The organism is Campylobacter showae CSUNSWCD (genome assembly GCF_000313615.1).
In the GTDB taxonomy this organism is placed as follows: Bacteria; Campylobacterota; Campylobacteria; order Campylobacterales; family Campylobacteraceae; genus Campylobacter_A; species Campylobacter_A showae_A.
In genome coordinates, this window is record NZ_AMZQ01000001.1 from 167,819 (window position 1) to 224,119 (window position 56,301).

Sequence of the window (56,301 nt, forward strand, 5' to 3'; positions counted from 1 at the left end):
TTTTGTCTGCCGCACTGCTTGAATTTGCATTTTCGTTAAATTTATCTAGCATCTGGGCAAAATCCGTCAAATTTGCCGCCGCGAGCGTAGAGCCTCCTAAAAATTTATCGCCTTTTTGACCTTGAGCTACGCGGTTTGCCAAGGTCTTTAAAATCTCGTTTGAAGCGCCGTTTTTGATCTGCATTTTTATCCTTTTTATATTACTAACGGTGAGTTCTAGCAAAAAGTATTCCGTCAAATTTGAAACGACGAGATTAAATTTTGGCTTAAGCTTTCTGAAGCATTATAGGACTAAAATACTCTTTTAGTGCATTAGATAGCCTGAGCGTAATATTTTTATATTCGCATAAGGTTAAAAGAGTGCCTATTTTACCGCAAATTTAAAAATAAACTTAAAAATAAATAATTCATAAAAATTAATCTAAAAAATACAAAATTCGTCAGCCAAATGACGGAAATAAATTTTTAAAAGTAATACAATTAGCTCAAGATTTAAGAGAAATCAAGAATCGTAAAACAAGTAGAAAGGAGAATTTATGAAACAACATAAATTTGTGATCGCCGATTACAAACGTTGTATCGGTTGCGCTACTTGCATGGCGGCCTGTTTTCGTAGCGCTTACGAGCGCGGTAAGCTTTCAAAAGCTAGACTAACAGTGCTCCGTCAAGCAAAGGGCGTCATGCCGACGCAGTGTCGCCAGTGCGATGACGGTCCTTGCGCGAACGTATGTCCTACCGGGGCACTCAGGTTTGACGATAACTGCATCGAGCTGCATGAGGAGATCTGCATAGGTTGCAAACTCTGCACGATCGCTTGCCCTTACGGCGCGATAAGCTCGAGCGCGGAGCTCATGCCGTCCGTTAACTACGCGGTAGAGCCGAAGTACTACCTCGAGATCGAGAGCCAGGCGGGCGCGAAAAATACCGCTATCAAATGCGATATGTGTTTCGGTCGCGAAAACGGCCCTGCATGCGTCGAGGTTTGTCCGACCAGCGCGATAATCATGGTCGATCCGCTACGCAGCCAGCACAAGCTTGGCAACAGGATCGAGCAGGAGGCGGCGCAGGATTTCGTAAATAAAATTTTACACGGAAGCGGAAATTTAAAAGAGCCTCACGTTTTAGCCGATATCGGCGCTCAGGACGTGGACGGCGAGGGCGACGTCATCGTTATCAACGAGCTTGACAAAACTCCTAGCGAGCAGGCAAGAGAGCAAGCGGCGTCAAATTCGCGCGCTATGAACGACGAAAATAGCGGCGCACAAGGGGGTGCGAGATGGTAGGCGTTTATCTACTTTTCTTAGTTAGTGCCGCCGTTAGCATCCTGCTCTACGGTGCGCAAAAATCAGCCGTCAAAATCGGCTTTGGATTAAGCGCGATCAGCTGTTTTTACGCGCTTTGCTACTTTGTGGCCAACATGGGCGTGACCCAAGGCTTCGCTCTAGGCGGAGACTTTTTATACGCGCCTAAATTTGAGCTAACTCCGCTTGGAAATTTCTTTAGCTTCGTGGTCGTCTTTATCGGCTTTGCCAGCAGCGTCTACGGTATGAGCTACGCGGAGGAATACATCAAAAAAGCAAACGTCGGCGTTTTCGCCTGTTTGTTTAACCTTTTCATCCTTTCGATGCTTTTAGTCATCAGCGCAAATAACGTATTTTGCTTCGTCGTTTTGTGGGAGCTTATGACGCTTATTTCGTCTTTCCTCATCCTAGTAAACGACGGCAAAGGCACGCTAAAAGCGGTGATGGTATATCTTGGCATCGCTCAGGTCGGTGCGTTTTGTATCACGTGCGGACTGCTAATAATGGCTCACTATGCGGGCAGCGCTGAGTTTAGTAAATTTGCCCACCTAAATATGCCTGCTGCGGTTAGCGTCGTGGTGTTTATACTATTCCTAGTAGGATTTGGCAGTAAAGCGGGTATGTGGCCTTTCCACGTATGGCTACCGATGGCTCACCCGGCCGCTCCTTCAAACGTATCTGCGCTAATGAGTGGCGTTATGATAAAGGTTGCGCTATTTACTCTAGTTAAATTTACGCTTTTCTTACCGCTAAGCATATATTTTGGTCTAGCGGTTTTGATTTTGGGTGCTGCTAGTTCATTGTTTGGCGTTCTTTACGCTCTTTGTCAGCACGACTACAAAGCGCTCCTTGCCTATCACTCAGTTGAAAATATCGGCATCATCTTGCTTGGTCTTGGTACCGGTCTATACGGTCTGGCCGCCGGAAACATGACGCTTGCCGCGATCGGATTTTTAGCTGGATGCTACCACGTAGTTAACCACGCGATATTTAAAGGCTTATTGTTCCTTTGTGCTGGTTCTGTTTTGCACGCTACGCACACTCGCGATATGGACGTGCTAGGCGGCCTAGCTAAAAAGATGCCTTGGACTTCTGTTGGTATGTTTATCGGTATCATGGGTATCGCAGCACTTCCTCCGGTTAACGGCTTCGTATCAGAGTGGTTTACATATCAAGGTATGCTTCAAGGCGCGCTAGAGCAGGGCATTTTCGTTAGATACGCCTTTACTCTTTCAGTCGTTGCGCTTGCATTAACAGGCGTACTAGTCGGCATGCACCTTAAGCTTTATGCAGTAATCTTTGCGGGAACTCCAAGAGATAAGAAAATTTGGGAAAACGCGAAAGAAAGCCCGATATTTATGGTGCTAGGCATGATCATACTAATGATCGGCTGCGTAGGCTTTGGCGTTGGAGCGAACGTTGTCGTCGGCTACATAATGACGGCCGTAAATTCCATAGGCGGCGCAGGCGGTTACGTAGCTAGCCACGGTATAAATTTGACCTCAAATTTAGGCAGTATCGTTTCTACTCCGCTAATCGCTATCATCTTATGTTCTACTATGGTTTTGCCTTTTGCGATTTTAGCTTTCATGAAAGCAAACCGCGAGAAACCTCGCGAGACAGATCCTTGGGCTTGCGGATTTAAATACAGCTCTCGCATGCAAATGACGGGTGGCCCTTTCACCGGCGATCTAAGACGCATAATGAACTGGCTGTTTAAAGGCGATAGAAAAGTCGTAACCAAGGGCTATTTCAACCCGATCGAATACCACAACCATCCAAAAGATATCTGGTGGGGGCTATTTTACGAGCCTGTGATCGAGTGGAGCAAGAAAATAGCCGACAAAATAGGCATAATGCAAAGCGGCTACACCAACGTTTACGCGCTATATATCCTCGTATATCTTTGTGCGATACTAGCGGTTAGCTACTTTTTGATATAGGGGGCGTGAGATGGAAATTTTACAGACTATATTTTTAATGATATTTCAAGTCGTCGTCATCGTCTTAGTCGCGCCCTTGTTTGACGGTATGGCCAGAAAACTAAGAGCCAAACTACAATCAAAACAAGGCAGCGATTTCTTTCAGACGTATCGCGACATCATAAAGCTATTTAGACGCGGCAGGACCGTGCCTGAGTGTTCTCACTGGGTATTTAGATGGGCGCCGTTTTTCCTATTTGCCACTTCGGCGGCGATACTAGCGGCTATTCCTATTACTTATAGCAAGAGCACGATTTTTGGAGCTTACTCCGATATTTTCGTGATTCTTTATCTAGGCGCGCTTTTGAGATTCGTATTTGGCGCCGCATCTTTAGATAGCGGTAACCCGTTTGCGGCTACCGGCGGCGGACGCGAACAAATGCTAGCCGTTTATGTCGAGCCTGTTATGATAATGTGCCTAATCGTCGTTATGCTAGCGGCAGGTACTTCAAATTTGGTCGAGATACAATCAATGGTAAAAAACGGCCAGATCGGATATCAGATCCCAAGCTTTGCGGTTGCTTCGATCGCATTTTTGTGGTGCATATACGTTGAAACCGGCAGAAAGCCTTTTGACCTCGCAGAAGCCGAGCAAGAGTTGCAAGAAGGCTTACTAGGCGAATACGCAGGTAGCGATCTTGGCTTAGTTCAAGCGGCGCTTATCTTAAAACAATTTGCGATGATAGGACTTTTCCTTTCGATTTTCGAACCGTGGAATTTTAGCAATCCGTTTTTAGCGGTGATAATTTTCGTTTTAAAAACGGGAGTGTTTTACGTAGCAGCCGTGTTTATAGACAACTTCGGACCGAGATTTAAGATGACTTCGTCCTTGCGTAAAAACGCGGTAGCCGCTCTAGCCATATCTTTCGTGGCTTTGACGCTTTACGTCGTGGGGGTGTGAGATGAATGCAGATATGACTATGTTAGACGCATTAGCTATCGGCATGATAGTAACGTCTTTGGCGGTATTTGGGCTACGCAGCCTAAAACTATCCGTCATCGTTTACGCGATCGAGACATTACTTTTAGTCGGTATATTTGCTATGTTGGCGTCTAAATTTAACGCGTCGCAGCTATCCATGTGGGCGGTAGTGGCGTTTTTTACGAAGGTTTTATTCGTGCCGGCGATCTTGCTTTGGTTGATTAAAAAGCTTAATGTCGTTAGCGAGGATGAGCCGGTGGGCGGCTTTTTCGTGAGCCCTGTTATAGCGATGGGATTTTCTCTAGCTTTAGCGATGAGTATCAACCCGATATTCCTTCAATTTTCGCTAATTCAAGAGAAAATAATGCTACTAGCGGCGGTTTGCGTGTTTATGATGGGGGTTTTTGGCTTTATGCTTAGAAACTCTTTTATCAAGCAAATTTTAGCCTACTGCCTTTTTGAAAACGGCATACATCTAAGCCTGGCGCTCATGGCTTACAACTCAAACGAGCTTGTAGAGCTTGGTATCTTAACGGACGCGATTTTCGCCGTTATCATCATGAGCGTTCTAGCTATCAGATTTTATAAAGCATACGGCAGCCTTGACACGTCTAAGGCTACGAATTTAAGGGGATAGAGATGGATAGTTTAACTTTGATATTAATTTTACCGCTTCTTGGAGCGATATTGCTATTTTTCTCTCCGAAAAATTACGCGACTTTGAGTTTGCTTCACGTTGCGGTTAGCGCGGTTACGTCTTTGGCATTGCTATTTAACGTAAGCAAGGTTTTATCGAGCGGTACTTTTTACGCGCACGATAAATTTTTGTTTCTAGATAGCCTTGGCTGCGTGTTTTTGGTGCTTATCGCGGTTACTGGATTTTTGGTAAATTTGTACGCGACTCACTATATGAAATGGGAGCTCGAAGAGGGCCATATAAATTTGGACGCGCTTAGAAAATACTATGCGCTTAGCCACGTATTTATATTTACGATGACTCTAAGTGTCATCTGTAACAACGTCGCCTTTATGTGGGCTGCGATCGAGGCTACTACGCTTTCATCAGTGTTCCTAGTCGCGATCTTAAAAGACCAAAAATCAACCGAGAGCGGCTATAAATACATAGTCCTTTGCTCTATCGGCCTAGCGTTCGCGCTTTATGCGACTGTACTTCTTTACTCTGCGACCTTTGCGGAGATAAAAGACGGCGAAACCGCGATGCTGTGGACCGGTATAATGGCAAACGCTAAAAATTTGAGCCCTGACGTTGCTAAGCTAATATTCGTCTTTGCGCTCATCGGTTTTGGTACGAAAGCAGGTCTTGCTCCTACGCATACGTGGCTTCCGGACGTTCACGCTCAAGGCCCTGCGCCGATTTCGGCTCTACTTTCAGGCGTTTTGCTAAAGTGCGCGATGCTAGCTTTATTTAGATATTACGCTATCGCGGCTCAAGCTACTGGTATGGAGTTCGTTCAAAGCGTGATGGTAATCTCAGGCCTTATTACGTTGTTCGTCGGCGGTATATTCCTGATTAGACAACACGACGTAAAAAGAATGTTTGCCTACCACTCTATCGTGCATATGGGCGTTATTGCCTTTGCATTGGGTGTTGGCGGACCTTTTGGGCTATTTGCGGCGATTTTCCACTGCCTAGCTCACAGCTTTACAAAAGCTCTTGCGTTTTGCTCAACGGGCAACATCGCTAGAATTTACGGTCACAAAGATATGACTAAAATGGGCGGTATGGTAAAGATTGCACCGATAACCACTATGATGTTCGGCGCTGCGGTTTGTTCGCTAGTAGGCGTCCCTGCGTTTGCGATATTTGTCAGCGAATATAACGTATTCGTCGGCGCTATAAACAGCGGTCAATATTTTAGCGTTGCGCTATTTGCGATAGCTCTTGCGATCATCTTTATCGCGGACTTCTCACACTTTAACATGGCAAGTTTTGGCGAGCCTAAAGCTGCGGTCGTTCACAATAAAGAGATGAGCATAGTAGAAAATTTACCGCTTATCCTGCTTTGCGCGCTAATCATAATATTTGGCGTTTGGCACGTAGAAAACTTTTACGCTCTAGTCAATGAGGGCGTCAAAATAATGATGGGAGTTTGAAGATGAGAGGCGATAAATTTGTAGAAATTTTAAAAACAAAGGTAAAGGTTTTAGAAGTAACACGCCAAGCCGACGACCAAATTACGGTTTTAGTCGATAGAAACGACCTTCCGCTTGCGGTTAAGACCCTTTACTACGATATCGGTGGCTTTTTAAGCACGATGATACCAAACGACGAGAGGGCGATAAACGGCTGTTTCGCGCTTTACTACGCGATATCCATGGAAGGCAGCAAGATGACGGAGGCGGATGATTTTGCCGCAGAGGATAAGTGCTTTATCACCGTTAAAACGCTAATCCCGGGCGTCGATCCGACGTTTCCGTCCGTTACGCCGCTAGTGCCTGCTTGCGTGTGGTATGAGAGGGAGGCCTTTGATATGTTCGGCCTAGTTGCCGAGGGCCTACCTGATAAACGCCGCTTGGTTTTAGCCGACGATTGGCCAGACGGCCTTCATCCGCTTAGAAAAGACGCGATGGACTACCGCTATAGACCAGATCCCGTCGCTCACCAAGACGAGCCTGATGCCGAGTTTTTGTTTCCTAGCGGCGATAGTGTAGTCGACGTACCGCTTGGGCCTTTACACGTTACATCTGACGAGCCTGGACACTTTAGATTGTTTTGCGACGGCGACGAGATCATAGATGCAGACTACCGCTTGTTTTATCAACACCGCGGTATGGAAAAGCTAGCCGAAAACCGTATGAACTACGATCAGATGGGTTACCTTGCAGAGCGCGTCTGCGGAATTTGCGGTTACGCTCACGCGATTGCTTGTATCGAAGCGGCGGAAAGGGCTATAAAGCTAGAAATTCCGTTAAGAGCGCAAGCTATCCGCGTGATTTGCCTTGAGATCGAGCGCCTTCACAGCCACCTTTTAAATATCGGTCTAGCTTGCGAGGTAACGGGTAACTATAACGCCTTCATGCATATCTTTAGGGTGCGCGAGTACTCTATGGAGCTAGCCCAACTCGTAACCGGCGGTCGCAAGACATACGGTAACGTCATCATGGGCGGACTTCGCCGCGATATGACCGACAATGAAATCAGGCAAGGCCTTGCCATCATAAACAAACTCGACGTTCAAATTACGGAAATTTGGGATGCCGTGATGGAGGATAAACGCCAACTAGGACGCTGGAAAGGCGTAGGCGTACTTGATAAGCAAGTCGCTCGCGACTTTAGCCCGGTCGGTCCAAACATGCGCGGCTCTGGCTTTAAGCGCGATAACCGCTACGACCACCCTTACGACTTCTTTAAATATATCGAATTTGAAGTCGCGGTAGAGCACGGCGGAGACGTATTTAGTCGCGAAGTCGTGAGATACAAGGAGCTAAAACAGTCTATTCATATCATCAGGCAGTGCTTTGAGCTAATGCCTCAAACGCCGATCATGATAGATCCCGTGACTATGATTAAGCCTGAAAATTTCGCGCTCGGACACGACGAGGCTCCTCGCGGAGAAAACGTCCACTGGATCATGCAGGGCAGCGCGCAAAAGGTTTTCCGATGGAGATGCCGCGCGGCTACGTATAACAACTGGCCGAGCCTCCGCTACCAGTTCCGCGGAAATAATATCTCTGACGCCGCATTGATCGTTTGTTCGCTTGACCCGTGCTATTCGTGCACCGAGCGCGTTACAGTCGTGGACGTAAATACTAAAAAGAGTAAAATTTTAACCGAAAAAGACCTTAAGAGATTTTGCCAAACCGGCAAGATTAGCAAAAAGGATTTAAGATGATGAAGTTATTTGACATAACCGAAAAATACGGAAAGGCGACCTACGCCTATCCGTTTGAGCCCTACAAAGTGCCCGACAATTTCCGCGGGCAGCCGTTTTATACCTACGAGCTTTGCGTAGGTTGCGCGGCATGCGGCGTAGCGTGCCCTAGTAACGCCATAGAGCTAAAAATGAACGAAAAACAAGATAAACTCGTGTGGCAGTTTGATTGCGGACGCTGCATATTTTGCGGACGCTGCGACGAGGTTTGTCCAACCGGCGGCGTGCGCTTAAGCCAGGGTTTTGAGCTTGCGGTTAAATTTGACAAGAGCGCGCTGATCCAACGCGGCGAGCTAGAGATGCAAAAGTGCAAATGCTGCGGCAAACCGTATACGCCGGTTCGCCTCATTAACTATACTTTTTCAAAGCTTAGTACGGCAAATTTACTCCCGGGCAGGCTAGAGGAAGCTAAGAACTACCTTTATATTTGTCCTGAGTGCAAAAAAGCGCAATCCGTCGAGCGCTTAACTAAAGACGTAGAGGAGGGGATAAAATGAGCCTTTATCAAGTTCCCGAAAATATAAAAACGGCAAACGACCTAACCGCAAAGCTAGAGCATCTAAAAAATATCAAACGAAGCTTTAGCGTTTACCGCATCGACTGCGGCAGCTGCAACGGCTGCGAGATAGAAATTTTCGCTGCTATCACGCCGATGTGGGATCCGGAGCGCTTCGGCTTTAAGCTCGTAGCCAACCCTCGCCACGCAGACATCCTGGTTTGCAGCGGCCCGGTTACGCGCCAGATGTACTATCCGTTACTTCGCGCTTACGAAGCAGCTCCTGATCCAAAGATTGTGGTTGCATTTGGCGCATGCGGAAGTACGGGCGGTATATTCTACGACGCATATAGCGTTTGGGGCGGTATAGATAAGATCATCCCTGTAGACGTCTATATCCCGGGCTGTCCTCCGCATCCGGCTAGCGTCATCTACGGCCTTGGCATGGCTCTTGGTATCATAGATCAAAAGCTGCAAAAAAGAAGCTTCGAGCAGGACGACTGCAAGGTTCCGGCTGTTAAAGAGTCTATCATGGGCGACATACTTTTTGAGCGAGATTTGGAAGCCGAGTCAAAGAGGCTGATGAGCTATATATTTGGCAGAACGCTGTTTACTAAGTATATGGACGCAGCCAAAACATCGCCAGATATCCATGACGTAGCGGCGACTAAAAAAGCGATACTAGAAGCCATGTATAAAGAAGAAGATCCTAGATATGCCGAGTGCATGGGGCTTTTATACAACGACGTCTATCTAAAATACGCAAACGCAAAACAGGGTGAAAATGCGATCGACGTCAAAAAAGAAATCTGGGATAAAAGATGATAAGAGTCTATAAGCTCACTCGCCGCCACATGGACGAAAACGAAAAAATGCCCAAAGAGCTAAAGGATATCAAGCTCTTTTCTACCTGCGTCGGTCACGGCGTGGGTACGATCGATTTTAGCCAGAAGCTACTTGATATCAGCGACGAGGAGTATGAGCGTATCGTCGCAAACGGCGGCGAATACGTCAAATTTAAGCTGGGAAATTTAAGTAAGTATTTCGAGGTGGAGATATTTAGAGAGCATGCGGCCAGGCTCATCCCAGAGCTTTGCGAATGCGAGCTAAAGACTGAGCTTGAAAATTTACGCGAGGGATATCTGGTGCTTAGGAAGGATTTTTGAGATGAATTTAAATGTTGCGCAGAAAATTTTAGCCGAGATAGGACATGTAGTCCATCGCAGGCTAAAATTTTCAAGCTCATTTAAAGGCGCTCAAAAAAGAAAGGAAAAGAGATGAAAAAGGCTTTGCTTTGCATCGGTAATCCCATGCGCGGCGACGACGACGTAGGCAACGAAACCGGGCGAATCGTCGAGGCAAATTTGAAAGATTGGCGGGTATTTTACGGACAGGATGTGCCTGAAAACGAGTTTGGCGCGCTTAGAGAATTTGGGCCTGATATCATCGTCGTGGTAGATGCTATGAGCGGGTTTAAAGACGGCGCGATCGAGTTTTTCGATCTGAGCAACGAGCGCGACTATATCTACTCGACGCACAATCTACCCACGCCAGTGCTTTTGAGCTACCTGCGTAAAATTTGCCCAAAAACGCTATTTTTAGGCATTAGCGTGCTACTTGAAAACGTGCTTGATTTTAAAGAGGGCTTAAGCGAAAACGCAAAAAAGAGCGCGCAAAAGGCCTATGAGCGTATCGTGGAGATAGATAAAAATTTAAAATAGGAGAAGGACATGTTAAATCCTGCAGAAACCGCGCAAGCGGTGTCAAATTCGATGGAGCACAAGGCGCATACTCCGTTAGTAAGCATTATTTTTCTAGCCATCATGGCTGGTGCGGCGATCGCGATGGGCGATATTTTCTGGGCGCACTCGACCGTGGGTATGGCTGAAAAGCAATCTATCGGTCTTGCAAATTTCATCGGCGGCATCACCTTTAGCTGCGGACTTATGATGGTTGTTTTCTACGGCGGACATCTATTTACTAGCTCGGTTTTAAGCGGCGTTAGCGCGTATGAAGGCAAGCTAAATTTAGGCAAAACCTTTAGCTACTGGGCGATCGTTTGGATATTTAACTTCGTCGGCGGCGCGCTAATTGCCTATATGTACTACTACTCTGGCTTACCGCTAAAATACGACGGCTACATCTTGCAGCACTTCGTACCGGCAGGTATCGGCAAGATCACTGCTCCGTTTCACGAGCTGTTTATCCGCGGTATCTTTTGTAACGTGTTTGTTTGTATGTCTATCTGGACTGCGACCAGCGAGAGCAACCTATCTGGTAAATTCTTTGCGATCATGTGGATGATCGGCGCGTTTGTCGCATGCTCTATGGAGCACTGCGTGGCAAATATGTTCATCATCACCGAAGCCATCATCTCAAAAGCTCACTACATCGCAGCAAGCGGCGGCGACGTCAATGCGGCAGCAGCGTTGCTCCACACTACGGCTGATAAGCTAGATGTGCTAAACTGGGGAAATTTCATCGTTAAAAACCTAGTTCCGGTTACGCTAGGCAATATCTGCGGCGGGCTTTTCTTTGTGGGATTAGTTGGGTTTATGGCGAATAAATTTGATATGAAAAAGAAGTAATTCCCCATAAATGAACGGATTTCAAGCTTTAAAATTTTAAACCCGTTTTGGTTACGGACGGACGAGTCCGCTCCCTCACGGGTTAAAATTTTAAAGTTAAACTACGCCTATTCTGTCTTGAATATTTATTACATAGCTTGCTAAATTTACAAATTTAACTGCATTAAATTTAAAAACTCAAATTTGGCGTTTTTGTCGTAAGGTTCTTGGTGCGTGAATTTAAATTTTAGTTCGTATAGCTTTGTAGCTTTTCATAATCCACTATCAAAAATTCATGCGGCGTTATGCGTCTGATGATGTCGTCTTTTATGAGCTCGTTAAACGCCGTGCTTGCACTTTGGCGCTTGAGTCCGACGAAGCTTGAAAGCACCTTTAGTGAAAACGGTAAAAAGACGTAGTGATAGCCGTTTTGCATCAAATTTTGCTCGGCGGCGAGCTCGACGAGGAAGTTTGCGATGCGCCCCTTTGCGCTTTCAAAAAGTATCGATTTTATGATTTGACGCTGCAGCAAGGAGATATTTACGAGCGTGTCGGCGTATGCTTTGGCAAATCGCTCATTTTTTAGCAGCTCGCCCATATCGCCCGCGTCGATCGAGTAGACCTCGCTGTCCTCTAGGATCTCTAGCACGCACACGTCGTCCACGATCGAGATGTTGTCTTTTTGTAGGTGATAGACGATAAACTCCTCGCCGTCCTCAAAGAACGAGAGCTTGCCCGAGCCGCTTTTAAATATCACTACTTTGATTGATTCTGCGTAGATTGTGGCGCCTTTAGCCAGAAGCTCGCGGTTAAATTTAGCAAGCTCGTTTTGATCCAAAACGTCTAAAATATCGGTCTCGAGTAGGCCTAGTCGTGATTTTTTCAAGTTTATCGTTTCTTATGATTATTATTCGGCGATTATTTTATCTTAAATATTTTTAAAGTGGATTAAATTTTGATCAAGCTTTGGGCGATTGCTCTGCGGGTTTTGCATATTTACGCCGCGCTAAAAAGCGAGCGCTAAAATTTGACTGCTAAATTTAGCCCGTTCTGAGCCTAAATTTTATAAAATAGCTCAAAATTTAAGGACTAAAAATGTTTAACGGACTGATTAGAGAGATCGCGCAGGTTGCGAGCTATTCGCAAAATACCCTGCGACTAAAAGCCTCGTACCGCCCAAATTTAGGCGATAGCGTCGCGGTAAACGGCGCGTGCTTGAGCGTGACGCAGCTGCACGCAGACGGCTTTAGCGTGGAGCTTAGCGCCGAGACTAGGGCGCACATCGTGACGGAAAACTTGCGCGGACGCGTGCATATCGAGCCTGCGATGCGGCTAGCAGACCGCGTAGACGGACACCTGCTACAAGGCCACGTAGACGCTATCGGCGAGATAGCGCGCATAGAGCGGCGCGAAAACGGGGTTGATTTTTATATAAATTTGCCCTCTAGCGTCATGCCGATGATGGCAAACAAAGGTAGCATCGCGGTCGAGGGCGTGAGCCTCACGATCAACGAAGTTTTGCCCACAGGCGTGCGCCTAACGATCATCCCGATCACGTTTCGCGAGAGTTTATTTGGCGAGTTTGAGCCGGGGCGCCGCGTAAATGTAGAAAGCGATCTGCTCGCGCGCTACGTGGCTAGGCAGCTAGAGTTTAGCCACGGTGCCCAAAACGGCGGCAAAAACGAGATCAGCTGGGACGAGTCGCAGCATATCGCGAGCCTTTATTAGGTTTGGCGGGTTAAATTTGACGAAAATGAAGCGGGAAATTTTAGACGTAGTTTTTGAAAGCGAGCGCGTTATTGCGGGCTTTACGACGCGTTTTGGCGGAGTAAGCGATGGTGAGTACGAGGGGTTAAATTTAGCGGGTCACGTCGGAGACCAGCCCGCAAACGTCGCTAAAAATCGAGAAATTTTAGCCGAGCAAATCGGCGTCGCGCCCGACAATCTAAAATTTATGAACCAAATTCACTCAAACCGCGTGGAAATTTTGCGAAATCTTGATGATGAGCTACAGCCTTGCGACGGCGTGATAACCGCGCTTAGAGGCGTAGTGCTTTGCGTTTTGGTTGCCGACTGCTCGCCTGTTTTGATCGCGGATGAGCGGCGCGGCGTGGTTGCCGCCGTGCATGCGGGCAGGGCGGGCGTAACGGGTAAAATTTGCACGAACGCGGTAAATTTGATGGCGAGCGAGTTTGGCTGCGAGGCGGCCGAGCTACGCGTGTTTGTCGGCGCAAATATCAAGGCGCGAAACTACGAGGTGGGCGAGCTTGATCTGGGCGCGTTTAACCGCTATAAAAATGGCGGCAAATTTGACATGGAGTCAGCCTTGCGGGACGAATTTACCGCGCTTGGCGTTGAGCGAGTGGAGTTTGATCCGCGCTGCACGTTTGAGACGCAGGGGCTATTTTCCTACCGCAGGGATGGGGTTACAGGGCGATTTTGTGGCTTTGCGATGAATAAAATCTCGTCAAAATAGCCGTATATGGCCTAAATTTGGGCGTAGACGAACGTGCGGCCAGGCGAGTTTAGTTAAAATTTCATTTATGTTTATTAAAAAGGGCTAAAATTTAAATCGAAACCTCATAAAAAGGAGTCAGTATGAGAAAAATTTTACTTTGTTTGATTGTTGCGGCGAGTGCGCTTTTGGCGGCACAAACGAGATCCTCAAACGAGATGGCAACCGCCCCTGCGAGCACGCCTACAAATTTGACAAATAAGCAGTTTGAAGACGCGCTAGCGATGTACCGAGTTTCGGATTTTAGCGAGGCGGCAAGGCTCTTTAATCTAGCGTGCGAGGGCGGTCACGCGCGGGCATGCTATGATCTGGGCGCGATGATCGCTAGCGGAAAAGTCGCGGCAAAGCAGCCTGGGACGGCGGCTAAATTTTACGAGCGAGCATGCAAGATGGGCGATAAGCTGGGCTGCTACGCGCTAGCGTACGCGTGCCAGACGGGTGCTGGCATAGCAAAAGATGAAGCTAGAGCATACGAACTCTATAAAAACTCATGCGAGCTTGGACTAGCTAAGGGCTGCAACGAGGCGGGCTTTATGAGCGAGCGCGGCATGGGCGTAAACGCGGACGTCAAAGCCGCGGTTAAATTTTACGAAAAAGCGTGCAAGATGGTGCTAGAGGTCGGCTGCGAAAACGCTAAAATTTTAAAGCGTTAAGCCAAGCTAGCTGCTAAAATTTAACTCGGTAGCGCGTTCTTGTTTTGCGGGGTGCGCGCCGAGTTTAAATTTGAGCTAAAATTTACTGCAAATTTTTTATAATAACCCTAAAAATCCACTAAAAATCGAGAAAAATGCCATATGAAAATTTTAAATCAAAAAATCCTCTCGCGGCAAAAATCGTCGCAAATGCGAGAAAATTTGACGTCCAGACATTGCAAAACGAAGATCTCGTAAATTTGCTTTTAAATGAGAAAAAGATCGAAATCTCGGGCGAACAAAAAGAGGCCGTAGAGCGCGTATTTACGGGGCTAATGAACATAGAAGAGGGCGTGCAGCTAAGCGGATAGTTTGCTAAATTTGACTCCCTGCTAAATCTACAAAAATAAAACCAAGCATCACTCAAACCACCGCTTCTCCAATAAAAACTGAAATATCTGGTTTTTATCAAATTTGATGTAAAATGACGGCGTGACATCGCAATCAAAATAAGCTAAAACGTAAATTTTAAAATGAAAATCCAAAGCAAAGGAGAAAATATGCTGTTACTTAAAAATGCCGACCTATACGCGCCAGAGCACGTCGGCAGGAGCGACGTTTTAGTAGGCGGAGGTAAAATTTTAGCCGTTTCCAAGGGGCTTGATTTTCGAGTTGAGGGTCTTGAGGTTTACGATCTAGAAGGCAAAATTTTAGCGCCTGGGCTCATCGATCAGCACGTGCACATCACAGGCGGCGGCGGTGAGGCTGGTTATCATTCGCGAACGCCTGAAATAACGCTATCTGGGATCATCCGCTACGGCACGACGACGGTAGTGGGCACGCTAGGCACCGACGGGTGCACGAGGAGCCTGGAAAATCTCTACTCAAAGGCCAAAGCGCTTGAATACGAGGGTATCTCGACATTCATCCATACTGGCTCTTACGCGCTACCTAGCGTCACATTTACGGGCTCCGTCACGCGCGATCTGGTGCTCATCGACAAGGTTATCGGCTGTAAGATCGCGATGAGCGATAACCGCGGCAGCTACCCGACCTCTCAGGAGCTCATCAAAACCCTAACGCAGATCCGCATCGGCGGAATGATCTCGAAAAAAGGCGGCGTGCTGCACATGCATATGGGCGGGCTCGCGGATAAATTTGACCTGATTTTTAGCGTGATCAAGGATTATTCGTTCCCGGTTAATTACTTTTCGCCGACGCATTGCGCGCGGACAAAGGAGCTTTTTGATGAAGCGATCAAATTTCAAAAAATGGGCGGCTATATCGACATCACGAGCGGCGGAAGCCAGTTTATGCCGCTTCACGAAGCTATCGCGTACGGGCTTGCTAACGGGCTAAATTTAGAGCGCCTAACGATGAGCTCGGACGGCAACGGCAGCGTGCCTAGATTTGACGATAACGGCGCATTGGTCGGCTACGGCTGCGCTTCGTGCGAGACGAATTTAGAGGTCTTGCAGGCCTGTGTCAAAAATAAAATCCTAACTATCCCGCAAGCGCTAAGCATGATGGGCAAAAACGTCGCAAAATATCTAAATTTAAACGGCAAGGGCGAGATAAAAGCTGGCTTTGACGCTGATTTTGCGGTATTTGACGAAGCTCTAAATTTAGATAGCGTGATCGCGAAAGGGGAGTTTTGCGTGAAAGAGGGCAAGCTCGTGAAAAAGGGATTTTTTGAGTGAAATTTGAAACAAATTCGCCGCTTCCTTAAAATTTGGCGAGTTTAAATTTGACGTATAATCTTGCTCGCGCCGCTTGCGAGCATCTAGCCTTTACGGCGCAAAATTTAACCGCGCCGAGGTTTGGATTATATTAAATTTAGCTTTAATTCAGTTATTTTTAAATATAATCCAAGCTTCAATTCACACACACCAGTCCTAAAATTTGGTTGCGTTTGTCTAAAACAAATGTTAATGGGTGTGGAGGAGAAACCTAAATTTCGGGGCAACCCACAAGGAGAAAACTCATGGTAACAATGAGAGATTTGCTAGAGTGCGGCGTTCATTTCGGACACCAAACACGCAGATGGAATCCGAAGATGAAAAAATTCATTTTCGGCGAGAGAAAAGGTATCTATATCATAGATCTACAAAAAACTATCCGCTACTTCCGCTACACTTATAATGTCGTTCGCGACGCAGCAGCAGAGGGTAAAACTATACTTTTCGTAGGCACTAAAAAGCAAGCCGGAGCAACTCTAAAAGAGTATGCTGAAAAATGCGGCATGCCGTACGTAAATCACCGCTGGCTAGGTGGCATGATGACAAACTTCGGCACTATCCGCCAATCTATCCGCAAACTCGAAGTAATCGAGGCTATGGAAGAAGACGGTTCTATAAATTTACTAACTAAAAAAGAAGCGCTAATGCTTCGCCGCAAAAAAGAGAAGCTTCTAGCGTCTCTAGGCGGTATCAGAAACCTAAAAACCGTGCCTGATATGATTTTCGTCATCGACACCGTAAAAGAAAAAATCGCCGTTCAAGAGGCTAACCGCCTAAAAATCCCTGTCGTAGCTCCGATCGATACAAACTGTGATCCTGACGTTATCGACTTCCCGATTCCTGGCAACGACGACGCGATCCGCTCTGTTCAGCTTTTCTGCCAAGAAATGGCTGAGGCTATCATCGAGGGACGCTCTCAGCTTGAAAAAGACGGCGGCGAGCAAGAAGAAGGCAAAGAGGCTGTAAGCCAAGCCGAAAAAGACGCAGTCGTAAACGAGGCTGCGAGCGAAGACTTCTCTGAGGACTTCAGCGAGGACGAAGAGTAATGGAAATCAGCGCACAAATGGTAAAAGAGCTCCGCGAATCAACTGGAGCTGGAATGATGGACTGCAAAAAGGCGCTAGCCGAGGCTAACGGCGACATGGAAAAAGCCGTCGATATATTGCGCGAAAAAGGCCTAGGTCAAGCCGCTAAAAAAGCCGACCGCCTAGCTAGCGAGGGTCTTGTGAGCGTTGTTGTTTGCGATCACTGCAAAACAGCAACTATCAGCGAGATAAACTCTGAGACTGACTTCGTCGCTAAAAACGCGCAGTTTCAAAATTTGACCAAAGACACTACGGCGCACATCCAAACAAATTTGATAAAAGACGTCGAGAGCTTAAACGCAAGCATCATCAACGGCGTTAAATTTGAGGATTATTTCAAAAGCCAGATCGCTACTATCGGCGAAAATTTGGTCGTTCGCCGCTTTGAGACTATAAAAGCAGACGACAAAGGCGTAGTAAACGGCTATGTGCACTCAAACGGCCGCGTAGGCGTACTGATCGGCCTAGCTTGCGAAAGTGCAGAAATCGCAAACAAAGCGGCTGAATTTGCAAGAAATTTGTGCATGCATGCAGCCGCTATGAAACCAAGCGTAATCAGCTATAAAGACCTTGATAAAGATTTTGTCGAGAAGGAATTTATCGCACTTCGCGCCGAGCTTGAAAAAGACAATGAAGAGCTAAAACGCCTAGGCAAGCCGCTTCACCACATCCCTGAGTATGCTAGCCGCTGCCAAATAGGCGATGCAGAGCTTGCTAAAGCTACTAAAGCTATCGAAGAAGAGCTAAAGGCTGAAGGCAAACCTGAGAAAATTTGGGATAAGATCATCCCTGGCAAGATCGATAGATTTTATGCCGACAACACCGTTTTAGATCAGCGCCTTACGCTGCTTGGACAGTTTTACGTAATGGACGATAAAAAAACTATCGAGCAAGTCGTTGAAGAAAAAGGCAAAGAGCTAGGTGGCAAGATCGAAGTAGTAAAATACGTTCGTTTTGAGCTTGGCGAAGGCCTAGAGAAGAAAAACGAAGACTTTGCGGCCGAGGTTGCGGCACAAATAGGCTAAATTAATGGAAATCTTAAAGGGCGTAAATCTAGGCTTTGCGTATGATTATACGCTCTTTGAGGATGTAAATTTAAGCGTAAATGCCGGCGGCAGCTGCGCCATAACTGGCGTTAGCGGCTGCGGCAAATCAACTATACTCCACATACTTTCCACTCTTTTGCGACCAAAAAACGGCGAAGTTATCTACGGGGGTAAATCGCTTTACGACCTATCGGCAAACGAGCTTTTACGCATTCGTAGATTTGATTTTGGTATTATTTTCCAGGCGCACTATCTTTTTAAAGGCTTTAGCGCGCACGAAAACATCGAGCTAGCCTCCGTTTTATCCGCTCAGAAAATCGATGATGAAATTTTGGCAAATTTAAAAATAGACGGTGTAATGAATCAAAAAGTAGGCGAGCTAAGCGGCGGACAGCAGCAGCGCGTCTCAATCGCTAGAGTGCTTTGCAAAAAGCCGCGCGTGATATTTGCCGACGAACCGACGGGAAATCTGGACAAACAAACCGCAAATGAAGTGATGCAAACGCTGTTTAACTACATCAAAGCAAACGATGCGGCGCTGGTTTTGGTCACTCACGACAACGAGCTCGCGCAAAGATGTGACGAGGTTTATCGCCTCGAAGATAAAAAATTCTCTTTAATTTCTCCTGAAGATATTTAAATATTTTTATTAGGCGGCGAGTTTTCAAATTTACTGCTTAAATTTTAAGCGTCAAATTTACGAGCTATTTTTTGAGTTTAAATTTATCGCAAACCGCCTAAAGTGACCACTTCTGAACGAACAAAATTTATAATCAAATTTAGTCTCGTAGCCGTATTTTATAAAGCGTAGCGATTTTTTAAATTTACCGCACGACAAGCTAAAATTTAACCCAAAACAAAAGCTAAAAGCGACCGCCAAATTTAAACCTCTTAAATTTAAAAAGCAACAACGGCACGAATAAAATTTGGCAGACAAAGCGGTGTTTTGCGCCCCTTGACCACACCCAAATTTCCGCACATTTTCATCTGTCTTTCAAATTTACCGAATTTTCAAGGATTTAAGCCTAAAATAACGGCATTTAAATTTAAAACGAAAGATTCAAGTGGAGCTAGTCGAGTTTTTTGCGCCCGAGCGCGTCATCACCTTTATGCTGCTATTTGCGCGTATCGGCGGGCTGATGCTATTTTTCCCGTTTTACGGGCATGAACAAATCCCCATGAGCGTCAAGACCGCATTTTCGTTTCTACTCACGCTATTTTTGTTTCCGCTTGCCAGCATCAAAAGCGGCGAGATTTACTATCTAGCCGTAGAGATCGTGAGCGAGGCGGCGCTGGGGGTTTGCGCAGGGTTGCTGCTTCATATCGTTTTTGCCAGTTTGCAGCTAGCGGGCGAGCAGATATCGATGATCATGGGTTTTTCGATGGCTTCGGTGCTTGATCCACAGACTGGCCTTAGCTCGCCCGTGATCTCAAATATCATAAATTTCCTCGCACTCATGACCTTTTTGGCCTTTGACGGGCATCATTTGATCCTACTTTTTATCTCAAATTCGCTCACGCACGTTCCGTTAGGCGGCTTTTACCCGAGCCCAGATATCGTACAGTATGCCTCTAAATCTATGATAAATTTGTTCACTTTTGGCTTTATTATTTCCTTCCCGATTTTGGCGCTTTCGCTACTTTCTGATTTGATTTTTGGTATGCTGATGAAGACAATGCCGCAGTTTAACTTGCTGGTCGTTGGCTACCCGATCAAGATCACGATCGGCTTTGCCGTGCTGATCGCGATATTAGCGGGCATGATGGAGCTTTTTAGGCAGCTTGTGCTTCGCGTTATCAACGACCTTCCGTCGCTATTTTTCTAAAACTAAGCTTGAAGTAATGGAAAATGTTTTAAAATACGTTTTTTAGGTATAAAAAGGAGAATTCGTGAAAATCGTTCTTGCAAATGCCAATCCCGCGGTATCGCGTTTGGCGACGCTGGCTCTTAGCAAAATGGGTTACGAATATGTTGAGATCGGCGATGTAGGCGAGCTTAGCGGCGTTTTTGACGTGCTTATTTTAGACAGCGATATCGACGTAAAAGAGACGAACCTAAAAGAATTCGCAAATAAAATTTTATACCTTTCCTCTAAAAATTCTCCGACCTTTGAATATGCCGACAGGATACTGCCAAAGCCGTTTTTACCGACGGAATTTATCACTATCGTGGAGGATCTAGCGAGCAAGACAAAGAGCACCGAGCAGCCTGTTACGACAAGCGATGAAACCGGCGAGGCATCGTCCGATGGGTTTAAGTTTGTGAACGATCCGACCAAAGAAATCATTGAGAAAGAAATAATCGATGCCGACATTGGCGGATTTGGGTTGGATAATCAATTAGTTAATGTTGCTCAAGAGGTTCATGGTAAAGATAGCGCATTTGATGAGCTAAGCGAGATTGTAAAAGCTATCGACGATATGGACGAGCTAAGCGACAAACTTGAAGACGATGAGCTAAATTTGGATGGTTTGATTGATGATGAAATAATGAAATTCGGAGAACTAGACGAATTTGATGTTGCCGTAAAAGATAATAATTTTGATGAGATTTCTTCGGATTTAGATGCCGACGATAAGCGTGTAGATGTCGAATTTCAAATACCGGATGATCCTATATTTGACGCAACCGAGTTTGATGCAGCGCATGGCGGAGAGGAGTTAAAAGGATTTGATGGGGGTAAATTAGAGCTTGATTTTGATGATAGGATTGAAGATATCAAGAGTCAAATCGATGAAATCGACAAGATGGACGATCTGTCGGAAAATTTGAATGCAGACGACGAGGATTTGGATATCAAATTTGAAACGAGGGAAGATTCTACATTTAACATAACGGAGTTTGCAACCGTAGAGGGCGAGAAAGACCTTGAAGTTGTAGAAGATTTGAAAGAAACAGTAGCTGATGATAAATTTGCGGTCGATAAGCTCGATGAGCAAGAGGATATTTTCGCTAGCGAAAATATGAAGTTTGATGAACCTAGCGAACAAGCTGTGTATGTAGCAAACAGTGTTTTAGGCGATGAATCTTCACTAGAAGATATGGATTTGGCGGGCGAGACGGAGCAAATAGAGTTTAGCGGCGAAGAAAATTTGACGCAACATGCTTTGGATGATGAGCTTGCGGAGGATATTTTCGCCGCAGACGAGCAAGGCGAGACGGAAATAAGCTCCGAGCAAGAAGAGCAAGAAATCAGCGAACCAGAAGCCATGCAAAACGATCTTGAAATAGCTCAGGAGCTTGATCCGAGCGAGTACGGCGACATCGATCAAATAAGCGAAAAAGATATGGCGTTAGTGCTTAACGAGAGCGGGTTATTGGATGATGAGATGGTAAATTTGAGTTCGCAAAAAGATCAAGCAACGTCAAAGATGGACGAACTAAAGGTTCAAATTTCAGACGCCGTGGCTAAAAATCTAGAAAATTCGTTGCAAGACGGCGAACTGCGAGAGGCTCTAAAAAATCTCAATATAAAAATCAATATAAGCTTTGAGGAAAAGTAGTTGAAGGGGCAAATTTTAATTATCTCCGGTCCTAGCGGTAGCGGTAAAAGCACACTTTTAAGCCGTCTTTTAAAAGAGGAAAACGATCTTTATTTTTCGATATCAAGCACAACGAGAGCGCCGAGGCAGGGCGAGACCGAAGGCGTGAATTATTATTTTATAAGCGAAGACGAGTTTAAAAAAGGCATAGATGCGGACGAGTTTTTAGAGTGGGCGTGCGTACACGGCAACTACTACGGTACTTCGCTAAAGCCCGTTTTAAAGGCACTTGAAGAAGGCAAGATAGCGATTTTTGACATCGATGTGCAGGGCTTTAATATCGCAAAATCAAAATTTGCCAAAAATATCACCTCCGTTTTTATCACGACTGCTAGCAAAAACGAACTAAAATCAAGGTTGCAAAATCGCGGCACCGACAGTGCAGAAACTATCGAAAAACGGCTGATAAACGCGGTCGGCGAGATGGAGCATATCTTAGAGTATGATTATTTTTTGATAAATGATGATCTGCAAAGCTGCTATGAAAATTTGCGTGGGATTTTGCGCTCGATGCGCCTAAAAACGTCAAATTTAGACGCAAAAGAGATTATTAACAAATGGAATAATTGATAAAATTATGCTAATATAACGAAAATCAAAAGGAGAAAAAATGGGTCCAAGCGTCCAACAATTGCTTATTATTTTACTTATCGTGGTCTTGCTTTTTGGAGCGAAAAAGATCCCCGAGCTCGCAAAAGGCCTAGGTAAGGGCATAAAGAGCTTCAAATCAGAAATGGAAGACGATAAAAAAACCGAGAACGTAGAAAAAGTAGAAGAGAAAAAAGAAGAAACCGCAACCGCCGCAAAGACTGAAGATGCGGCTAAAAACGCGTAAGGAAAGGCGTTGAAAAAAAGCGTAATAAACGAAATAAAAGGCGCCGTGGACTTTGATTTTGCGCTGGAAAAGCCAAAAGATAAGGGCTTGGCGCACTACGCGATGCCTACTTTTAGCCTGGCAAAACAGCTCAAAAAATCCCCAGTAGCTATCGCTGCCGAGCTGGCGTCTAAATTTGAAAATAGCGAAATTTTCGAGGCAACGGCGCTAAACGGCTATATAAATTTTAAACTAAAGCCCGCATTTTTAGATAAATTTGCCTCCGCTAGCCTTGCAAATCCGAGCGAGTTCGCAAAAGGCGGCGGAACTAGCGGCGAGAAAATTTTGCTCGAGTACGTCAGCGCAAATCCGACCGGTCCGCTTCATATCGGGCACGTTAGGGGCGCGGTTTTCGGCGATACGTTAGCTCGCGTCGGGCTTCATATCGGCGAAAATATCTCGACTGAATACTACATTAACGACGCAGGCAATCAAATCGAGCTTCTAGGCACATCTATTTCGCTTTGGGCGCGCGAAAATCTGTTCGGCGAGAGCGTGGCGTATCCGGAGAAATTTTACCGCGGCGACTACATCGAACCTATCGCAAAAGAGGCGCTAGAGAAATTTGGCAAAGAGATATTTTACGACGAGAGCCGAAATCTCGAACTCGCCGAGTTTGGCAAGGATAGAGTGCTGGTTTTGATCAAGCAAAATTTAGCCGACGCGCAAATTTTTATCGAGAACTGGGCTAGCGAAAAGAGCTACTACGACAAGCTCCCTCTCACACTGGACCGCTTAAAAAGCGAGAACGGCATCTATGAGAGCGAGGGTAAAGTCTGGCTAAAATCAAGCGAAGTGGGCGACGAAAAAGATCGCGTCATCGTGCGCGAGGACGGTCGCGGCACCTACCTAGCTGGCGACGTGGTGTATCACGACGATAAATTTAGGCGCGGGTTTGATCGCTGCATCGACATCTGGGGTGCCGATCATCACGGCTACATCGCACGCATGAAGGCGGCGCTACATCTGCTTGGATACGATGAAAATCGCCTTGAGATCATACTTTCACAGATGGTGAGACTGCTAAAAGACGGCGAAGCCTACAAGATGAGCAAGCGCGCGGGCAACGTCGTGCTGATGAGCGACGTGGTCGAGGAGATCGGCTACGAGGCGCTTAGATTTATATTCCTTAGCAAGCGCTGCGACACGCACCTAGAGTTTGACGTAGACGAGCTAAAGCGCGAGGATAGCTCAAACCCGATATTTTATATCAACTACGCGCACGCCAGGATCAATCAAATTTTCGCAAAAGCAGGTAAAAACGTCGCTGATGTCGCGGGCGTGAAATTTGCAAATTTGAACGAAGACGGCAAGAATTTGCTATTTGAGGCGCTCACGCTAAACGATATCCTGGTCGATAGTTTTAACACGCGCTCGATGAATAAAATTTGCGACTACCTAAAGAGCCTGGCTGCGAATTTTCATAAGTTTTACAACGAAAATCGCGTCGTAGGCAGCGAAAACGAAGACGAGCTTTTGAAGCTTTTCGCCGTCGTCGCACTCTCGATAAAAACGGCTCTAGGGCTAATGGGTATCGCTGCAAAAGATAAGATGTAAGAGTTAAATTTAATAAATTTAGAAGCGCTTAAAACGGCGCTTCTTGTTTTAAAACAACCCCTTAAAATCCATGAATCTTTCCAAATTTTCCGCCGCATTTTTCTTTATATTTTTGATAGCGATCGAGTATCTGGCTCTCACGCCCGCACAGATAAAACTCATCGAAAACAGCTGGGATAAAGCAAATCACTTCATTGCATTCGCCGCGCTTTACGTTACTTTGTATCTTGGCTTTTCTAGGTTAAATTTGGGCGCAAAGGTCGCTATTTTGCTAGCTTATGGTATCCAGATAGAGATCATGCAGTCGTTTGTACCAAATCGCTATTTTAGCTTGCTAGATATCGTCGCAGACGGTATCGGTATAGTTTTTGGGATCTTAGTGGCGAGAATTTTGAACGGATTTAAGGCTAGATTTTAAATTTAATACTCCAAATTCGACTAGTGCTAGCTTATTTTTGCATTACACTGTTTTACTTTGTTTTAACTCAAATTTTATCGTCAAATTTAAACTAGCCCGCGGAGCAAAGCGATAAATTTATAAATAGTCGCTAAAATATGCCCTAAATTTAGCAGCAAAAGGCAAGAAAACAGCACAACTCGCGGCTAAATTTAAAAGAAAAACCCAAAACGAAAGAGTAAAAAATGAAATGGCAAGATAGCAGACGAAGCGACAACGTCGAGGATAGGCGGCAAAACAGCGTAAACAGCATGGGCTCGCTGGGCGCGCTCATACCGATTATTAGATTTTTGCTGGGCTCAAATATCGGCCGCGTGGTACTAGTTATCGGCGCGGTCGCGTACTTTATGGGCTTTAACCCTCTCGCGCTACTTGAGGGCGGCGGCGCGGGCACTCAAAGGGCGGCGCTAGATAGCCCGCAGGAGAAGGAAAAGGTCGCCTTCGTCTCGGCGGTGTTGGCGCAGACCGAGGACGTGTGGAGCAAGGTGTTTAAGGCGGGCGGCGCACAGTACAAAGAGCCTAGCTTGGTGCTTTTTAGAGACGGCGTTTCTAGCGCGTGCGGCACGGCTAGCTCGCAGATGGGGCCTTTTTACTGCCCAGCGGATAAAAAAGTCTATCTAGATCTTAGTTTTTTTGAGGAGCTAGAGGCTAAATACAAAGCCGCGGGAGACTTTGCGCAGGCGTACGTGATCGCCCACGAGGTCGGACATCATGTGCAAAATTTGCTAGGAACGCTCGGTAAAGTAAACGAGCTAAAATCGCGCACTAAAAGCCCGGTGGAGCAAAACGCGCTACAAGTCAAGGTCGAGCTACAGGCCGACTGCTATGCGGGCGTCTGGGCGCACTACATGGGGCGCTACAACGTGCTAGAAGACGGCGACATCGAGGAGGCGCTAAACGCTGCGAGCGCGATAGGCGACGACGCGCTACAGAAAAAATACCAAGGCCGCGTGACGCCCGACTCGTTCACGCACGGCTCGTCAAAGCAGCGCATGACGTGGTTTAAAAAGGGTTTTGAGGGCGGACAGCCAAGCTCGTGCGCGTTTGAGATCTGAATTTGACTTTTTAGCTCTGGACCGCGTTTGGCGAGCGTAAATTTCTACTCGGCCGCATTTAGATAAAATTTAAATCCAAGTGCGGCTTTTTCGGACCTCGTTTTGTGGAATCAAATTTAAATTTTCGTGATTTTAAGCAAATTTTAACGCGGCAGCGCCGTTTGGTTTGCAAATTTAAGCGTAAAAAGCGATAAGATCAAAAAAACGGAGCAAAAATGAAAAGAAGGGACTTCATGAAAGGCGCGGCGACCTGCGCGGCGGGGCTTGCTGCGGGGTTGGATTTGTTTGCCCAGCAGACTAGCAAGACCAGTGCGGTAAATTTGACGGACGGCGTAGATCTAAGCGGTGCGAAAAATCTCGGCGAGAGGCTTGCCGCGATGACGCCATATCTCACGCTAAATAATAGAATTTTGATGCCGATCATCGGACTTAGTGCAGCTAAATTTGATGATTTGAAAGACAAAAACGCGCTGGGGGCGGCTCTTGGGCTAGGTTACCGCCTGATCGATACGGACGGGGGCGAGGAGGCTGCAGCAGCCGCGTTTGAGGCTAGCGGTTTAGGGCGCGGACAGCTATTTATCCAAAGCTCGCTCGGTGCTCAAAACGGCGACGAAAGCGGCATGATAAAAAGCTTTGAACGCTCCTTAAAAAAACTAAATACCGACTACGTCGATCTACTTTTACTGCGCGCAGGGGCGGGCGATGCTAGCTCTGCGTGGGGCGTTTTGCAGCGGCTTTACCGTGAGGGACTTGCGGCGTCGATCGGCATTTGCGATTACCCTGGAGAATTTGGAGTCGAAAATTTAGCCAAAATCGCGCAAGGTAGCGAAGTTAAACCCGCGGTTTATCAAACGCCCTCTCGCTCCTATCTACAGCGCTTTGCTACGCGCGGCAAGGTGACCGCGACCATGACGTGCAAGTAGAGCTACTATATGAGCCCGGCGAAGAGCTAAAAGAGCCCGCGCTCGCGCAAATCAGCTAAAAATATGGTAAAACGCGGATGCAAATCATCTTGCGCTGGCTCGTACAGCACCGGTTTTGCGTGGTAGTAAACCCTGCTAGCAAGGAGCGATTGCTTGAAAATATCGATATTTTCGGATTTGAGCTAGCACGCGAGGACGCCGCGCAGGTAGAAAAGCTCTGGCGGAGCTAGTAGGCGGACGAGGTTGGGTTTAGGCGTCAAATTTGCGTGTTTTAAATTTAGAGAGCTTGGACTGATGGCAAATTTTAAGAGCGTTTTGCTTATTTGCCGCGCTAAATTTGCTAGCTTGATAGACGTTAAATTTAGCTTTAGCGGTCTTGGCTAAAATTTCGCGAATCGCAGCGAAAAAGCGGACAACGAACCTAAGGAAAATCAATGAAAAACTTGGACTACGAGGTGCTTAAGGCGGAGTGGCAAAAAGAGTGGAATGAAAAGGGCGAGAAATATGCCAAGGCCGTAAACGATATGGTGGCGTTTGCGGAGGTTCACGGCTGGGACGCCTATAATGGCGAGGAGCCCGTCGATGATAGAGCGCATCTGGGCGAGGCAATATTTGCGCTGCTAAAGGAAGCCAACGAGCGCGGCGAGACGGCGAAATTTAGAGCCGATTTTCCGCCCTCAAACATTATCTTTGAGGAGAGCGAGGATGAAGCAGGTAATGCTGACGAGAAGGATAAAATAGCAGACAAGCTAGGCAATGTAGATCAAATTTGCCCTCTTGGCGGCGAGAACGTCCTTTTTATCGTCTCGCAAAGTGATCCTGAAGGCTGGCATAAGAAGCTATATCTGCTAGAAGGCGAGCGCGTTAGCGTTATCGCAGATGGCGTCATTACGGTGGGCAAATCAAAGCGAAACGAAATTTACGCCCTTCTTAAGAGAGACGAGATTGAGCTCGTAAAAGGCTACGACGGCAAGGGCGGCGGTGAGCCTATCGCAAAATTTAGCCACAATGTGGAGCTAACATACGACGAGGCTGAAATTTTACCTTTTAACGACGGCAAAAAGGTGCTTTTGAGCTGCCACGACGGAATTTTTTTGATCTCGCAAAGCGGCGTGAAGCTCATCCATCCGATCTATGAGGACGGGCAGCTCTACGAGGACGACGACGGCAACGCTGCACTCTATATCGATATGGCTAACGCGACGCTATCAAGCGACAATGCTCTCATCGTCGCCGGCGAGCAGTGCGGCGATCACGTCCTGATGGATCGCGAGGGCGAGCGACTGGGCAGCATCGGCGCGCAGAGCTCGTATCCGCATTTTTGCCTCTTTAGCGCGGACGATACGCAGCTCATCACGAACTCCTGCCACTTCTACAACGGCGTCACGATCGGCGTGGATAGGGTGGCTCTAAAGCGAGGGCTAAAGGTCGAGGCTTATTCGTACGACGAAGAGGGTGAGAAAAATTTCACGCTGATCGACGATGCGATGAGGGTATATGCGGGCGTAGCGACGCAGGACTTTTACATTCTCGGCGACGCATACGGCTACATCAAGGCAGTCGGCAAGGACGGGCGTAAAATTTGGCGCCACTATCTGGGCGGCACGATAAAATCTATGGCGATAAGCGAGAACGGCAGCGTGCTATTTGTGGGTACATACGGCGGCAGACTGCATAAGCTACGCCTGGGCGCGGGCCAAGACAGCCACACGATCGGCAACGGCAACCACAAAGAGGAGTTTAGACTGATCGCTTACGAGGATAAAATTTATCGGTGGTAGCCGCGGCGCGTTGCTTTAGCGGTACTTTGCCTTGCGAGCGTTTGCGAGTTTGTCGTGCGATGTTTGTTGGTTTTTGCGTTTTTGATTAGCTAGCATTTTAGAGCGCTGAAAACGCGACCAGGCTTTTGCATATCGAAAAAACTCCAAATTTGCCAGCTTGAAAGCCGTAAAAGCTACGCGATGTTATAGTGCTTTTAAAAATCATCAGGATCAAATTTGGCCTAAATTTGCTGCTCGTTAAAGCCCGCTCAGTCAAGAGCTAGCGTTCGTATTTTATTAACAAAGATAGCTTGCGCCACATTGCAAGATCAAACAAATCTCAGCAGTTTATAGCGGCGGCTTTGGTCAAATTTACCGTCCGCTTCATGCTATAGGCAAATTTGACGTTACCGGCGCGTCGGGCTAAATTTGACTTAGGCTTTCGCCTCTTTTAGCTTGCTTAAAAACTCTTCGATGTTGTATTTGGCGCGGTACTGTGCGCTCATGAGGTGGATGAGGATGTCGCCCAGATCGATCACGACCCAGTCGCCGGAGCTTTCTATGCCTAAAAACTGCTCGCCCTCGTCTTTTAGCCCCTCTTTTAGGTCGTCCGTTAGCGAGTAGGCGTGGCGTTCGCCCATCGTGGTGGCGATGATGACGCATTTTGCGATGTATTCGCGCCCGCTCATATCGATAGCCTCGATAGCTTCGGCCTTTTTGGCGTCTAGGATTTTGATGATTCGCTCGATTCTTTCTTGCATGTTTTTCCTTGATAAAATTTCGCCGCCTCGTCCGCTATACACGGTATCATCAGGCTTTTGTCTAAATTTTGCCTGATTTGCGAGGACGAAACGGGCGCGTTTATGTTTAAAATTTTAAAATTTTCAGGCACGGCTACGTCGTCGCGGCTAGCTACGACGAAGGTTGCGAGCCTAAAGAGCTCGTCTATCTCGTGCCATTTGTCTAGGCTCGCTAGGTGATCGGCGCCGATGATGAGATAAAGCCGGCTCACAGCGTAAATTTGCCGCATGTGCCGCGCGCTCTCTATCGTCGGTACTGGGCGATTTTGCGCGATCTCATAGTCGCTCACGCAGACTTTAGCTAGCGTGCCCCAAGCCTCGTTCGCCCACCTTAGCCGAAGTAGCGGCGGAGCGGAAAACTCGCTCTTAAACGGGCTGATAAACGTCGGCATGATGATGAGCTTATCCGCGTCTAGCTGCTCTAGCGCGGCTTTAACGACGGCGTCGTGCCCGAGATGAGGCGGGTCGAAACTACCGCCAAAAAGCGCGATTTTCATAAATTTGCCTTTAAAATTTTGGTGCAGTTTAGCGAATTTGAAGTGAAATTTGGTTGAAAATCAAAAAATTCGCCGATAAAGCGCAAATTAAATGGATATTTTGTAAAATTTGGGGATTTTTGGGCTTGCGAGGCTTGTTTTTCAGCGAGCAAGCGAGGGGCAAATTTGCAAAGGCGGGCTTTGAAGCGGCTTAAATTTACGCGCTTAGCGGAGTGCGGAGGCGGATAAATTTAACGCACAAAAGCTAAAAGTACGAAAATAACCTTTCTGGGCGCCCTAAAGCGACCGGAAAATCTAGCACAAGGAGCTAAACATGGTAAAAATCGCGATCAACGGTTTTGGACGTATCGGTAGGTGTGCTGCGCGTATTATTTTAGAGCGAGACGATGTTGAGCTTGTCGCTATTAACGACACCGCAACAAGGGATATGACGAGGTATTTGCTCAAATACGACAGCGTGCATGGCGAATTTAAGCAAGACGTTAAGGTGATAAGCGACGATTTTATAGAAGTAAATGGCAAAAAGATAAGAGTTTTTTCTACAAGAGATCTAAACGAGCTTAGCTACGCAGACTACGGCGTAGACGTGGTTTTAGAGTGTACTGGCAAGTTTTTAACCACTGAAAAATGCGAGCCATATCTTGCTCGTGGCGTCAAAAAAGTCGTCATGAGCGCTCCGGCAAAAGACGACACGGCGACCTTTGTAGTGGGCGTAAACGACGATAAATACGCAGGCGAAGCGATCGTCTCAAACGCAAGCTGCACTACAAACGGCCTAGCTCCAGTTGCAAAGGTGCTAAATGATAAATTTGGTATCGTAAAAGGGCTGATGACCACGATCCACGCCTATACAAACGGCCAGAGCCTAGTTGATGTAAAGGCCAAAGACTTCCGCCGTTCGCGCGCTGCAGCGCTAAATATCGGACCTACGACCACAGGGGCTGCAAAAGCGATCGCTAAAGTGCTTCCAGAGCTAAGTGGCAAACTACACGGCCAAGCAGTGCGCGTGCCAGTGGCAAACGTATCAATGGTCGATTTAACGGCGGTTTTAAAAAGACCGGCCAGCAAAGATGAGATAAATGAGGCCTTTAGAGCGGCTGCGGAGTCAAATTTAAAGGGAATTTTATTCGTCGATGATGACTACAGAGTTAGCAGCGACTTTTGCACGAGCGCATACAGCAGTATCGTAGCTAGCGACACTACGCAGGTCATCGCTGATGATATGGTGAAGGTCTTTGCGTGGTACGACAACGAGTGGGGCTACTCAACAAGGCTTGTAGATCTTGCTAAAATCGTAGCTACAAAGTAAATTTAAAGGGTGAAAAATGAGTGAAATTTTATCGATCAACGACCTTGAACTTAACGGCGCAAAAGTTTTTATAAGGTGCGATTTTAACGTGCCTATGGACGAGTTTTTAAACATCACTGATGACCGCAGGATCCGCTCAGCGATACCAACTATCCGCTACTGCCTAGATAACGGCTGCGGCGTGGTTTTGGCTAGCCATCTTGGACGCCCAAAAAATGGTTACGAGGAGAAATTTTCACTTCGCGGCGTAGCAAAAAGGCTATCAAGACTGCTTGATAGAGATGTGATATTTGCTGAAGATGTGATCGGAAATGACGCTAAGACAAAGGCTGAGGCGCTAAAAGCTGGCGAAATTTTGATGATAGAAAACTTACGCTTTGAAAAGGGCGAAACTAAAAACGACGAGGCTTTGGCAAAAGAGCTTTCAGGATTTGGCGAATTTTACATTAACGACGCATTTGGCGTCTGCCACAGGGCTCACGCATCTGTCGAGGCGATCACTAAATTTTACGATGAAAAGCATAAGGCGGCGGGATTTTTACTACAAAAAGAGATAAATTTTGCTCAAAATTTGATAAAACATCCATCACGTCCATTTGTCGCAGTTGTGGGTGGCTCAAAGGTTAGTGGCAAGCTTCAAGCACTACATAACCTGCTTCCGCGCGTAGATAAGCTAATAATTGGCGGCGGCATGGCATTTACGTTTTTAAAATCACTTGGCGAAAACATCGGTAATTCGCTCCTTGAAGAAGAGCTCATCGAAGATGCAAGACAAATTTTACAAAAAGGCAAAGAGCTAGGTGTCAAAATTTATCTGCCAGTAGATGTCGTCGCTGCTCAGACATTTTCAGCTGAAAGTGCCGTGAAATACGTCCCTGCTCAAGAGATCCCAAACGGCTGGATGGGGCTTGATATTGGCCCTGCGTCTATTAGGCTATTTAAAGAGGTTATCGCCGATGCGCAAACCATCTGGTGGAACGGACCTATGGGTGTTTTTGAGATGGATAAATTTAGCAAAGGTAGTATCAAAATGAGCCACGCCATCATTGACACGCACGCGACTACCGTTGTTGGCGGCGGTGATACGGCTGATGTAGTTGAGCGCGCTGGAGACGCTGATGAGATGACATTTATCTCAACTGGCGGCGGTGCGAGCTTGGAGCTAATAGAAGGCAAAGAGCTACCTGGCATAAAGCCGCTTAGAAAAGAGGAGTAGGTCTTGAAATTTCTAGCGAATTTAAAGTGTAACCACACAAGAGAGAGCTTTAGAGAGTACGCTGAAATTTTAGATGCAAATTTAAGCGCAAACGACGACGTGAGCGTCTTTGCCCCAGCTAGTGCCTTTGATGAAAAAAAGCATATTTTTAGGCTTGGGGCGCAGAATTTCTACCCTTGCGAGAGTGGGGCATTTACTGGCGAGATCGGCAAGGCGATGCTTGATGAGTTTGAGATCAAAGATGTGCTGATCGGCCACTCTGAGAGGCGTGAAATTTTAAAAGAGAGCGAGGAGTTTTTGCGAGCGAAATTTGACTTTGCCGCAAAAAACGGCTGGAACGTCATCTACTGCATCGGCGAAAATTTAAACACAAATGAAAGCGGAGCGACCAAAGAATTTTTAAGCCGCCAGCTTGAAAATATAGACCTTGGCTATAAAAATCTAGTCATCGCCTACGAGCCGATCTGGGCGATAGGAACTGGCAAGAGTGCTAGCATAGAGCAGATAGATGAGGTGCTAAGTTTTTTAAAGACAAAGGCAAATGTGCCGCTACTTTACGGCGGAAGCGTCAATGCTGCAAATATAGCTGATATCGCAGGTATCAAAAGCTGCGATGGTGTTCTAGTAGGCACAGCCAGCTGGGATGCGAATAATTTTTTAAATTTGATACGCGTTGTCTCGTGAGCGCTTTTTAATGAGTTCGAAATTTTAAGTCTGCGACAGGCTATTTGCCTAGTCTTGACCTAAAATTTCTACACAACATTAAAATTCATCTCACGATACTGCCGCTATTAAATTTGGTTTAAAATTTGAATTGCAAAATTTTAAAGGAGAAATAATGATTTTAAAAGGTAAAAAAGGTCTGATCGTAGGCGTTGCCAACGCTAAGTCGATAGCTTACGGCATCGCAAAAGCTTGTCACGATCAAGGTGCGCAGATGGCATTTACATATCTAAATGACGCTCTGAAAAAGCGTGTAGAGCCGATAGCTGAGGAGTTTGGTAGCAAATTTGTCTATGAGCTTGACGTAAATAACCAAGCACATTTAGATGGGCTTGCAGATCGCATAAAAGCGGACCTTGGCGAGATCGATTTTGTCGTGCATGCGGTGGCTTACGCACCAAAAGAGGCGCTTGAGGGCGAGTTTGTAAATACCACAAAAGAGGCATTTGACATAGCGATGGGCACTAGCGTTTATTCGCTACTAAGCCTTACTCGCGCGGTTTTGCCAGTGCTAAAAGAGGGCGGCTCGGTGCTAACTCTTACATACCTTGGCGGACCAAAATTTGTGCCACACTACAACGTAATGGGCGTTGCAAAAGCAGCGCTTGAGAGCTCAGTTCGCTACCTAGCACACGACCTTGGCGCTAGAAATATCCGCGTAAATGCGATCAGTGCAGGCCCTATCAAAACGCTTGCTGCAAGCGGAATAGGCGACTTTAGGATGATCTTGCGCTACAACGAAGTAAACAGCCCGCTAAAACGCAACGTCACCACTGAAGACGTCGGCAACAGCGCTATGTATCTGCTTAGCGACCTAGCTAGTGGCGTAACAGGCGAAGTGCACTATGTAGACTGCGGCTACAACATCATGGGCATGGGCGACGTGGCTACCGATGCCGAGGGCAACACGATCCTAGCTTGGGATGCAAAATAATCTATCTATATAAATTTGGCGGGGCGACTCGCCAAATTCTTCTTTTAAATTTCACCAAATTTATTGAAAGGACAGAAAATGAGAGCTTTAGACGAGCTTATAGACGTCAGCGAGCCAGGCTGGGCGCTAGTAGAAGAGTGGCTAAAAGAGGCTAAAAATGGCTATGAAATTTTGCCCCGAGATGAGAGCAGGGCGCAAAGTGAGCTTTTGGGACTTCAGGTCACTACTCGCTCGCCGATGGGAGCGCTTGTTTATGGGTGCGGTGGCGTAGTGATAGATGACGGTTGGCTGCGTGTGCTGGGCTCTGGATGTGAGCGTATGAAGCGCGGAATTTATAGCTTCAATCTTGGCAAAAGTTTTAGCGAGCCAGGGCAAATGCCTAGCTATTTGCTTGTAGCAGACGATGTTTTGGGCGGATTTTTCGCGGTAAATGGCGGTGCTTTTCATGGCAAAGCCAGCAACGTCTTTTACTACGCACCAGATAGCGGCAAATGGGAAGATACGCAGCTTGGCTACTCGCAGTTTTTGTACTGGGTGCTGTGCGGCGATATATCTAAATTTTATGAGCTCTACCGCTGGGATGGCTGGCGCGAGGATGTGCGTAAATTTAGCCTTGATAGGGTGATGTTTGCGTTGCCACCACTTCTTTGGCAAGACGCCGACGTAAGGCTAAGGCTAAAAGAGATGAAAAAAGAGGGCGTTGATATCGATGAGTATTTTGCTTCCGTTCTTAACGGCGGCGAGTAAAATTTCAAATTTGATACAAATTTACATAAAACCGTTGCGACTCGTTAGCCTTTATGGTTGATTTGCACTCTCGCAGCGGCTACTAAAATTTACCGCACGACTAAATAAATTTAAACAAATATCCTAAAATAACCGCAAATAATCTTTAAAGGATTTCTCATGCAAAGCTTGCTTTTTTCGCCGCTAAAAATCGGTGATCTGCAGATCAAAAACCGCATCGTGATGCCGCCGATGTGCATGTATAAGGCTAAAAACGAGAACGGCTGTCCTAGATGCTTTCACCGCTTGCACTACGCCGCTCGCGCGCTAGGAGGCGTCGGGCTCATCATCGTCGAAGCTACGGCGGTCGAGCCTAGAGGCAGGATCACGAGCCGCGATCTGGGGCTATGGAACGACGAGCAGCTAGAGGCACACGCCAGACTCGTCAAAGAGTGCATCAAATACGGCGCCGTAATGGCCGTCCAGCTCGCGCATGCCGGCAGAAAAAGCGAATGCGAGGATCTGATCGCGCCTAGCACGGTAAAATTTAGCGAGAGCTACAAAACGCCGAGACAGATGAGCGCGGAGGATATCGTCTCGGTCAAGCAAAGCTTCGTCCAAGCAGCAATCAGAGCCGAGCGCGCAGGATACTCCGCGACCGAGATCCACGCCGCGCACGGCTATCTCATCAGCGAATTTCTCTCGCCTGAGATCAATCTGCGAGACGACGAATATGGCGGGAGCTTTGAAAATCGCACGAGATTTTTAAAAGAAATTTTAAGCGAGGTAAAAGCCGCGGTGCAAATCCCCGTCGGCGTGCGCATAAGCGCGGATAGCTGGGTAAAAGGCGACTGGAGCCTAGAAGATAGCGTACGGCTAGCAAAAGAGCTCGAGGCTTTGGGCGCGGCGTTTATCCATGTCTCGGCGGGCGGATTTTTTGAGCATACGGATAGCGCGCCTGCGTTTACTCCGCTTTATCAAGCTGGCTATGCTAAGGCGGTAAAGCAGGCCGTTAGCATCCCAGTAATCGCGGTTGGACTCATAACAAAGGCATCCGAGGGCGAGGCGCTGCTACTAGGCGGCGTTTGCGACGCGGTGGCTTATGGCAGAGAGCTGCTGCGAAATCCAAATTTTGCGCAGGCTGCCATGAGCGAGCTAGGGTGCTCTGAGCTGATAGAAAACTCGTATAAGAGGGCGTTTAAGTAAAATTTGGCGAGATCACTCGGCGTAAATTTGAACTAGTTGCGTCGGTTAAATTTGGCGCAAATTTGATCGGTCGCTTGGGCGAGCTCTTTGATGAATTTATTCTAAATTTTGGGCTATAAATTTGGCAAATTTGGATTCCTGCAACGGCGTCAAATTTGATTTGATTGCGGCTGATTTTAGCGGTGCTAATTTATAAATATAGTGGCTTATTTTTTGATTTATTGCGTCAAATTTGTAGAATAAAAGTAGAAATTTAAGCCGCAAAAACGGCTTAAATTTACGTGAGCTTGTAGCTAACCGGGATTTTGATGGCGTAGTCGCGATCAAGCGTCGGAAAATCCGGCGCGGCGCGATTTATGAGCTCGACTGCGGCTTCGTCTAGTATGAGCTTATTGTCATAAATTAATGGAGTAAATTAACCCGCATCAAATGACTTAAATTTTACAGCTAATTCAGTGTAAAGCCAATAGGAATTGTCATGATGTAATCTCTATCTAGCTTTTCAAAATCTGGAGCTGCTCTTTTTATGGTGTCTATTGCAGCCTCGTCTAATGTATCAAAGCCTGAACTTTTTACGATTTTTATGTCGCTAACAGTTCCATCTTTTTTAAACAAAAACCTGACATGAGCTATGCCTTGATGGCGCATTTTTTGAGCTCGCTTTGGATACCTAAGATGCTTTTTAATAGCCTTTTGGTACTTATCCCTATTAAAATTACTACTTGCAGAAGGATCTGAAAAATTAATCTCTCCGACCGTTTGGGCTCCGCTAGGCGGTAAATTTGATTTTACGTTCGAGCTTGGAGTGCTACTTGGCTGTGTCGCGGGCGGCGTAGGGGTCGGCGGCGACGGCTGTGCGGGCGGTACTACCTGCGCTACTTGCGGTTCTGGCTCAGGCGTTTTAACCGGTTTTGGCGTAGGTTTAGGCTTTGGCTTTGGTTTTTCCACAGGCTTTTCTATCGGTTTTGGTTTCTCCACTGGTTTTGGTTTTTCTATCGGCTTAGGCGGCTCAACCGGTTTTGGCGGTTCTGGCGGCGTGACGACAGGTTCAGGCGGAGGAGGCGCAGGCGGTGCCGGAGGCGGCGGGGCAGGCGGGGTAGGTGCCGGCGGGAGCGGAGCTGCTGGCGGCGTAAAAGTATTTAGCGCTATCTTAACGCTTTTTTCTTCCGGCATAGGTTTTATCTCTTCGTAAAATTTGATAAAAGATCCGATGAGGATAGAGTGCAACAGGATAGAAACGCCAAGCCCCGTAAAGCTGGCGCGTCTATTCAGTTGTTGTCGTGATAGCGAAGTTTTCATGATTCTTTTCTTTTAGTATGTCGATAACCTTGATAAACGAGTCGAATTTACTCTCTTTATCGCTTTTGAGTTCTATTAACGTTTCGTTTTTTATCTCGTTTAGCTTTTCTTTTAAATTTTCCTCGGCGATTTTCTCTTCGCCTATAAAAAATTCATTATCTTTATTAATTAAAACGGCGATTTTGTCTTTTTCGTCTTGCTTTTTTTCCGCGCTCTCGCTGTTTGGCAGGTCGATTTTGATATTGCCCTGAGCGATAAAGGTAGAGATGCTAAGCACGATAGCTAGCAAAACTAGCATAATATCTATGAGCGGGATTACGTTTAATCCCTCTTTTTTAGGCATTCTCACGTGAAGCCTTGTAGCGGTTTACTAAAACGTCCACTTTTCTCATAAACGCGTTGTAGATCATTAGCGTAGGTATCGCGACGATGAGGCCTAGCGCGGTTGCTTTTAGCGCGAGAGACAGGCCGACCATGATGCTTTTAGTATCGATGCCACCGCTCATACCCATGTCGTAAAAGGTTACCATGATGCCCGCAACCGTACCCAAAAGCCCGATATATGGCGCATTTGAATAAACGATATAAAGCGTTGTTAAATTTCTGGTTACGCTCTCTTCAAAGTCGTCTTGATTCTTATAATTTTCAAATTTAACGTTTGCGTAAAAGATCAAGCGCTCTATCGTAAGCCACACTACCGTAAAACTCATAAGCCCTAAAATACCGATGATAACGTAATCGACGTTGTGTTTGAGAAATTCCATTTAATGCCTTCTTATAAAATTTGCGCGCCAATTATATCAGATTATGGTATTTATTGTCAATAACAAATAAGCAAGTAATATTTTAGATAAATTTATCTAAAATTTAGTCTTAAGATTATAGTATTCGTTTTCAAAATTTGAGCGGATTAAAGAAAACAAAATTTAAATGTTTTTCTAAATCGGCGCAAATTTTCATAAATTTAAAGAGGAGAAAAAATGAGTTTTAACAATGTTGCGAAGATTTCTTTCGTAGCGGCTCTAGCTATCGGCGCAAACGCCGCCGAGAATGTAACGCTAAGCGGCGTAGAGGTAAGTAGCACTAGCGGTGGCTACGGCGTAGACGACGTAAAAATAAGCACGAGAAACGCAGGCATACTAAAAGACGTTATGCGCGATATCCCGGGCGTTTACGTAGGCGGTACGAACGGCATGAATCAAAAAATTTACATGAGAGGCGTTAGCGACCGCGGTCTAAACATCACGATCGACGGCGCTAAGCAAAACGGTAATACTTTTCACCATAACGCAGACCTACTAATCGACCCTGATCTGATCAAAGCCATCGACGTTGAGGTCGGCTCGCGCTCTGTAGTAAACGGCGCCGGAGCTCTTGGAGGCTCGGTGGCTTTTAGGACGGTGGACGCTAGAGACCTGCTAGATGACGGCGAAATCATCGGCGCTAAAATCAAAACGGGCTACGCCTCAAACAACGACGAATTTTCGCAAGGGCTAATGGTCTTTACCGCGCCCGTCGAGGGGCTTGACTTTTTAGCCGCGATAAATCACAAAGGTTACGACTACGGCAAGAGCGGCAACGGTAAGAAAATAGGCGGCGACGGCAATGACCTTAGCTATCTTTTTAAGCTTGGATATAGCTTTTTAGACGCACACAGGATATCGCTCTCTCACGAACACAACCACTACAAGGGACTTTATCCGTTGAGAGCGGAGTTTGGCAGCTGGCATAGCGGAGGTAATGCCGACGCTAATCGCAAATACGAGCGCGATACGACGACGTTAAAGTACGAATTTACGCCGAGCGAGCTGCTGAACCTCGATGTAACGGCCTATCATACGAAACATCAGAGGATCGACGATAGCAAATGGGGTGTAAAAACTAGAGGCCTAAGCGCGAAAGCAAAAACAGTGGTAGAAACAGGCGACGTGACGCAGACGCTAAGATACGGCGCGGAGTACTACCATAGCGAAAACTTCAATAAACCGCAAAACAACCGCCCCGAAAAAGTAAACAACTACTCGTTTTACTTAGAGGATGCGATCAAATTTGCAGGCCTAACTGTGACTCCTGGCATCAGATACGAGCGTCACGAGTTAAAGACCTATAACGGCACGGGCGCAAATATCGGCGGATACAAATACAAATTTGACGAATTTACGCCCGCTCTCGCGCTTGATTACGAGTTTATGAAGGGGCTTGGAGTATTTGCCAGCTACGCTAAAGTGTTTAGAGGACCGGATGTTATGGAGTCTATGCTAGCTAGCGGCGCTAGTAGGGGTACGGCGCTAGGATACAGAGCAAACCCTGATCTAAAGGCCACTACTGGCGATAGCTACGAGATCGGCGGACGCTACAAGGGCGAGTTTAGCGAAACGGGACACGTTAGCTTCGTAGCTAAATACTTTAAAACCAAATACAAAAATCTAATCGTAGATAATAACGCAGCAGGCGGGCGTATAAATCCGGTGCTTTATAGGATCAACGCAGGCGGCGCGGATATCGACGGCGTCGAGCTTTTAGCGAGGTTAAACCTCGATGCGCTAAGCTTAGGTGCTAGCTACACTCATCAAAAAGTAAGATACAAAGACCGCGTGAGTAACGGCAGCGGCGGCTACTACACGTCAAATATCATCGGCTACCGCGACCAAGGCGACAAATACACCTTTAACGCCGAGTATTCGATAAACGCTATCGATACGCTTGTGGGCTATAATCTTATTTATTTTGCCTCAAAAGACACGACGAGCGCTGGCAACGACGCTGCCGTACATATCCCGAGCTACGCCGTGAGCGACATCTATCTCACTTATGCGCCAAGCGGCGGTAAATTTAAAGGACTTGAGATAAACGCAGGCGTTTATAACGTATTTAACAAAGCCTACGTCTCGCACTCTCAAAGAATGGCCCAGTACACGGGCGATGCGAACGCAATCGACTGGGAGCCGGGCAGAAACTTTAAGGTGAACGTCTCTTATAAATTTTAATTTCTATTCTAAACTTACGCTTCCGGGGGCTTAAATTTAAGCCCCTTTTTTCTATCTTTTATAAAATTTATTCAAATTTAGCTTTGTTTATTTTTGCTATTTGCGTGAGGAAGGTTGCTTTGTAAAATCCGCTCAAATTTAACCTGTTTTTGGCGGAGCGAATAAAATTTGGCTACGGAACATCAAGAATAAAACCTAAATTTGAGCGGTTAAATTTGCGAGCGTTTGGCGTCAAATTTGACGGACGGTTTTTGGTTTTTATATTTTCAAGATGCTGGTATTGGGAGGTAAATTTTGGGGCAAATTTGAAGTTAAATTTGCTACGGTCAAATTTAAAAAGGCGAGCCGAATTTGACTCGCCGTAGTAAATTTAACGCCGAATTTAAATGCGTTAAATTTACAGTTTTTATTATCGCTTTCTGCCCATTCTTTTTAGATTGTCGCATGCAGACGTGTCGCCGCTAAAGCACGCCGAGCGATAGATGCTTCTAGCTTTTGTTTCATCCTGCGCCACGCCTAGTCCGTGTTCGTAGAGGACCGCAGTGTTTGTGCAGCACGGTACGTCGCCTAGTTTGCAGCCTCTATCGTAGGCCGACATGGCGTTTGCATAGTCCGGTTCTTTGCCGTCGATTGCCGAGCGATAAAATTCGCCTAAGTAGTAGCAAGAGTACGCCCCGCCGTTCGTGCATGAGGCGCTATAGATTTCAAGTGCTTTGTTTGCGTCTTTGCTTACGCCAAGGCCGGTTTGGTACATGTTGGCGAGGTTTGTGCAGGCGGCTTGATAGTTGTTTTTGCACGCTCTTTCATAGTATTTTAGAGCGGTTTTATGATCTTGCAAATTTTGATAACTGATGGCAAGATCGTTGCACGCGGAGTAGTTGCCGCTTTCGCATTTGGGTTTTAGTACTTCTATGGCGCGTTTGTTAAAATCATAGTCCGGGTTGTCGCTAGGGCCGCCGCTTGAAGCTGCGCATCCTACGAATAAAAACCCGATAAAGGCAAGAAGTAAATTTCTCATTTTCATCCTTTCCGTAGTTTTAAAATTGTCCAAAGAGGTCGTTTAACGCTTCGCTGATGCTAGGATGGGTGAAAATCTGATTTTTAAAGAAATCAGCACCCGCGCCTAGAGCCATTGCGATGGCGATTTCGTTGATAAGCTCGTTTGCATAAACGCAGTGAAATGCCGCGCCTAAAATTTTGCCGCTTTTTGCGTCCACGATCGCTTTTAAAAATCCGGTTTCGTTGCCGACTACCTTTGCGCCGGGAACTGCTGCTAGCGGGAGTTTTAGGACTTTAAAGTCTAAATTTTGCGTCGCGGCCCGTTTTTCGCTTAGCCCGATGCTAGCTAGCGGAGTCTCGGTAAAAAGCGTGCTGGCGTGAGGAGAGCGGTTTAGAGTGCTGCGTTTGCCAGCGCCAAAAAGCTTGTCAAAGACGATACGAAAATCATCTAGACTCGTATAGGTAAAAAGCTCACCACCGCGAACGTCGCCTACTGCATAGATATGCGGCTGGTCGGTTTGCAAAAACTCGTTTACGAGCACGTTTCCTTTGGCGTCGGTTTGTACGCCCGCCGCGCTTAAATTTAGCTCCGCAGTCGCCGCTACTCGTCCGGTCGCTAGTAAAAACGCGTCCGCTTCAAGGCATTTTGTTTCACCGTTTTGAGTAAAAATCAGCGCGCAATCTTTTAAATTTTTAACTTCGCAACCCTCTAAAATTTCGATCCCTTGCGTTTGTAGTAGCGCCTTTACGCTCTCTCTCACGTCATCGTCCTCGTTTTTTAGTACGCCCGAGCGAGCTACGATAGTGACTTTTGAGCCAAACTCGGCAAACATCGAGGCAAACTCAAGCCCGATGTATCCGCCGCCTACGACTACTAGGTGCTTTGGAAGCGTTTTTAGATTTAAAATCCCCGTGCTGTCGTAAGCCAAATTTGAACTAACCTCAAAGCTAGGTTTTTCGTTAACGGAGCCTGTATTTATAACGATAGTCGGCGCGGTAAGTAGGCTTTTTGAGCCGTCTGCGGCCGCGACTTCGACGCTATTTTTATCTACAAATTTAGCCGTACCGTTTATCACGTCAATGTTTGCATTATCATCAAGCATCGCGAAATTTTTGGCTCTAAGCGCGGAGATTAGCTTGTCTTTCTTTTCGACGCTAAGCGTGAAATACTCGCCTGCGACGTTATTGTTGACGTATTTTGCCTCTTTGCTTAAATTTACTAGTTTTTTAGTCGGAATGCAGCCGACGTTTATGCACGTACCGCCATACATCTGCGCCGATTTTTCGATCACGGCAACTTTTTTACCTAAATTTGCGGCTTTTACGGCGAGGGTTTTGCCGGCCTTGCCAAAGCCGATGATGATGATATCGTAGTTTTTCATATGTTTTTTCCTAGTATGTAGTGCGTAGTTTCATTCACTTTTTTTATGTTTATCTTGTTTTTTTCAGCCCAGTTTTCGATCACGTTTAGCGCACCGGGCATTTTGCCCGCGTTTTTTATCTTAAACACGTCCTCGCTGCCACTCATCGCGACAAAGCTACCAAGCGGTTTTAGGTGGTCGTTTAGCGTGACGATGCTGCTTAAATTTAACCCGTCGCAGTTGTTTAGGATGCGTTTAACTTGCGCGGTGGTTGCGTCGTTTTCGTTGTAGCCTAGTTGGTTTAAGAGAGCTGAAATTTCCATATTTTTCCTTTCTAGTTTATGCTTTTTTGGCTTACTAAAACGCCCTCGATGAGCTTTTTTATGTCGCCGTCTAGTATCGCGTCGGTTTGGCTATACGCCTCGCCGCTGCGGTTGTCTTTAACCTGCTGATACGGGAAAAGCACGTATGAGCGGATCTGGTGACCCCAGCCGATCTCGCTTTTTTCGATGCTGCCCGCGGCTTCTTGCTGTTTCATTAGCTCTAGCTCATACAGGCGCGATTTTAGCATTTTCATCGCTGTGGCTTTGTTTTTGTGCTGGCTGCGGTCGTTTTGACACTGCACGACGATGCCAGTAGGCGCGTGAGTGATGCGTACGGCAGACTCTGTTTTATTTACGTGCTGACCGCCTGCTCCGCCTGCACGGTAGGTATCGATTTTTAGGTCTTTTTCGTCGATTTCTATCTCGATATCGTCATCGATCTCCGGGCTTACCATCACGCTGGTAAAGCTAGTATGGCGGCGGCCCGCGCTATCAAACGGACTGGTTCGCACTAAGCGGTGGATACCGTTTTCAGCCTTTAGATAACCGTAGGCGTTTACGCCTTTAACGATAAAGCTAACGTCCTTTAGCCCGGCTTCTTCGCCCTCTTGGAAGTCTAGAGTTTCGACCTTAAAACCTTCTCTTTCGCAAAAGCGCAGGTACATGCGGTATAGCATACTCGCCCAGTCGTTGCTCTCAGTGCCGCCAGCGCCCGGGTGGATGGTGACGATAGCGTTTTTGCCGTCGTCCTCGCCGCTAAGCAGCATAGAAATTTCTAAATTTACTATCTTATCCTCTAACTCGCCAGCCTCGGCAAATAGCGAATTTATCGTCTCTTCGTCGTTTTCAGAGTTTGCCAGCTCGTATAGATCCTTTGCGTCGTCTACGGCGCTTTTAGCGTTTAGGAAGTTATTTAAGATGTTTGAAATTTTAGTTTTTTCCTTGCCGATTGCGCCCGCTTTTGCGATGTCTTGCCAGAAATTTTGATCGTTTTCCATCTCCTCGATCTCTTTTAGGCGAGCTTTGATGCTCTCGGGTTTTACGACGCCAGCTATATTTTCTACTTTTGTGTTTAGTGTTTTTAGGAGTTCAGTGTATTCGTAATTATCCAAAATTTAAGACCTTTTTTGTGCTTTTTGGCGTGATTATAACATATTTGTAAGAGTAAAGATAAAATTTGATATAATCGCGCGTTAAAATAAAACACAAAGAAGAGAAAATGCAAATTTTAAGAACAGCAGAACAGCTGCGAGATTTCGTCGCGGCAAATCCCGAAAATATCGGCTTTGTACCCACGATGGGCGCGCTTCACGACGGACACGCTAGTCTCATAAAAAAGTGCGTAGCGCAGAACAAAACCGCGATCGTTTCGACCTTCGTAAACCCGACGCAGTTTTTAGCCGGCGAGGACTTTGAGAGCTATCCAAAAAACGAACAAAACGACGCTAAAATTTGCGAGGAGCTAGGCGTGCACGCGATGTTTGCGCCTGAGGCTAGGGAGCTGTATTTTGATACCGAGCCGCTAATCAGCGCGCCTGAAAATTTAGCAAGCGTGCTTGAGGGCAAGACTCGCCCTGGACACTTTGACGGCGTGCTTCGCGTGCTAAATAAGCTCTTTAATCTAACAAACGCAAAGCGCGTCTATATGGGCAAAAAGGACGCGCAGCAGCTGCTCATCGTGCGTAATTTCGTAAAGACCTGTTTTTTAAATTTAGAGATCGTGCCTTGCGAGATCGTTCGCGCGCGAGACGGACTGGCGCTTAGCTCACGAAACGCCTACCTAGACGAGGGGCAAAAGCTAGAGGCGCTTAAGCTTTCGCATTCGCTTAAAAAAGCCTCAAATTTGATCGCGGCTGGCGAACTAAGCGCACAAACGATAAAAGGCGAGATGCTACAAACTCTAGAGCCGCTAAACGTCGATTATGTCGCGATCGTGGATAGAAATTTAAACGAGATCTCGCTAATAGAGCCGGACAACACCATCATCCTAGTCGCCGCGTATGTAGGCAAAACGCGTCTGATCGACAATCTGTGGGTATAAGATGGGCAAACTTCACTTAGTATCATTAGGCTGTAACAAAAATCTGGTGGACTCCGAGATCATGCTCGGACGCCTGCAAAACTACGAGATCACGCCAGATGTCGCCTCTGCTGATGTCATCATCGTAAACACCTGCGGCTTTATAAACTCGGCGAAAGAGGAGAGTATCCGCGCGATCCTGGATATGCACGAATCGCGCAAAAAAGGCTCCTTGCTCGTGGTCACAGGCTGCCTCATGCAGCGCTACCGCGAGGAGCTGATGAAGGAGCTACCGGAGGTCGATCTTTTTACCGGCGTCGGAGACTACGACAAGATCGATGAAATCATCCTAAAAAAGCAAAATTTATTTAGCCCGGACACCTACCTGCAAGCAAGCGAAGAGCGCGTGATAACGGGCTCAAACTACCATGCCTACATCAAAATTTCAGAAGGCTGTAATCAAAAATGCAGCTTCTGCGCGATCCCAACCTTTAAGGGCAAGCTAAAATCCCGCGCGCTGGAAAATATCGTAGATGAGGTGCAAAAGCTCGTAAAAAAGGGCTACTACGACTTTAGCTTCCTCTCGCAAGACAGCAGCTCGTATATGCGCGATCACGCTGTTAGCGACGGGCTCATCTCGCTCATTGACGCGGTCGAAAAGATCGAGGGCGTCAAAACCGCACGCATACTTTATCTCTACCCGAGCACCACCTCAAACGCGCTAGTGGAGCGTATCATCGCTTCGCCGGTGTTTGCGAACTACTTTGATATGCCGATCCAGCATGCAAGCGATAAAATGCTAAAAATCATGAGGCGTGGAAGCGGCGCGGCGCGGATCAAAGAGCTTTTAAATTTGATGAAAAAGGCACCCGGTGCATTTTTACGAACGGGCGTCATAGTCGGGCACCCGGGCGAGGGCGAAGCAGAATTTGACGAGCTTTGTGCGTTTTTGCAGGAGTTTAAATTTGACCGCATTTCGGCGTTTGCTTATTCGAAAGAGGAGGACACGCTCTCGTACGAGATGGAGCAGGTGCCCGCCAAAATCATCTCAAAGCGCCTAAGCAAGATCGAAAAGATCACTCGTGTCGCGATAGAAGCGAGCTTTGCGCAGGAGCTGGGCAAGAAATTTATCGTATCGCTCGAGGGCGAAAGCAGCGAGGGCGAGATGTTTTATGCCGCGAAAAAGGCGCTATGGGATAAGGACATCGACGGCGAAATTTTGATCAACGAAAGCGACGTGGAGCAGCTAGAAATCGGCGGTCGCTACTGGTGCGAGATCACGCAGGTAGCGGGCAGCCAGGCGCTGGGCAAGATCACGGCAAAGGCCTAAAGTGCTAAGTGCGCCCGTTTTGCATAAGCTAAAATCGGGGCGAAATCTGCTTGCATTTTCGCACGGCGTCGATAGCACGGCGCTTTTTTACCTCTTAGACGAGGCTGGCGTGAAATTTGACCTTGCGATCGTGGACTACAACGTCCGCGCGCAGAGCAAGGACGAAGTCGCCTCGGCACGAGATCTAGCGGCTAAATTTAACAAACAAATCTATGTAAAAAGCGTGCAGCTGGGTGAGTCAAATTTTGAACACGAGGCGCGCGCGGCTAGATACGAGTTTTTTGGCCAAATTTGCCGCGAGCGCGGATATGAAAATTTGATCTTAGCGCATCAGTTTGACGATAAATTCGAGTGGTTTTTGATGCAGCTTGGGCGGGGTGCTGGGCTTAGCGAGCTGCTAGGTATGCAAGAGCTAGAAGCTCGCGAGGACTACGTGATCGCTCGTCCGCTTTTAGGCGTACGAAAGTGCGAGCTGGAGCGGTTTTTGCGTGAGCGAAATCTTAAATACTTCACCGACGAGACAAATTTAACGGGCCGGTTTAAACGAGGCTTTATTCGCGCTAAATTTAGCGAGCCGTTTTTAAACGAGTACTTTAGCGGCGTGAAAAAAAGCTTTGAGTTTTTGGCGGCCGATGCGTTAAATTTGGCCCCTGAGATTTCTAATCCATCTCCAAAAATTTACCTCGTAAAACGCGGCCGGGGCGAGATTCGCGGCGTAGATCAGGCGTGCAAGCGGCTAGGACTCGTGCTAAGCTCGGCGCAGCGAAACGAATGCGCTCGCTGCCTAGAAAATGGCACGGGCTGCGTGCTCGGCGGCAAGGTTGCCGTGGGTGCGGGCAAATATTTTATTTTCGTAACGCCATATATCAAAGCGGCTATGGAAAAGAAATTTAAAGAAGCGTGCAGGCAGCTCGCCATCCCGCCGATAAACCGCGGATTTTTATTTTCCGCGGGCGCGGATCTGTCTAAATTTAAAGAGTTTTTGTAGGCTTTGGCTTATAATCGCTACTAAAATGGCTAAAATTTAAGATCAAAAATAAAGCGAACTCGATTTTAAATGCGTTTTTCTTTGCCGCCTTTATACAAAAACTCGCGCATCAAAATCTAAATTTGCCATAAATTAGAACCTGATTGTAAACGAATCAAAAGAGTGATTAAATTTGGTGATTTGGTGCGGTTAAATCTAGTCGAATTTGCGTACGCGTTTTTAAAATCGATCGGCGTGAGTTTTGTTGGCTCTAAAACTTCTATTTTTGTAAGTTAACTTTTGCCGCTTTGTCAAGACGCCTAGTCAAAATAGCAGTCGTTGAGTCGGCAGTGTTGCTAAATTTGAGTATTTTTTTATCTTTATTTAAATTTCAAAGATTATACAAAGAAGCCGAGATAAAAACTAAGACTTATCTTAAGCTGTAAATTTTGACGCCAAAGGTCGCGTCGATTTTTTCGGCATCCTTGCGCATTTTGATCGGAAAGTCGATTTTTACGATATTTTCATAGCTTTGAAGTGCATCTATAAACTCATAAAATTTAGTAGGCGTTTTCATGGAGCCGGTTACGGTTAGTCCGTAGATAGAGATTTCGCCGTTTTTTACAGCCTCTTTTGGTTCGCTTAGATTTACGTTCATAAAGTACTTTGAGGCAAATTGAGTAAAATTCTCTACGTCAAATTTGTTTTCAAGAGCGTCTAACGCGACTTTGTCGTTTTGCTTTATCTCATTTAGGGCTTTTGATTTGGCGTCGTAGAGCCTTTGCGTTTGCGCACTTGCGGCGATTTGCATGCGACTTTCGTATTTGACCTGCTTGTACTCTTTGATGCTAGGCACTAAAAATGCAAATATCATCACTAAGCAAGCGACTATGAAAACAAGTACATAGATGAGCAGTTTTGTAATGTCGATATTTTGCAGGCTTCTATCTTTGCTCATTTTTGCCCTCGTAGTTGTCGGTTTTGTTTGTGCTGATGAAGTTTAGCCAGCCGCTATCTAGCTGATAAAAAGAGGTGTTTGACGTGCTAAAAATCGATTTTAACGGCGTTGCCAGTAGCATATTGTAAATATCGCGGCTGGGCGTAGTGCCTTTTATGATTAGCGAGTTTTTATCCATCGAGATCTCGTGTAGCGTGATGCTTGAGGGAACAAGATCGAGTAGATTACGCAGGCTTTGTTTTAAGACGGCATTTGAGGCTGCTATTTCGTTTGCGCTATCTCTTCTTTGCTTTAAAAGCGCAGTGAGCTCGTCGGCTTGCTTGATTTGCTCTTGCGTCTGCTCTTGTTTTTGTTTTGAAATTTGCGTTTCGTTTCGTAGCGAGTTGCTTTTAAACTCGACAAAGAAATTTGCTGCAGCGAAAAGTAACACGATTATAGCTATAAAAAGTAGCCAAATTTTGCTAAAAAGGTTAATAATAGGTTTTTTTTGGGGTTTTATAAAGCTATAACTAGTCATTTTCCAACTCTTTTTTCATTAACTCGGTCATTGTTTTTAGCGTATCGACCGGATAAACAGCTGTTTTTACTAAAAGTTCGTTTTCTAGATAATGTAAAAACGTAGCGCTCGTCCTCTCTGTAGCGTCGAAAATCACGACATTTTCGATAAAATCGCCGTCATATAGAGGATTTGAGTAAAATTCTTTAAGTGCTAACGATATATACCGGTACATACTCATATCGCGCCCAAATATCGATACCGAGGCGGTTACATCGGTGGATTCTGGCATATTTATATCGTAGTCGAGGTCGGCAAACTCCTCTTGGCTATCGCCGGTCTTTAACATATCGTCTAAATTTTCTAGACCGTCCATGTTGTTAAAGCTTTCGTCTACATTCGTGATAAAATCATCTATCTCGTCGCTGTTTTCTTTATCAAATTCGACATTCTCGTCGCCGTCGTCCTCATCTAGCTTACAAACCGTGGCGTATTTTGCGCCGTTACCCGATGTAATGCAGATGGCGAAAATTTCTTTGCACGCATAGATAAAAAGCGTCTTTGCGGTTGGTAAATTTAGTTTTTCGATCTCTTTTTGGATTAGTATAATAGGCGAGTAAAGCACATCAACGTCGATGTTGCCAAATTTACTCTCGGCGGCTTTAACGTCTGAAAGTTTTGCATAGATCAGCCAATTTTTAGCGGGATTTATGCAGGTTATCTCTTTTGTCTTTATGCCTAGTTTTTCGAGATTTTCGGCATTTTTAGCTTCAAACGCTCCTTGTTCGAGCGCGTCGAAAAACAGCGAAATATAAACCCATTTATACTCTTTTTGTAGATTTTTTAGATACTCTTTTATTCTGTCTGAGATTTTGCCGGACTCATCTAGGTCAAATTCATTTTTTATCGTTTTGATCGGAGTTGCACCCTTGTATGCTTCGCCGTAAAATATGCATTTTTTAGACTGGATAACGGCGCTAAGATATAAGACGCTAAAAAAACGACGTATCAGCAAAGATTTCTCCTAAAAATTACGATGCGTTATAATACCCAAAAAGCCATAAAATAGAGTTAAAACAGCTCTTTTTGTAGGGTTAAAAATTTATCTCTTATTCGTTTTGCTTCTTCTTGCAGGTCTGAGTCCGTTAAATTTGACGGCTTAAGCTCTGCATAGTCGCTCACGGCGATGTCGCACATCATGCGAATTTTGTCTAAATTTACTTTGCTTACCTTGCCTGATTTGCTGATTTTTTGGATATTTTCTAGGTAGCCGTTTGAGCGAGCGATGTAGAGGGCGTATTTTTGCGAGATTTCGCTTTGTACCATCACGGTGTGAGCTAGTTTGTTGTAGATGTCTTTATGGTAGGCTGATTTTGAGAGCTTATAGGCGGTTTCGTAATCGCCCATTTCGTAGTAAAATTTGGCTCCAAGTGCGTTCTTGTAAGACGGACTAAGCGTAACAAATGAGACAAAAATAGCCGCCAAAAGCGCTCCGATAATTAAAATAACGGTCTTTGAGCTCATTTTTCCATCTCCTTTTTTATCTGCTCTCTTGCGGCTTCTAGCTCCATGCCTATCACGCTAAAAGACGGCGAGAGGGTATAAGAAATCTCGCTAAACGGCTTTGGGATTATCATCTTATCCCAGCTTTTTAGCTGCCAAAATTTGCTCGCTTCATAGTTTAAAATTTGTATAGGCGCATTTTGCTTTTGCGCGATGACGACGGCTCCGTCGGCGACGCTGTGATAGGGGCCGCGCGGGCCGTCCGGGGTGATGATGACGTCGGTGCCGCCTTTTAGCTCTCTAAAGCTTTGCGCGAGGGCCTTTACAGCGCCTTTTGAGCTACTGCCCCTGATCGCACCGATACCGAAAAACGAAATCACGCGCGCGATAATCTCGCCGTCTTTGTGGTCGCTTATTATGACTTTGGCGCATCTTTGCGGATTTTGGCCGTTTTTCCACCAGTGAACGTAGGCAAAGCTCATCAGTGCAAGCCTGCCGTGCCAAAATAGCACGACGCAGGGCTCGTTCGTCAAATTTGTCTTAGAAAAGCTCTTTTTGCAGGTTAAAAATATAATCCAAATGAAACAATAGATAATGCGCGGGGCTAAATTTATAAAAACGCTTCGTTTAAATTCAGCCCACAAGCTCACCGTAAAGCACCATTCTTTTTGGATCGTTCACGCGCACTTTTAGCGTTTTGCCTAGCAGCTCTTCGCTACCTGCGACTTGAACGAGGAAGTTATTAAAGCTCCTGCCGGCAACGCCGCCGTTTGCGCGAAGCTCCTCAAAATATACGTCGAAAATTTTGCCTTTTTGCGCCGCAACGATTTCGTCTAAAATTTCGTTATGGCGACTTTGTAGGCGGGTTAGACGAGCGCTTGCGACGGCGTCTGGGATTTGATTAGTAAATTCTGCCGCCTTGGTCATCGGGCGAGGCGAATACTTAAAGCTAAAAATTTGCTCGAAGCGTACCTTTTCTAGCACGTCCATCGTATCCTCAAACTCCTCGTCCGTTTCACCTGGAAACGCCACGATGATGTCGGTTGAGATGCTAACCTCAGGGCACATCGCGCGCAGTCTAGCGGCTCGGTCTAAAAACCACTCTTTGGTGTAGCCGCGCTTCATCTCGCGTAGGACTTTAGTGTTTCCGCTTTGAAGCGGCATGTGCATGGATTTGCAAATTTTGGGATTTTGACTAAAGATTTCTAAAAATTTATCGTCCATATGGAGCGGATGAGGGCTAGTAAATCGTATGCGCTCGACGCCCTCGATCTCGCTGATCTTTACGAGCAGGTCGCTAAAATCGATCTTCTCGTGCGCGCCTGAAAATCTCTTACCGTAGTTGTTTACGTTTTGCCCGAGCAAGAAAATTTCCTTCGCTCCGCCCTCGGCTGCCTTTTTTACTTCGCGCAGGATTAAATTGGCCGGGATCGAGATCTCGTCGCCTCTGGTGTGCGGAACGATGCAGTAGGTGCATTTTTTATCGCAGCCGATCGAGATATTTATGTGGCTTTTATACGGAGAGCCGCGAAATTCGCCGAATGCGTACTCGCTCTCGTCGTGATTTATGTCGGTGCTGATAAATTTAGGCGTCTTAACGGCGGCTGAAATTTTACTGACGTTTCGCGCGCCGAGTACGAAATCCACGTAAGGCGCTCGTTTAAAAATTTCGCTTCCTAGGTGACTTGCCGTGCAACCGCAAACTCCGATTTTAGCGCCCGCTTTTTTTACTTTTTCAAAACCGCCGACTTCGCTAAAAAGCTTATGCACGGGCTTTTCGCGCACCGAGCAGGTGTTAATAAGGATGAGGTCGGCCTCGGAGATGTCCTGAGTGAGCTCATAGTCCTCTTTTTGCTTGAGCTCGGCGATGATGTGCTCGCTATCGCGGACATTCATCGCGCAGCCTAAAGTCTGGATAAAGAGCTTTTTTTGCGCTGCGCTCAAAGGATGTGCACCTCGTACATATAGTCGTTTTCATCGAGTCCGTATTTTACGGTGCGGTGATAGACACTAAGGCCTTTTTCCTCGAAAAATTCAACCAAAGCGATGAGTTGTTTGTGGCTGTTTTCTCTGTCGAAATAGAAAATTTGTTGCGGATCTTTTGCAAATGCCGCTTCGATTTTTTCAAGAGAGATCGTTTTTGGTTTGGCGTCAAGTTGCGTTCTAGCGAGTTTTAGCTCCATTTTTAATCCTTTGAAATCTTTAATTTAATCTGTGAATATAGCAAATTCATCATAAAAAACGCATTAAACTTCTTAAAAGTATAAAGTTTGTATAATACCCCTCTAACTCAAAAATTCCCCCAAATTTTAAATAACGGAGCAAAAATAATATGGAAAAAATAGCGGATATCATAGAATCTATCGCAAATGAAAAAGGGCTCGAAATCGAGGATGTAAAAGAGCGCGTCATAAGAGCTATTATCAATACCGCAAAGAAAATTTACGGCGAAAACTACGAATACGACGCGGTTATCGATAATGCGACCAAGACCCTTCATCTATATCAAAAAATCACCGTCGTAGAGGATGGCGACGAGCGCTTGGCCGAGGATAACGAGCACTTTCTAAGCGTAAGCGAAGCCAAAAAAGTAGACTCTGGCGTAGAGATCGGCGACGAGCTAACATACGAGCTATCTACCGACAACCTCGGCCGCACCGCCGCGCAGACACTTCACAAGGAGCTTGAGTATCACATCCAGCGCCTGATGGAGGAAAAAATCTTTCAAAAATACCAAGACATGGTCGGGCACATGGTTTTTGGCTCTGTCACGCGCGTAGATAGTGAGGAAAATACCTTCATCGAGATAGACGAGCTACGAGCCGTGATGCCGCGCAAAAACCGCATAAAAGGCGAGAAATTTAAACCTGGCGATGTCGTAAAAGCCGTCATAAAAAGCGTCTATATAGATAAATCCATGGGTATAAAGGTCGAGCTAAGCCGCACATCGCCAAAATTCCTCGAAGCTCTGCTAAAAGCCGAAGTGCCTGAGATCAAAGATGGCCTCGTATTGATCGCGGCAAGCGCTAGAATCCCGGGTGAACGCGCTAAAGTAGCACTCGTAGCAACTTCGCCAAACGTCGATCCCGTGGGTGCGACAGTGGGCACAAAGGGTGTGCGCATAAACGCCGTGACAAAAGAGCTAAACGGCGAAAATATCGACGCGATCGAGTATTCGGCAGAGCCTACGATCCTCATCACTCGCGCGATGGCACCGGCGATCATCAGCTCCGTAAAAATCGGCGAGGATAACAAAGCCGTCGTGAGCCTAGTAACCGAGCAAAAGAGTAAGGCTATCGGCAAAAGTGGCATAAATATCAGGCTAGCTAGCATGCTAACCGGTTACGAGATCGAGCTAAACGAGCTTGGCGCTAGAGGCGAGAGCAAAGATGAAAACGCAAAGGATCTAAAAGCGCTGTTTGGCGATCTGTAGCCCAATTTGAGCCTTTTGGTCGCATGCGTTTGGGGCGGTAAATTTGAGGTACGGCGTCCAGGTCAAATTTGATCTGTGTCGTCTGCTAAAATTTGCCGCTTTTTTATTTTCTATTTTTAATGCGTTAAATTTTATTCATAAATCAACAAATTTGCCACACTTTTCTCGCAAAACCCGCACCGCAAAAATAATGACGCCGAATTTACAAGACCGTCCAACTATAGAGTAAATAAATCCAATACATTTAAATATAATTTTAAAAATGTTTAAGGACGCAATATGTAAAATACTCGCAACAACCTCGCAGGATCAAAAATGAATGCAAAATCGCCGAATCAAACCAAACCCCTCAAAAAGCTACTTTTGATAGCCTTGATCGCCCTCATCGTCGGCAATGCCCTGATGTACGTAAATCAAAGGAGCGAGTGGCTCTATGACGGGCAGTCGTATCCAAAAGCAAAAGAGTGGCTGATAGGTGCAAATTTTATGATGGTGTATGGCAATTTTCTAACCAAACTCCCCTTTGTCGATGAAAAAAGCCTTATCGTCCAGCCCGTGCTTGCCCTGCAGGATTATTTCATAAAAAGATGGAAAGAAAATTTACCCGACGACGATGCGGAAAAGTACGCGGACTGGTATGTTTTTAGGCTGATGATGTATATCATGAATACATCAGGCAGCACCGTCCTATACGGCAACAACAAATATTCTTTTGAAGAGACGATAGAATTTAACGAAAAAGCCTGGGAAACTATAGAAAATATGGTGAAATTTGAGGCTAAGGATAAGATGTTTCAAAAAATCAGGCTTGCGGCTTTTAATAACTTATCGATTATTTTCACGAATAATTTTACGGCGTATTGGATAAAAAATCCTCTGTATTCTAAGCCCAAATCTAAAAACTATAGGTCGGATGAGTCTCAAGTAAACATACCAAAGATGCTTAAAGACGTCAAACAGCACGAAAGACTCATAAAGCTGCGCGAATATATAAAATATATGAACGCGCTTTACTCTTCAAAGTATCCCGAAATTTACGACAAAGCTCGCAAAGCAAAGACGGCAGAATACTTTGAAAACGAAAGAATTCACGCGATAGCAAGCCAAATTTTATACTGGCAAATACGTACAAATAGGCATGCAAACATAGACGGCTTTTGTCAAACGGATAAAAACGAGTATCTAAAAGACTACATCGAAACTAGAAAATGGTTTTTGGCAAACGAGGATGATTTGAAGGCTAAGGGGGTTAGCATAAAATCGACCGTAATAAAATCCGTGGACGACAAGATAAAAGAAGTCTGCGAGGACGTTAAATTTTAAAATGCGCCGCGAAAGCGTCAAATTTTATAAAAACGTTAGCGAGATAAATTTAAGATTAAGGCGGCGAGTAACCGCCTGATTTGAAGTTATTTATTTTTAGTGGAGCGGTACATCGGGTGCTGATAGTCGTTTCTTTCGCAACCCACAGCTAAAAATCCAAATACCAAAACAAGCACGCATAATATAACTTTTCTCATTTTCTCCCTTTTTTGAATTTCATTTTCGCGCGATTATAGCAAATTTCGCGAAATTACCAAAATTGCCGCGGCTAAATTTGGCGGAATTTAGGCGGAGCTATTTTCGTCAAATTTGTCGCCGTTCAGTGAGAGTCAAAAAGTGCGCGCGTCAAATTTGCTTGCCCGATTTTTCGCTCTTGCTCGTCTAGCGCCCGCATACGATAGATTCGCGCTCGCAGGCAAATTTATTAGTCCAAATTTGTCCCGCCCGCCGACTCGTCTTACAGCGCACCGAGCCGTAATATATTAAATTTTTATCCAAAAAAAAGTAGAATATCTCATCTTAAATTTAAGGAAAAATCCGTGTTGCAAGCATTAGCGCTTAGATATAGACCGCGAAATTTTAGCGAGCTCATAGGCCAGGAGGCCGTCAGCACCAGCCTCACGCACGCTCTGGACGAGAGTCGCCTCACCCACGCCTACCTTTTTTCGGGGCTTCGCGGCAGCGGCAAAACATCGAGCGCGAGGATATTTTCAAAAGCGCTGGTTTGCGATCACGGCCCGACTAGCCAGCCATGCGAGGAGTGCGCCAACTGCATCGCCGCAAACGAAGGCCGCCACATCGACATCATCGAGATGGACGCTGCCAGCCACCGCGGTATCGACGATATAAAGGGGCTCATCGAGCAGACCAAGTACGCTCCGGCGATCGCGCGCTTTAAGATTTTTATCATCGACGAGGTGCACATGCTCTCCACGCCCGCGTTTAACGCGCTGCTAAAGACGCTCGAGGAGCCGCCGCCCTACGTCAAATTTATCCTAGCCACGACCGATCCGCTCAAGCTCCCAGCCACGGTGCTATCGCGCACGCAGCATTTTAGATTTCGCCAGATCTCGCGCCCGGACGTCGTCGCGCATCTTGACTTTATCCTAAACCGCGAAAACGTCCCGCACGAAAAAGAGGCCCTCGAGATCCTCGCCCGTAGCGGCGCTGGCTCGCTGCGCGACACTCTCACGTTGCTAGATCAGGCCATCATCTATGCTAGGGGCGAGCTAACGCAAAGCGCCGTCGCGCAGATGTTGGGGCTGCTTGATCCGCAGCGCATAGAGGAGATACTCGCACTTGTTATGAGCGGCGATAAATCAGCTGTGAGCGCGGCGGTAGCGCAGCTGGAGAGTTACGATGCCGAAATGGTGATAGATGAGATAACGGCCAATCTAAAGGCAAATTTTCTCGCGCAAAGCCCGAAATACTCGCTGCTTTTATACGAGAGATTTTTTAGGATCCTATCGCAGGCGCGCTCGATGCTAAGTATCAGCAGCGACGGCGGATTCGTGCTTGGCGTGATGCTTTTTATGATGATCGAG

The 56,301-nt window shown here is 46.3% G+C and carries 62 protein-coding genes (2 of these 62 only partly in view); 44 read left to right on the top strand and 18 right to left on the bottom strand.

All coding sequences use genetic code 11. The features are described from left to right. Positions 1-184: the 5' portion of a hypothetical protein gene (locus tag CSUNSWCD_RS00855; protein ID WP_244263899.1), read on the bottom strand. 236 nt of this gene lie to the left of the window's left edge; only the first 184 of its 420 coding nucleotides appear in the window; the start codon lies at positions 182-184; its stop codon lies off the left edge, out of view. Between the two features lie 352 nt (positions 185-536). Between CSUNSWCD_RS00855 and CSUNSWCD_RS00860 the strand changes: the two genes are divergently transcribed. The 11 genes from CSUNSWCD_RS00860 (at position 537) to CSUNSWCD_RS00910 (ending at position 11,182) form a co-directional block, all read left to right on the top strand. Continuing rightward, positions 537-1,283: a 4Fe-4S dicluster domain-containing protein gene (locus CSUNSWCD_RS00860; RefSeq protein ID WP_009492708.1), complete on the top strand. Its 747-nt coding sequence runs from the start codon at positions 537-539 to the stop codon at positions 1,281-1,283. Beyond that, entirely contained in the window at positions 1,277-3,244 is a 1,968-nt protein-coding gene (locus CSUNSWCD_RS00865) for a proton-conducting transporter transmembrane domain-containing protein (protein WP_009492710.1), read from the top strand. The genes CSUNSWCD_RS00860 and CSUNSWCD_RS00865 overlap by 7 nt, the downstream gene beginning before the upstream one ends. Before the next feature lie 10 nt (positions 3,245-3,254). Then, complete coding sequence (locus CSUNSWCD_RS00870) at positions 3,255-4,184, top strand: respiratory chain complex I subunit 1 family protein (protein WP_009492712.1); 930 nt, start codon at positions 3,255-3,257, stop codon at positions 4,182-4,184. 13 nt (positions 4,185-4,197) lie between these two features. Beyond that, positions 4,198-4,842, top strand: coding sequence for a hydrogenase 4 membrane subunit (gene hyfE / locus CSUNSWCD_RS00875; RefSeq protein WP_034964097.1), 645 nt, complete (start codon positions 4,198-4,200; stop codon positions 4,840-4,842). 2 nt (positions 4,843-4,844) lie between these two features. Then, a complete protein-coding gene (locus CSUNSWCD_RS00880) occupies positions 4,845-6,320 on the top strand; it encodes a hydrogenase 4 subunit F (protein ID WP_009492716.1) in 1,476 nt (491 codons plus the stop codon). A 2-nt stretch (positions 6,321-6,322) separates the two neighbouring features. Further along, a complete protein-coding gene (locus CSUNSWCD_RS00885; RefSeq protein ID WP_009492718.1) occupies positions 6,323-8,059 on the top strand; it encodes a hydrogenase large subunit in 1,737 nt (578 codons plus the stop codon). Then, on the top strand, positions 8,056-8,595 hold the full coding sequence (locus CSUNSWCD_RS00890; RefSeq protein ID WP_009492720.1) for a formate hydrogenlyase complex iron-sulfur subunit: 540 nt from the start codon (positions 8,056-8,058) through the stop codon (positions 8,593-8,595). Before CSUNSWCD_RS00885 ends, CSUNSWCD_RS00890 begins: the two co-directional genes overlap by 4 nt. Next, positions 8,592-9,419 carry an NADH-quinone oxidoreductase subunit B family protein gene (locus tag CSUNSWCD_RS00895; RefSeq protein WP_009492722.1) on the top strand — a complete coding sequence of 276 codons (828 nt, stop codon included), beginning with the start codon at positions 8,592-8,594 and terminating at the stop codon, positions 9,417-9,419. Before CSUNSWCD_RS00890 ends, CSUNSWCD_RS00895 begins: the two co-directional genes overlap by 4 nt. Then, a complete protein-coding gene (locus CSUNSWCD_RS00900; RefSeq protein ID WP_009492724.1) occupies positions 9,416-9,760 on the top strand; it encodes a formate hydrogenlyase maturation HycH family protein in 345 nt (114 codons plus the stop codon). Before CSUNSWCD_RS00895 ends, CSUNSWCD_RS00900 begins: the two co-directional genes overlap by 4 nt. A 111-nt stretch (positions 9,761-9,871) precedes the next feature. Then, positions 9,872-10,315, top strand: coding sequence for a hydrogenase 3 maturation endopeptidase HyCI (locus tag CSUNSWCD_RS00905; RefSeq protein WP_009492728.1), 444 nt, complete (start codon positions 9,872-9,874; stop codon positions 10,313-10,315). Positions 10,316-10,324: 9 nt separating this feature from the next. Then, entirely contained in the window at positions 10,325-11,182 is an 858-nt protein-coding gene (locus tag CSUNSWCD_RS00910; protein ID WP_009492730.1) for a formate/nitrite transporter family protein, read from the top strand. A gap of 226 nt (positions 11,183-11,408) precedes the next feature. Here the strand turns inward: CSUNSWCD_RS00910 and CSUNSWCD_RS00915 are convergent, their stop codons facing one another. Continuing rightward, positions 11,409-12,047, bottom strand: coding sequence for a Crp/Fnr family transcriptional regulator (locus tag CSUNSWCD_RS00915; RefSeq protein WP_009492732.1), 639 nt, complete (start codon positions 12,045-12,047; stop codon positions 11,409-11,411). 209 nt (positions 12,048-12,256) lie between these two features. On the opposite strand from CSUNSWCD_RS00915, the gene CSUNSWCD_RS00920 reads away from it, so the two are divergent. The 19 genes from CSUNSWCD_RS00920 (at position 12,257) to CSUNSWCD_RS01005 (ending at position 28,368) form a co-directional block, all read left to right on the top strand. Then, positions 12,257-12,889 (top strand): riboflavin synthase, encoded by a 633-nt coding sequence (locus tag CSUNSWCD_RS00920; RefSeq protein WP_009492734.1) that lies wholly within the window; start codon positions 12,257-12,259, stop codon positions 12,887-12,889. Positions 12,890-12,914: 25 nt separating this feature from the next. After that, entirely contained in the window at positions 12,915-13,637 is a 723-nt protein-coding gene (locus CSUNSWCD_RS00925) for a purine nucleoside phosphorylase YfiH/LACC1 family protein (protein ID WP_009492736.1), read from the top strand. Between the two features lie 122 nt (positions 13,638-13,759). After that, a complete protein-coding gene (locus tag CSUNSWCD_RS00930; RefSeq protein ID WP_009492738.1) occupies positions 13,760-14,329 on the top strand; it encodes a tetratricopeptide repeat protein in 570 nt (189 codons plus the stop codon). 134 nt (positions 14,330-14,463) lie between these two features. Continuing rightward, positions 14,464-14,679 carry an acetyltransferase gene (locus CSUNSWCD_RS00935; protein WP_009492740.1) on the top strand — a complete coding sequence of 72 codons (216 nt, stop codon included), beginning with the start codon at positions 14,464-14,466 and terminating at the stop codon, positions 14,677-14,679. Positions 14,680-14,868: 189 nt separating this feature from the next. After that, positions 14,869-16,008, top strand: a complete 1,140-nt coding sequence (gene iadA / locus CSUNSWCD_RS00940) for a beta-aspartyl-peptidase (RefSeq protein WP_009492743.1) — start codon at positions 14,869-14,871, stop codon at positions 16,006-16,008. 284 nt (positions 16,009-16,292) lie between these two features. After that, positions 16,293-17,093 carry a 30S ribosomal protein S2 gene (gene rpsB / locus CSUNSWCD_RS00945; protein ID WP_002952721.1) on the top strand — a complete coding sequence of 267 codons (801 nt, stop codon included), beginning with the start codon at positions 16,293-16,295 and terminating at the stop codon, positions 17,091-17,093. Further along, a complete protein-coding gene (gene tsf, locus CSUNSWCD_RS00950) occupies positions 17,093-18,157 on the top strand; it encodes a translation elongation factor Ts (RefSeq protein ID WP_009492744.1) in 1,065 nt (354 codons plus the stop codon). The genes rpsB and tsf overlap by 1 nt, the downstream gene beginning before the upstream one ends. Before the next feature lie 4 nt (positions 18,158-18,161). Next, positions 18,162-18,818 carry an ABC transporter ATP-binding protein gene (locus tag CSUNSWCD_RS00955; RefSeq protein ID WP_009492745.1) on the top strand — a complete coding sequence of 219 codons (657 nt, stop codon included), beginning with the start codon at positions 18,162-18,164 and terminating at the stop codon, positions 18,816-18,818. A gap of 424 nt (positions 18,819-19,242) precedes the next feature. Continuing rightward, positions 19,243-20,004 carry a flagellar biosynthetic protein FliR gene (fliR, locus tag CSUNSWCD_RS00965; RefSeq protein ID WP_002952713.1) on the top strand — a complete coding sequence of 254 codons (762 nt, stop codon included), beginning with the start codon at positions 19,243-19,245 and terminating at the stop codon, positions 20,002-20,004. Between the two features lie 64 nt (positions 20,005-20,068). Further along, positions 20,069-21,682, top strand: coding sequence for a hypothetical protein (locus CSUNSWCD_RS00970; protein ID WP_009492747.1), 1,614 nt, complete (start codon positions 20,069-20,071; stop codon positions 21,680-21,682). Continuing rightward, entirely contained in the window at positions 21,683-22,291 is a 609-nt protein-coding gene (gmk, locus tag CSUNSWCD_RS00975; RefSeq protein WP_009492748.1) for a guanylate kinase, read from the top strand. Positions 22,292-22,331: 40 nt separating this feature from the next. Next, on the top strand, positions 22,332-22,556 hold the full coding sequence (locus CSUNSWCD_RS00980; RefSeq protein WP_009492749.1) for a twin-arginine translocase TatA/TatE family subunit: 225 nt from the start codon (positions 22,332-22,334) through the stop codon (positions 22,554-22,556). 9 nt (positions 22,557-22,565) lie between these two features. Beyond that, positions 22,566-24,152, top strand: a complete 1,587-nt coding sequence (gene argS, locus CSUNSWCD_RS00985; RefSeq protein ID WP_009492750.1) for an arginine--tRNA ligase — start codon at positions 22,566-22,568, stop codon at positions 24,150-24,152. A gap of 70 nt (positions 24,153-24,222) precedes the next feature. After that, positions 24,223-24,570 (top strand): VanZ family protein, encoded by a 348-nt coding sequence (locus CSUNSWCD_RS00990; protein WP_009492751.1) that lies wholly within the window; start codon positions 24,223-24,225, stop codon positions 24,568-24,570. Between the two features lie 224 nt (positions 24,571-24,794). After that, a complete protein-coding gene (ypfJ, locus tag CSUNSWCD_RS00995; RefSeq protein ID WP_009492752.1) occupies positions 24,795-25,664 on the top strand; it encodes a KPN_02809 family neutral zinc metallopeptidase in 870 nt (289 codons plus the stop codon). Between the two features lie 215 nt (positions 25,665-25,879). Beyond that, entirely contained in the window at positions 25,880-26,587 is a 708-nt protein-coding gene (locus CSUNSWCD_RS01000; protein WP_009492753.1) for an aldo/keto reductase, read from the top strand. Between the two features lie 77 nt (positions 26,588-26,664). Continuing rightward, positions 26,665-26,817 carry a hypothetical protein gene (locus tag CSUNSWCD_RS11220; RefSeq protein ID WP_009492754.1) on the top strand — a complete coding sequence of 51 codons (153 nt, stop codon included), beginning with the start codon at positions 26,665-26,667 and terminating at the stop codon, positions 26,815-26,817. Between the two features lie 13 nt (positions 26,818-26,830). Continuing rightward, the gene (locus CSUNSWCD_RS11225; RefSeq protein ID WP_009492755.1) at positions 26,831-26,971 is read left to right on the top strand and encodes a hypothetical protein; all 141 of its coding nucleotides are present in this window, start codon (positions 26,831-26,833) and stop codon (positions 26,969-26,971) included. Between the two features lie 50 nt (positions 26,972-27,021). Then, entirely contained in the window at positions 27,022-28,368 is a 1,347-nt protein-coding gene (locus tag CSUNSWCD_RS01005) for a hypothetical protein (RefSeq protein WP_009492756.1), read from the top strand. Between the two features lie 413 nt (positions 28,369-28,781). Here the strand turns inward: CSUNSWCD_RS01005 and rsfS are convergent, their stop codons facing one another. Continuing rightward, a complete protein-coding gene (gene rsfS, locus CSUNSWCD_RS01010; RefSeq protein ID WP_009492759.1) occupies positions 28,782-29,108 on the bottom strand; it encodes a ribosome silencing factor in 327 nt (108 codons plus the stop codon). Further along, a complete protein-coding gene (nadD, locus tag CSUNSWCD_RS01015) occupies positions 29,072-29,644 on the bottom strand; it encodes a nicotinate (nicotinamide) nucleotide adenylyltransferase (protein WP_009492760.1) in 573 nt (190 codons plus the stop codon). The genes rsfS and nadD overlap by 37 nt, the downstream gene beginning before the upstream one ends. Positions 29,645-29,957: 313 nt before the next feature. Between nadD and gap the strand changes: the two genes are divergently transcribed. From gap to CSUNSWCD_RS01045, 6 genes are all read left to right on the top strand, one after another. Continuing rightward, entirely contained in the window at positions 29,958-30,953 is a 996-nt protein-coding gene (gap, locus tag CSUNSWCD_RS01020) for a type I glyceraldehyde-3-phosphate dehydrogenase (RefSeq protein WP_009492762.1), read from the top strand. Positions 30,954-30,969: 16 nt separating this feature from the next. After that, positions 30,970-32,169, top strand: a complete 1,200-nt coding sequence (locus CSUNSWCD_RS01025; RefSeq protein WP_009492763.1) for a phosphoglycerate kinase — start codon at positions 30,970-30,972, stop codon at positions 32,167-32,169. A gap of 3 nt (positions 32,170-32,172) precedes the next feature. Continuing rightward, positions 32,173-32,853, top strand: coding sequence for a triose-phosphate isomerase (locus CSUNSWCD_RS01030; protein WP_009492764.1), 681 nt, complete (start codon positions 32,173-32,175; stop codon positions 32,851-32,853). Positions 32,854-33,007: 154 nt separating this feature from the next. Continuing rightward, the gene (fabI, locus tag CSUNSWCD_RS01035) at positions 33,008-33,826 is read left to right on the top strand and encodes an enoyl-ACP reductase FabI (protein ID WP_009492765.1); all 819 of its coding nucleotides are present in this window, start codon (positions 33,008-33,010) and stop codon (positions 33,824-33,826) included. Positions 33,827-33,904: 78 nt separating this feature from the next. After that, positions 33,905-34,573: a DUF2625 family protein gene (locus CSUNSWCD_RS01040; RefSeq protein ID WP_009492766.1), complete on the top strand. Its 669-nt coding sequence runs from the start codon at positions 33,905-33,907 to the stop codon at positions 34,571-34,573. A 159-nt stretch (positions 34,574-34,732) separates the two neighbouring features. After that, a complete protein-coding gene (locus tag CSUNSWCD_RS01045) occupies positions 34,733-35,758 on the top strand; it encodes an NADH:flavin oxidoreductase/NADH oxidase (protein ID WP_009492767.1) in 1,026 nt (341 codons plus the stop codon). A gap of 447 nt (positions 35,759-36,205) precedes the next feature. Here the strand turns inward: CSUNSWCD_RS01045 and CSUNSWCD_RS01050 are convergent, their stop codons facing one another. The 3 genes from CSUNSWCD_RS01050 to exbB are packed head-to-tail and all read right to left on the bottom strand — an operon-like array spanning position 36,206 to position 37,821. After that, the gene (locus CSUNSWCD_RS01050) at positions 36,206-37,057 is read right to left on the bottom strand and encodes an energy transducer TonB (RefSeq protein ID WP_034964043.1); all 852 of its coding nucleotides are present in this window, start codon (positions 37,055-37,057) and stop codon (positions 36,206-36,208) included. Next, positions 37,023-37,400: a TonB system transport protein ExbD gene (gene exbD, locus CSUNSWCD_RS01055; protein WP_009492770.1), complete on the bottom strand. Its 378-nt coding sequence runs from the start codon at positions 37,398-37,400 to the stop codon at positions 37,023-37,025. Before exbD ends, CSUNSWCD_RS01050 begins: the two co-directional genes overlap by 35 nt. Continuing rightward, positions 37,393-37,821 carry a TonB-system energizer ExbB gene (gene exbB, locus CSUNSWCD_RS01060; protein WP_002950017.1) on the bottom strand — a complete coding sequence of 143 codons (429 nt, stop codon included), beginning with the start codon at positions 37,819-37,821 and terminating at the stop codon, positions 37,393-37,395. Before exbB ends, exbD begins: the two co-directional genes overlap by 8 nt. Before the next feature lie 216 nt (positions 37,822-38,037). Between exbB and CSUNSWCD_RS01065 the strand changes: the two genes are divergently transcribed. Beyond that, entirely contained in the window at positions 38,038-40,044 is a 2,007-nt protein-coding gene (locus tag CSUNSWCD_RS01065) for a TonB-dependent receptor domain-containing protein (RefSeq protein WP_009492771.1), read from the top strand. A 149-nt stretch (positions 40,045-40,193) separates the two neighbouring features. After that, positions 40,194-40,409 carry a hypothetical protein gene (locus CSUNSWCD_RS01070; protein WP_009492772.1) on the top strand — a complete coding sequence of 72 codons (216 nt, stop codon included), beginning with the start codon at positions 40,194-40,196 and terminating at the stop codon, positions 40,407-40,409. 44 nt (positions 40,410-40,453) lie between these two features. Here the strand turns inward: CSUNSWCD_RS01070 and CSUNSWCD_RS01075 are convergent, their stop codons facing one another. Genes CSUNSWCD_RS01075 through prfB form a run of 4 tightly spaced genes read right to left on the bottom strand, consistent with a single transcriptional unit; the run spans position 40,454 to position 43,839 of the window. Continuing rightward, positions 40,454-41,062, bottom strand: coding sequence for a tetratricopeptide repeat protein (locus CSUNSWCD_RS01075; protein ID WP_009492773.1), 609 nt, complete (start codon positions 41,060-41,062; stop codon positions 40,454-40,456). A gap of 19 nt (positions 41,063-41,081) precedes the next feature. Further along, positions 41,082-42,425: an FAD-dependent oxidoreductase gene (locus tag CSUNSWCD_RS01080; protein WP_009492774.1), complete on the bottom strand. Its 1,344-nt coding sequence runs from the start codon at positions 42,423-42,425 to the stop codon at positions 41,082-41,084. Then, complete coding sequence (locus tag CSUNSWCD_RS01085) at positions 42,422-42,727, bottom strand: hypothetical protein (RefSeq protein ID WP_009492775.1); 306 nt, start codon at positions 42,725-42,727, stop codon at positions 42,422-42,424. The genes CSUNSWCD_RS01080 and CSUNSWCD_RS01085 overlap by 4 nt, the downstream gene beginning before the upstream one ends. A gap of 11 nt (positions 42,728-42,738) precedes the next feature. Next, entirely contained in the window at positions 42,739-43,839 is a 1,101-nt protein-coding gene (prfB, locus tag CSUNSWCD_RS01090; protein ID WP_009492776.1) for a peptide chain release factor 2, read from the bottom strand. 107 nt (positions 43,840-43,946) lie between these two features. On the opposite strand from prfB, the gene panC reads away from it, so the two are divergent. From panC to tilS, 3 genes are read left to right on the top strand one after another with little or no spacing between them, the layout of a single operon-like run. Continuing rightward, a complete protein-coding gene (gene panC, locus CSUNSWCD_RS01095; RefSeq protein ID WP_009492777.1) occupies positions 43,947-44,768 on the top strand; it encodes a pantoate--beta-alanine ligase in 822 nt (273 codons plus the stop codon). A gap of 1 nt (position 44,769) precedes the next feature. Next, positions 44,770-46,077 carry a 30S ribosomal protein S12 methylthiotransferase RimO gene (rimO, locus tag CSUNSWCD_RS01100; RefSeq protein WP_034964045.1) on the top strand — a complete coding sequence of 436 codons (1,308 nt, stop codon included), beginning with the start codon at positions 44,770-44,772 and terminating at the stop codon, positions 46,075-46,077. A 1-nt stretch (position 46,078) separates the two neighbouring features. Beyond that, positions 46,079-47,065, top strand: a complete 987-nt coding sequence (gene tilS, locus CSUNSWCD_RS01105) for a tRNA lysidine(34) synthetase TilS (protein WP_009492779.1) — start codon at positions 46,079-46,081, stop codon at positions 47,063-47,065. A gap of 409 nt (positions 47,066-47,474) precedes the next feature. Here the strand turns inward: tilS and CSUNSWCD_RS11370 are convergent, their stop codons facing one another. The 7 genes from CSUNSWCD_RS11370 to CSUNSWCD_RS01140 are packed head-to-tail and all read right to left on the bottom strand — an operon-like array spanning position 47,475 to position 52,184. Continuing rightward, positions 47,475-48,002 (bottom strand): hypothetical protein, encoded by a 528-nt coding sequence (locus CSUNSWCD_RS11370; RefSeq protein ID WP_009492781.1) that lies wholly within the window; start codon positions 48,000-48,002, stop codon positions 47,475-47,477. After that, complete coding sequence (locus CSUNSWCD_RS01115) at positions 47,989-48,519, bottom strand: hypothetical protein (RefSeq protein WP_009492782.1); 531 nt, start codon at positions 48,517-48,519, stop codon at positions 47,989-47,991. The genes CSUNSWCD_RS11370 and CSUNSWCD_RS01115 overlap by 14 nt, the downstream gene beginning before the upstream one ends. After that, positions 48,512-49,513, bottom strand: coding sequence for a hypothetical protein (locus CSUNSWCD_RS01120; protein WP_009492783.1), 1,002 nt, complete (start codon positions 49,511-49,513; stop codon positions 48,512-48,514). Before CSUNSWCD_RS01120 ends, CSUNSWCD_RS01115 begins: the two co-directional genes overlap by 8 nt. A gap of 56 nt (positions 49,514-49,569) precedes the next feature. Then, a complete protein-coding gene (locus CSUNSWCD_RS01125) occupies positions 49,570-50,022 on the bottom strand; it encodes a hypothetical protein (protein WP_009492784.1) in 453 nt (150 codons plus the stop codon). After that, positions 50,019-50,645 (bottom strand): lysophospholipid acyltransferase family protein, encoded by a 627-nt coding sequence (locus CSUNSWCD_RS01130; RefSeq protein WP_009492785.1) that lies wholly within the window; start codon positions 50,643-50,645, stop codon positions 50,019-50,021. The genes CSUNSWCD_RS01125 and CSUNSWCD_RS01130 overlap by 4 nt, the downstream gene beginning before the upstream one ends. Continuing rightward, the gene (gene miaB / locus CSUNSWCD_RS01135) at positions 50,635-51,945 is read right to left on the bottom strand and encodes a tRNA (N6-isopentenyl adenosine(37)-C2)-methylthiotransferase MiaB (protein ID WP_009492786.1); all 1,311 of its coding nucleotides are present in this window, start codon (positions 51,943-51,945) and stop codon (positions 50,635-50,637) included. The genes CSUNSWCD_RS01130 and miaB overlap by 11 nt, the downstream gene beginning before the upstream one ends. Beyond that, entirely contained in the window at positions 51,942-52,184 is a 243-nt protein-coding gene (locus CSUNSWCD_RS01140) for an HP0268 family nuclease (protein WP_002949978.1), read from the bottom strand. The genes miaB and CSUNSWCD_RS01140 overlap by 4 nt, the downstream gene beginning before the upstream one ends. Positions 52,185-52,333: 149 nt before the next feature. Here CSUNSWCD_RS01140 and nusA point away from each other — a divergent pair, with 149 nt between their 5' ends. The 3 genes from nusA to CSUNSWCD_RS10850 all read left to right on the top strand — a co-directional run. Continuing rightward, positions 52,334-53,434: a transcription termination factor NusA gene (gene nusA, locus CSUNSWCD_RS01145; protein ID WP_009492787.1), complete on the top strand. Its 1,101-nt coding sequence runs from the start codon at positions 52,334-52,336 to the stop codon at positions 53,432-53,434. 315 nt (positions 53,435-53,749) lie between these two features. After that, positions 53,750-54,757, top strand: a complete 1,008-nt coding sequence (locus tag CSUNSWCD_RS01150) for a hypothetical protein (RefSeq protein ID WP_009492789.1) — start codon at positions 53,750-53,752, stop codon at positions 54,755-54,757. Between the two features lie 542 nt (positions 54,758-55,299). Beyond that, positions 55,300-56,301 carry the beginning of a DNA polymerase III subunit gamma/tau gene (locus CSUNSWCD_RS10850; RefSeq protein WP_244263904.1) on the top strand. The gene runs 1,575 nt beyond the window's last position, so 1,002 of the gene's 2,577 nt are visible here — the first part of the coding sequence; its start codon is at positions 55,300-55,302; the stop codon falls past the right edge of the window.

Excerpts from the sequence above, each read along its gene's own strand:
- CSUNSWCD_RS00860 (WP_009492708.1), top strand. The coding sequence starts at position 537 with ATGAAACAACATAAATTTGTGATCGCCGATTACAAACGTTGTATCGGT.
- CSUNSWCD_RS00865 (WP_009492710.1), top strand. The coding sequence starts at position 1,277 with ATGGTAGGCGTTTATCTACTTTTCTTAGTTAGTGCCGCCGTTAGCATC.
- CSUNSWCD_RS00870 (WP_009492712.1), top strand. The coding sequence starts at position 3,255 with ATGGAAATTTTACAGACTATATTTTTAATGATATTTCAAGTCGTCGTC.
- hyfE (WP_034964097.1), top strand. The coding sequence starts at position 4,198 with ATGACTATGTTAGACGCATTAGCTATCGGCATGATAGTAACGTCTTTG.
- CSUNSWCD_RS00880 (WP_009492716.1), top strand. The coding sequence starts at position 4,845 with ATGGATAGTTTAACTTTGATATTAATTTTACCGCTTCTTGGAGCGATA.
- CSUNSWCD_RS00885 (WP_009492718.1), top strand. The coding sequence starts at position 6,323 with ATGAGAGGCGATAAATTTGTAGAAATTTTAAAAACAAAGGTAAAGGTT.
- CSUNSWCD_RS00890 (WP_009492720.1), top strand. The coding sequence starts at position 8,056 with ATGATGAAGTTATTTGACATAACCGAAAAATACGGAAAGGCGACCTAC.
- CSUNSWCD_RS00895 (WP_009492722.1), top strand. The coding sequence starts at position 8,592 with ATGAGCCTTTATCAAGTTCCCGAAAATATAAAAACGGCAAACGACCTA.
- CSUNSWCD_RS00900 (WP_009492724.1), top strand. The coding sequence starts at position 9,416 with ATGATAAGAGTCTATAAGCTCACTCGCCGCCACATGGACGAAAACGAA.
- CSUNSWCD_RS00905 (WP_009492728.1), top strand. The coding sequence starts at position 9,872 with ATGAAAAAGGCTTTGCTTTGCATCGGTAATCCCATGCGCGGCGACGAC.
- CSUNSWCD_RS00910 (WP_009492730.1), top strand. The coding sequence starts at position 10,325 with ATGTTAAATCCTGCAGAAACCGCGCAAGCGGTGTCAAATTCGATGGAG.
- CSUNSWCD_RS00920 (WP_009492734.1), top strand. The coding sequence starts at position 12,257 with ATGTTTAACGGACTGATTAGAGAGATCGCGCAGGTTGCGAGCTATTCG.
- CSUNSWCD_RS00925 (WP_009492736.1), top strand. The coding sequence starts at position 12,915 with ATGAAGCGGGAAATTTTAGACGTAGTTTTTGAAAGCGAGCGCGTTATT.
- CSUNSWCD_RS00930 (WP_009492738.1), top strand. The coding sequence starts at position 13,760 with ATGAGAAAAATTTTACTTTGTTTGATTGTTGCGGCGAGTGCGCTTTTG.
- CSUNSWCD_RS00935 (WP_009492740.1), top strand. The coding sequence starts at position 14,464 with ATGCCATATGAAAATTTTAAATCAAAAAATCCTCTCGCGGCAAAAATC.
- iadA (WP_009492743.1), top strand. The coding sequence starts at position 14,869 with ATGCTGTTACTTAAAAATGCCGACCTATACGCGCCAGAGCACGTCGGC.
- rpsB (WP_002952721.1), top strand. The coding sequence starts at position 16,293 with ATGGTAACAATGAGAGATTTGCTAGAGTGCGGCGTTCATTTCGGACAC.
- tsf (WP_009492744.1), top strand. The coding sequence starts at position 17,093 with ATGGAAATCAGCGCACAAATGGTAAAAGAGCTCCGCGAATCAACTGGA.
- CSUNSWCD_RS00955 (WP_009492745.1), top strand. The coding sequence starts at position 18,162 with ATGGAAATCTTAAAGGGCGTAAATCTAGGCTTTGCGTATGATTATACG.
- CSUNSWCD_RS00980 (WP_009492749.1), top strand. The coding sequence starts at position 22,332 with ATGGGTCCAAGCGTCCAACAATTGCTTATTATTTTACTTATCGTGGTC.
- CSUNSWCD_RS00990 (WP_009492751.1), top strand. The coding sequence starts at position 24,223 with ATGAATCTTTCCAAATTTTCCGCCGCATTTTTCTTTATATTTTTGATA.
- ypfJ (WP_009492752.1), top strand. The coding sequence starts at position 24,795 with ATGAAATGGCAAGATAGCAGACGAAGCGACAACGTCGAGGATAGGCGG.
- CSUNSWCD_RS01000 (WP_009492753.1), top strand. The coding sequence starts at position 25,880 with ATGAAAAGAAGGGACTTCATGAAAGGCGCGGCGACCTGCGCGGCGGGG.
- CSUNSWCD_RS11220 (WP_009492754.1), top strand. The coding sequence starts at position 26,665 with ATGCAAATCATCTTGCGCTGGCTCGTACAGCACCGGTTTTGCGTGGTA.
- CSUNSWCD_RS01005 (WP_009492756.1), top strand. The coding sequence starts at position 27,022 with ATGAAAAACTTGGACTACGAGGTGCTTAAGGCGGAGTGGCAAAAAGAG.
- rsfS (WP_009492759.1), bottom strand. The coding sequence starts at position 29,108 with ATGCAAGAAAGAATCGAGCGAATCATCAAAATCCTAGACGCCAAAAAG.
- nadD (WP_009492760.1), bottom strand. The coding sequence starts at position 29,644 with ATGAAAATCGCGCTTTTTGGCGGTAGTTTCGACCCGCCTCATCTCGGG.
- gap (WP_009492762.1), top strand. The coding sequence starts at position 29,958 with ATGGTAAAAATCGCGATCAACGGTTTTGGACGTATCGGTAGGTGTGCT.
- CSUNSWCD_RS01025 (WP_009492763.1), top strand. The coding sequence starts at position 30,970 with ATGAGTGAAATTTTATCGATCAACGACCTTGAACTTAACGGCGCAAAA.
- fabI (WP_009492765.1), top strand. The coding sequence starts at position 33,008 with ATGATTTTAAAAGGTAAAAAAGGTCTGATCGTAGGCGTTGCCAACGCT.
- CSUNSWCD_RS01040 (WP_009492766.1), top strand. The coding sequence starts at position 33,905 with ATGAGAGCTTTAGACGAGCTTATAGACGTCAGCGAGCCAGGCTGGGCG.
- CSUNSWCD_RS01045 (WP_009492767.1), top strand. The coding sequence starts at position 34,733 with ATGCAAAGCTTGCTTTTTTCGCCGCTAAAAATCGGTGATCTGCAGATC.
- CSUNSWCD_RS01050 (WP_034964043.1), bottom strand. The coding sequence starts at position 37,057 with ATGAAAACTTCGCTATCACGACAACAACTGAATAGACGCGCCAGCTTT.
- exbD (WP_009492770.1), bottom strand. The coding sequence starts at position 37,400 with ATGCCTAAAAAAGAGGGATTAAACGTAATCCCGCTCATAGATATTATG.
- exbB (WP_002950017.1), bottom strand. The coding sequence starts at position 37,821 with ATGGAATTTCTCAAACACAACGTCGATTACGTTATCATCGGTATTTTA.
- CSUNSWCD_RS01065 (WP_009492771.1), top strand. The coding sequence starts at position 38,038 with ATGAGTTTTAACAATGTTGCGAAGATTTCTTTCGTAGCGGCTCTAGCT.
- CSUNSWCD_RS01075 (WP_009492773.1), bottom strand. The coding sequence starts at position 41,062 with ATGAGAAATTTACTTCTTGCCTTTATCGGGTTTTTATTCGTAGGATGC.
- CSUNSWCD_RS01080 (WP_009492774.1), bottom strand. The coding sequence starts at position 42,425 with ATGAAAAACTACGATATCATCATCATCGGCTTTGGCAAGGCCGGCAAA.
- CSUNSWCD_RS01085 (WP_009492775.1), bottom strand. The coding sequence starts at position 42,727 with ATGGAAATTTCAGCTCTCTTAAACCAACTAGGCTACAACGAAAACGAC.
- panC (WP_009492777.1), top strand. The coding sequence starts at position 43,947 with ATGCAAATTTTAAGAACAGCAGAACAGCTGCGAGATTTCGTCGCGGCA.
- rimO (WP_034964045.1), top strand. The coding sequence starts at position 44,770 with ATGGGCAAACTTCACTTAGTATCATTAGGCTGTAACAAAAATCTGGTG.
- CSUNSWCD_RS11370 (WP_009492781.1), bottom strand. The coding sequence starts at position 48,002 with ATGAGCAAAGATAGAAGCCTGCAAAATATCGACATTACAAAACTGCTC.
- CSUNSWCD_RS01115 (WP_009492782.1), bottom strand. The coding sequence starts at position 48,519 with ATGACTAGTTATAGCTTTATAAAACCCCAAAAAAAACCTATTATTAAC.
- CSUNSWCD_RS01125 (WP_009492784.1), bottom strand. The coding sequence starts at position 50,022 with ATGAGCTCAAAGACCGTTATTTTAATTATCGGAGCGCTTTTGGCGGCT.
- CSUNSWCD_RS01140 (WP_002949978.1), bottom strand. The coding sequence starts at position 52,184 with ATGGAGCTAAAACTCGCTAGAACGCAACTTGACGCCAAACCAAAAACG.
- nusA (WP_009492787.1), top strand. The coding sequence starts at position 52,334 with ATGGAAAAAATAGCGGATATCATAGAATCTATCGCAAATGAAAAAGGG.
- CSUNSWCD_RS01150 (WP_009492789.1), top strand. The coding sequence starts at position 53,750 with ATGAATGCAAAATCGCCGAATCAAACCAAACCCCTCAAAAAGCTACTT.